Below are 53,478 nucleotides of genomic sequence, written 5' to 3'. Positions count from 1 at the left end.
GCGCGGCATTTGCTGGCGCCCGAGGGTGTCCGTGGGCGGTTGTTGCCCCCCCTCACGCCCCGCCCCCGTTGTGGTGGTAGCGCGCTTGCGCGCGATAGGTCTGGCAGGATCCTATCGCGCGCAAGCGCGCTCCCACAGGTGTCACACAGGCTGGTTGCTCTGTATCACTTCGTCGCCAGGCGGCGGCCGCCCTGGAAACGATTGGCGGGAACGGTAGCCGTCGCGGTCAGCGCGAGCGGCGCGCCGAAGGCATCCGCCACGTTCGCCGCGGTGAAACTGCCGCCATTGCCCTGCCAGTCGACGATGCGGCCGTTGGCGCCGCGCCACAGGATGTCGGCCACGCCGTCACCATCGTAGTCGCCGATGCCGGCCAGCGACGCGCCCGCGGGGATCGCCTGGCTCTTCTGCCCGGTGACCTGGAAGCCCTGCATCGTCCACCACGTGAGCTGCTTGCCGGCGGCGTCGGTCCAGATCAGGTCGGTGGTGCCGTTGCCGTCCACGTCACCCACGCCCTGGAGCACGGCGCCTGCCGGATGCGCGGGGAGCGCATGCTCGACAAAGCCATCGCGGCGGTCGCTGAGCCACAGGGCCGTGCCGGTCGAATTGCTGCGCGTCCAGACGATATCGGTGTAACCATCGCCATCGACATCGGCAAGGACGGGATGCCCACCCGCGATGCCCTGGCGCGGCCACGACTGGCCGGTCACGATGATGTCGTTCTGCGTCACCGGATCGAGGTCGAGCGCCCACCAGACGATCTGCGAGGTCGCGGTGTCGTACCAGACCAGCTTCTGCACGCCACTGTCGTCATGCACGCCCACGCCGAGCAGCGTCCAGCTCGCGGGGATGTCCTTGTTCACGACAAAGGTGAAGTAGCCGCCCGTGCCGGTGGAGACCCACACGTTGAGCTTGTGGTTGGCGTCCATCAGCAACAGTTCGCCCGACTTCAGCGAGAGCGCGTCGAGCCCCGGCACCACATCGCCATAGCCGACGACCGTGAGGGACGGGTCGATGGCCTGGGCCTGGTCGTACAGGCTGACCGCGCCCTTCATCGACACCGAGTGGAGCATGCCGCCGTCGACATAAGCGAAGTCGCTGTAACCGTCGTTGCTGAAGAGGTTGTTCAACGACAGGAAGTCCGCCGACGCCGCGTAGCTACGCTTCGCCGGTGCACTCCACTTCTTCACCGCGTCCGCGAGGTTGTTGGCGTTGATGGACCCAAGGCCGGTTGCCATGCTGTAGCCGACGTTGGCCTTCCAGGCGGGAACCAGCGTGTGGGTCGTGGTATCGCCACCCTCGACGATGCCGACGATGTTGTTGAGCTTGTTGCCGGTGTCGCAGTTGATCGAGCCCGTACCGCACGGCTGGACGATGTCACCCTCGATCACGTTGTTGAACACGCACGACGAGGCAATGGTGTTGCCATTGTTCGCGTTGCAGGCGGTGATCACCGCCTTGTTCGGCGAACCGACCGTGCCGTACTGCCGCGCGGCGATTCCGTAGAACGCGTTCAGCGGGTTACCGATGCGCTCACCGTTTGCCTGGTTGAGCAGCGCCTGCACGCCCGCCATCGCCGGGGCGGCGAACGACGTGCCGCCCGCGGAGTTCGCGAACACCGAGTCAGGATCCCGGAAATCGCACGCGGTACCGCCGTTGTCGGTATCCGACATGCAGAACACCAGGGCATGGCCATAGAGGCCATTCGCCGAGAACAGCGAGATATCCGGCAGCGTGCGCGACGTGTGGTTAGTCGAGCCATGGATGCCGATCTGCGCCTCCGGCTGGGTGAACAGCGTGCTCGGGCCACCGCCCGCGCCACCCACCTGCAGGAAGTCCTGGCCGCGGCCCTGGTCGTCATTACACGCGGTGATGCCGTCCTTGTAGCCGAGCAAGGTGTACAGGTGGCTGCTGGCGCAGCTGTTGTTCCAGGTCATCTCCGGGATATAGGTCACGGCCGACTGGTACTTCGGCAGGTTGGTCGAGGTCCAGTACGTCGACTGCTTGCCCAGGTCGTTGAAGTCGGTGCCACCAATGGCCACCGCTGACGTGGATGCAGCAAGGCCGTTCACGGCTGCGCCGCTCTGCGACCAGAACAGCGCACCCTGGTCGCACTGGGTCGAGCCGCCGTCACCCGACGACACGTACACGCTGACGCCCTGCGCCGCTGCCGACGACCAGATGATGTCGGCGAGGTAGGCGTCGGAGGCATCGGCGCTTTCGCAGGCGCCGTAGCTGAGGCTGAAGATCGGCGGCGGCAGGTCCGTCGTCGTATCGAGCAGGCGGATCGCTGCGATGAACGGCCCGAAACTCGCGCCGCTGTCCGCGCACGAAGCGAGCACCACGTCCGCATCAGGCGCAGCAGCGCCCGCCCATTCCGCGTCCAGCGCGGCTTCGCCCTCATCCCCGTTCAGGCCCGGGTCCGCGCACGGCGAGCCCTGGCTTCCGGAGGGGTGGACGATCGAGAAGGTGCCGGCGGCATTGTTCGGCAGGAACGCTGCACGGAAGTGCGCCACATCGTCCTCCTTCACATTGGTGCGCTCGAGCACGACCACGCTCTGGCCCGCGCCACGCACCGGCGTCTCCCGCTGCCACAGCGGGTTCACGTTGTAGATGGTGTTGAAGTCGGCCGGCACCATGTCGTACGAGGTGGCGGTATTGATCGTACCGGGCGGCACGGTGAAGGTCGGGTTGTCGGTAGCCGCGGTGGTGAACTTGCCGCGCTTGCTGTCGAGGCGGGCCTTGGCGATGGGCGTGTGCTGCGGCACCGGGAAGAAGTTGTGCAGGGACACGCCCTGCACCAGCGGCGCCACGGCGGCCGGTACGCGTGCATCCGTGGTGTTGGCGAAGCGCTGGCCGCCGTCGGACTGGTAGCTGTGGATGTCGGTCGCGAAGGCTTTGGACACGGCGGCGGCGCTGCCGGACAAGGTCATCGTCATGCGGTCCTGCGACACGCTATCGACGGTTAGTCCCTGGCCCTGGAGCCACGTACGCAGGGCCTGGATGTCCTGCGTCGATGGCCCGAAGCGCTCACCGATCTGCTTGCCGGTCAGCCACTGGTGGAAATCAGGCGATGCGGGGTTGGTCTGACGCGCGAGCAACGCGCGAAATGCCTTTTCGTGGTCGTCATCGCGCTTGAGTGTCAGCGTGATGTCGGTGATGGGCTGGCTGGCCGGCACGCTGCCGGCGTCCTTCGCGGCCAACGCCTGGCGCGGGCGCGAACCGACGAGCGTGGCGGTGCTTGCACCGCTGACGGCTGAAGTGAGGCGCGGGGTGGCTGGCTTCGCCAGTGTTTTCACCGAGGCGCTGAAATCGGCCGCGGTGGTCGGTAACGACAGGACGCAGCCTGCCGTCAGGCTCGCGAACGCGAGCCATGCTGAAAACCTGCAAGACATGCAACGGACTCCCTACGGGCTAAGTGAAGGATCTGGATCTCCACCGAGCTCCCTGCTCCCCATCCGGGCAACCCCTTGGCGCATGCCTGGCGTCAGAGTGATCAGCTCCGCAAACTTACGCCGCATCTCGCCGGGGCGGTTTGATGCGGGTCTCATTTGGCCGTCTAAATACGTTCAGCTTGGTGAACGACGCCATCGCAGATTCATGCGATCACGAGACACTGTCAGCGCGCGTCATACCCAGGCGCCTGCGCCACGCACCGGGCGGTACGCCAACCATGCGCGTGAACACACGAGTGAAATGACTCTGTTCCGAGAATCCGCAGCTCAGCGCCACTTCGGTAAGGGACACGCCGGGCGCGGACAGCAATGCCTGCGCGCGTTCCACGCGACGGCGCAGTATCCATTGCCGCGGCGAGATCCCTTGTGTCACACGGAATGCGCGCGTGAAATGACCGGCCGACATCCCTACGAGGGCGGCGACTTCAGCGGAGGTGAACGCGGTATCGAGTCGCTCCTCCATCCAGGCGAGCACGCGCTCGCTTTGCCATGGCGCCAGCCCGCCGGGGATGCGCCATGCGGGACCCCGGGCTTGCCCCGGGGCGTGCGCGGCACGCAGCGCAAGTGCCACTTCCGCGAATACCGTGCCGGCAAAGTCACGCTGATCGGCGAGGCGGGCGAGCAAGGCACACAGTGTCGCCACTGGCGGCCGGCCGACACCGACGTCACCTGTCTCGTGTTCGCGGATGAGGATGCCCCACTCGGCGTCGCCAGCACCGTACGCGACAAGCATCGGCGCTCTTCCCGTCGTACCGGGATAATCAAGCACGTCGAGCGCCCGGCGCTCACTCAGCGTATCGATCGTCTTCTGCAGGAACACGTCGGAACGGCATGATGCCGAGATGCCCAGGGGATCCACGAGGAACCCGAGCCCCGGCGGATGGGATGCTACGGAGTGCACTACACTTCTCTACTTTCTGCCCGACTTCCATCGTCGCCGGGCGCCGGGGCTGCAACAAGGGACCTGGCGTTGCAAATCGGGAAACAGAGTTTCCCCCTGCGCGGGATTGCACATGCGGAACACATCGTCACACTAGGAATCCTTCCCATGCCTTCACTCGGTGCCATCGCCTTCCTCGTCCACGACTATGACGAAGCCATCGCGTTCTTTACCCAGGCCCTGCGCTTCGAGTTGATCGAAGACACCCCGCAGGGTGACGGCAAGCGCTGGGTCACCGTAGCGCCGCGGGGCTCGCACGGCACGCGGCTGTTGCTGGCCAGGGCTGTGAATGACGAGCAACGCGCCCATGTCGGCAACCAGGGCGGTGGCCGCGTCTTCCTGTTCCTGGAAACGGACGACTTTGCCGGCGACCACGCGCATATGCTCGCGCAGGGCGTTACGTTCCGCGAGGAGCCGCGCCACGAGGTTTACGGTAGCGTCGTGGTGTTTGAAGACCTGTACGGGAACGGCTGGGACCTGATCCAGCCGAAGCGCTGAGGACGACGCCATGGCCGATCGCCTGCGCATCGCTGTCCTGGACGATTACCAGCACGTGGCTCGCTCCAGCGCCGACTGGGCGCCGCTTGATGCCCTCGCCGATGTGGTTGTCTTCCACGACCATGTGGCTGAGGAAGCCGCGCTGTCGCGCCGCCTCGCACCGTTCGACGTTGTCTGCGTCATGCGCGAACGCACGCCCATGACGGCCTCGCTGATGGCCTTGTTGCCCCGTTTGCGGCTGATTGCGTCAACGGGCAAGGCAAACGCTTCCATCGACGTCGATGCCGCCGCCGCGCACGGCATCGAGGTGGTGCACACGAACTACGCGTCCACGCCGACGATCGAGTTCACTTGGGCCGCCATCCTCGGCCTGGCCCGGAACCTCGCCAACGAGACCGCAGCGGTTCGCGCCGACGGCTGGCAGCAGGGCATGGGCGTTGAATTGCACGGAAAGACGCTCGGCCTGCTCGGCCTGGGGCGGATCGGTGCGGCCGTGGCCCGGATTGGCCAGGCATTCGGCATGCATGTGATTGCATGGAGCCAGAACCTGACCGATGAGCACGCGGCGGGGCATGGCGTGGAGCGCGTCACGAAGGAGGCGCTGTTCGCGCGCGCGGATTTCCTGAGTATCCACGTCCGGCTCAGCGAGCGCACCGAGGGGCTGGTGGGCCGTGACGAACTGGCAGCCATGAAGCCGACGGCACGCCTGGTGAATACCTCGCGCGGCCCCATCGTTGACGAGGCCGCGCTGGTCGATGCCCTGGTCTCGAAGCGTATCGCCGGCGCGGCGATCGATGTGTACGACCCCGAGCCACTCGCGCCTGACCATCCGTTCCGGCGCCTCCCCAATGTGCTGGCGACACCGCATATCGGCTACGTCAGCGAGGAGATGTACCGTACCTTCTACGGCGACACCGTGCGCAACGTCGTCGAATGGATCGGCAAGGTCAGTCCATAGCGACCTTCTTGCCTTCCTTGCTGCTGTCCTTCGGCTTGATCGTCATCAGTTCCAGCGGCTTGCCATCGGGCAGGCGGATCGACCAGCCCTGCTGGAGATCGGCCAGCTCATTGACGCGCGGGCAGATGCCATTCGCACGCGCCTCCAGGTCCTTCGAACGCTTGTCCATTTCCTGGTTGAGGCTCTTGTCCAGCGCGTCGGCACGCGCGGTCAGCGCGGCGACCTTCGTGCTGTCACCCGACAACGCCGCGGACACCGCGCTGGAGGTGACCGACCCGACCAGCTCGCCCACGGAGTCGGACACCGAACCGGCCACCGTCTCGGTCATGCGATCCGATGACCAGTGGCCGCTGCCCACGCCCTCGTCGATCTCCTTCAGCGCCTGCGCCTGCTTGCGCTTCAGCTTGGCCAGCATCGCGTCGCGCTGGGCCGGCTCGGCGAAGGTCATGGTCACGGTGGTCATGGCGTCGAAGCCAATCCCGACCCCGCGTCGCGAAATCTCGGCGATCTCGGGCATGAGCTTGCGCACGCCGTCTTCATAGCGCCGCAGCGATTCGGCATCGCGCGCCGAGACCGCGACGTCGCGGCCGTCGACCTTGAGCGCGCCATCATGCAGGAAGACCCGGGCCGGCGTGCCCTCGGTGCGGTGGAAGCTAAGGCCCGCGGGGGTCACGTCCACGTCGTAGGGCGTGGAATAGTCGTGCTTGCAGGTATCGGTGTTGAAGCTGAAACCGTTGGCCGCGGCGGTGCCGGCGCTGAACGCGAGGGCGGCGGCGAGGCCGGTGGTGGCAAGCAGGTGACGCATGGTCCTTCTCCCCAAGGGTGGTCGCCGGCTCAGATGCGCGCGGCCCACGCTTGGTTTAAGCCCAGCCGGGCCGGGTTGCATGGGCGATTGGTCACGCCCTGACTTCCGGCAGGGTCAGGAGGCCAGCCCACGCTCCCGTGCGTACTCGGACAGGCGGCTGTCGTGGTCGATCCCCAGCTTGCGCATCGCATCGCGCTTCTGCCGGCTCACCGTCTTGACGCTGCGGCTCAGCCGGTCAGCGATCTGGGTGATCGACAGGCCGCTGACATACAGCCGGACCACCTCGATCTCACGCGCTGAAAGGCGCGAATCCGGACGCGGGTCTTCGACGCAAGCCTCGTCGAACTGCTGGCGGATGGTATCGCTGATGAACGAACGGCCGGCCACCGCGAGGCGTACCGCGATGGCGACTTCGCGCAGCGGCGCACGCTTGTCACACAGGCAGTTCGCACCGCGCGTGCGCATGGTCTGCAGTACCGCGGTGTTGTTGACCATGGTCAAGATTACGATGGGCAGCCGTGGATAGCGCCGGCGAATCGTGTCCAGCAAGAGCAGGCCATCGCCATGCCGCCCTCCCGGCATGGAGAAGTCGGTGACGATGACATCGCACGGCCGCGTCGCGAGGAGTTCGAGGAGCTGGTCGCCGTTCGCGGCCTCGCCAACCACCTGGATGTCGACAGCCTCGAGCGCCGCGCGCGTACCCATGAGGACGACGGGATGATCGTCGGCGATGATCGTTCGCAGAAGCATGGATTCGGCTGCCCTCCGTGAGCCCAATGCGTGAAGACCGCGGAGATTAGCGTAATCGCATCAAGCGCACGGAAATCCTGCCGCGAATGCATGTTCTGCCTCGTAGCACACTACGAAATACCTCAAATATTCGGCGCATTTTTCAGACTGGTCTGATTCCTTCAGACATCTCGCGCGCGTCATGCTGCCCGGCATTCTTCTACGGAACATGCGCATGAACGAGCCAACCTGCATCGACTACCACATCGCCAGCGTGGGCAACGCATGGGGCATTTTTCGCGACGGCACGCAGATCGGCGTCCGCGAGGACGCTGCGGACGCGATCGCGTTCGCCAACTTCTTCGCGGATAGGGAAACGCTGATCGCGCAGTTACCGGTGCGGGTGACGGCGGATGTGTTCCTGCACAGGGCGATGCGGGAGTGGCGGGTCGCTGCGTAGGGGCTATCGCGCGCAAGCGCGCTCCCACAGGAAAGCACTGGGCTTAGCGGCCGGTGGCGCCGCTTAGGTTGGTCATGTCGAGGTGGAGCAGGCGCAGGCGGGCGATGTGCCGGCCGATGACCGCGCGGTCGCTGGACGAGGCCTCCATGCGGAGGAATACATCGAGCAGGCGGCGCTCCATGTGCTCAAGGGTGCGGATGTAGGTGACATCCGGATCGCTGGAGAGCTTGACCGAGGCTTCCATCATGGTGCGGCGGACCCCGCTCATTGGGCCGCCGGCCCGGGCCGGGCGCCCGCCGGTGGCTTCGACCGACGCCTGTAGCTCGCCCGCGATCGACGTGAGCGAGTCGGCGGATTCGACCAGGATGGCTTTCAGCCCCGGCTCGCGTACACCGCGGGCGGCTTGCTGATACAGGTCCCGATCCGCGATGACTCGGCGGATAAGGCCATTCACAACACGGTTCGAACTGCGTTCCATGGGGGAAACGTTAGCGCTGCCGGACTTAGCGGGTCCTAAACGGCGGCAAACGCGGTTATGCGCCGGTCATCCTCCGGTTTCCAGGAGGAGTAGGGGCCTGCCCGAGGCGTCATGCAGCCCGGATTGAAGTTCACCCAACTGGCGCACTTGCGGGCACAGGGCCTGGACCCTTGGCCGCAGGGCCGTGGTGACCTTGGCGGCCACGCGCGCCTGGGCGCCGGTCGACACCGCGGCAACCCGGTCACGCAGGTCCGCCGCGCCCTGCAGGTCTCCGTTCATGGCGAGCTGCATCGCCTCGCCGCCGACGTCTTGGGTCAGGACCGGCATGATGTCGGAGACGATCTCCTGGGCGTATTCGCGCATGGCGTCTTCCTGCCAGTCACGCGTGCTCTGGCTGGCGGCGATCCGGCGCTTGATCTCGGCGACGCGGGCGTTGAGGACCCGATCGAGTTCACCGCTGGAGGCGGCACCGGGCGCCGCCGTGGCGGCCTCGGAGCGAACGGCTCGCGCGGCGATATCGACGCCATCGCTGGCGATGGCCTTCACCTTCGGCAGCAGCGTTCGCACGTTGCTTTCGAAAAGGGATACCCGGTCCTGCTCATCGGGCCGGAGGGAGACCGTCCGGCCGTCGGTCACCAGCCCGCCATCGTGCATGCGCACGTTCCGCGGGGCGACGTCGGCCCGGTCGAAGGAGAGGCCCTCCGGACGGACCGTGAGGTCGTAGCTGCTGGCGAGGTTGCAGGTGGTGCCCAGGTCCTGGGCAGCCGCGCCGCCCGCGAAGCAGGCGGCGACGGCCAGGACAAACAAACGTGAGGTCATCGGCGGTCCGGGTCGAAAGCCCCTCGATAGCGCCAGGCGGGCGAATGCCCGCTGAACCATCACAGGGGCGTGGCGAACTGCTGGCGCACGCGGAGCGTGCCGAGCGCCCAGGCCAGCCACGCAAGGACCGGCACCGATACAGCCTTGAGCAACACGCCGATCAGCAGGATGTTCCGGTGCTTCATGCCAGCCGCGAGCAGGTCGGCGGGAAGCCCGGCCTGGCCGAGCACCGCGCCGAGCTGTTGCCACTGCCCGAACGCAAGCCAGGCCGTCCACGCCGCCCAGGCCGCGAGCAGCACGGCGATAATGCGCATGGCCGCGCGGCCCTTCTCTCGCCAGCGAAGCGTCGCCAGGGCGACCGCCATGGTGGCGAAGGCGGCCAGCGCGTAACCGACGGACCAGGCCAGGGCGACGTACGGGTTCATGTCGGCAGCGTCGGCCGCCGACATGCCGGCGGCCGCCTGGCCGATGGCGACCGAGGCGTACCCGTTGATGACGAACCCGACGGCGGCCAGCAACATGACCAGCCACACGACGATGCGCCAGGGCGCAAACGGACGGCCCAGTGCGGGCGTCTTTTTAGCTTCGAACACGCTTAGCCGCCCTTGCCCTTGAGCTCAGCGAGGTCGGCAAGGACCTGGCCCGAGTTCTTTTCCGGATCCACGTCCTTGTAAACCTTGGCGATCTTGCCGCTCGGGTCGATCAGGAAGGTTTCCCGGCGGGCGTACTTCACGCCCATCTTGTTGTTGAGGACGTCGTACTTCGTGGCCACGGTGCCGTCGGCGTCGGAAAGCAGCGGGAACGGCACGTGGTACTTGGCGGCGAATTCGCTGTGCGACTTGACGTCATCGAGGCTCACGCCCAGCACTTCGGCGCCGGCCTTGTGCAGCTTGGCGATGTCGTCGCGGAAGGTGCAGACCTCGGTCGTGCAGCCGCCGGTGAAATCCTTCGGGTAGAAGTACAGCACCAGCCACTTGCCCGAATGGGTATCGAGGCTGTGCCACTCGCCCTTCTGGTCCTGCAGCTTGAAGTCGGGCGCCTTGTCGCCGGCGGCGGGGGATGCGGCCCAGGTGGCGAAGGAGACGAGGCAGAGAGCGGTGAGGCTAAGCAGGCGACGCATGGGGACAACCTCTCGAAGTGGATGGCATGAGTGTACTCGCCGCGGGGCGAAGGTTGCCCCCGGGCAAGAAAAAGGGCGCCCGTTGCGGGGCGCCCTCAAGCCAGACCGGGCCAGGCCCGATCTTATTTCGGCCGGCCTTACTTCGAGAGCTTCTCGATCTCGAACTTGCTCAGGTCCACGCCCAGGTTGAAGCCACGACCGGTACCGGTCACGGCCAGGGAGACCTCGCCCTTGGTCATTGCGGCGCTCTCGGCGCTCTTGACCACGCCGGCATTGGCGCCGCCGCTGGCGTACTCGCCGTAGATCTCGCTGATGCCCTTGACGTTGGTGAACTCGCCCTTGCCGCCTTCGATGCTGAACTTGCCGGCGGTGAGGCCGCCGCCGCGGACGTGGATGATCACGTCGGCGCTCTGGCCGTTATCGCAGCGGACGTGGCCGCGGCCGTCGGCCTTCTTGTAGATCGCCGCCCAGCCCGTGGTGCTGAAGGTCATGTGGCACTTGGTCGCCGCTTCCGCCGCGTGCGCCGGCTGGGCCGCGAACGCTCCTGCAGCCGCCAGAGCCAGGACAGCCATACCGGTGATGCGCTTGATCATGTGGATTCTCCGAGTGTTTGGGTGGCAGGAAACTGCGGTGGGAGGATTCTCCGCTCACGAATGTGAAGAAACACGGAGCCCCCGTAGGGGTGTTCAGGAATGAAACGGTTTGGTGGATTCGCCGTGAATCCACTCGCCGACGACGGACGGGCGGCCTAACATCAACCCCAGTCTCAGGAAACAGGGAGCGCCAGCATGCCCAAGCACATCCTCGTCGGGTACGACGGCTCGGAAACCGCGCGCCGTGCCTATCTGTTCGCCCTGGAACTGGGCGCCTGCTCCGGGGCCCGCGTGTCGGTCGTCTCCGTCTACCAGATGGAAAACGGAGCGGACGTCGCCGCCCTGGCGATGGCCGACAGCGGCCGCGACCGGCTGGCGGCCATCCGTGCCGAGCTGGAGGCCCTGAAGACCGCCCCCGGGGTGGCGGTCGACGTGCAGCTGGTCCACGGCAGCCCGGGCGATGCGTTGCTGACCTACGTGGCCCAGCACGGGGCGGACCATATCGTCATCGGCCATACCGAGCGGGGAGCCCTGGCCCGGTGGCTGGTCGGATCCACCTCCACGGATGTCCTGGCCAAGGCCAGGGTGCCGGTCACCGTGGTCCGGTAAGCCCCCCGAAAGCCCGCCCTGATGCACTGCAATAGCCACGCCCGCGTGGCTTTGTCACAATTCGGTCAGACGCCCCCCAGAGGGCGACCTGGATAAGCGATCGAGGAACACCAGCAGTGAGCTACGTTGCCACCTTGCCATGGACGCTCGAGTCATTGGACTTCTCGCAGATTGACGTCGCGAAAGTCCGGGAAAATGAAGACCTGTTTTTCTTGTTGTGCAGTTCGTCGTTCGTTGAAAGCGGTTCGGACCTGTATACCCATAACCTCGTCGACCACTTCGCGGGCGACGACGTCCTCCAGGGGTGGCTACGCGACCACTGGGAGCATGAAGAGCTCCAGCACGGCCGCGCGCTTGCGGCGTACGTGCGCCACGTATGGCCGGAGTTCGACTGGGATACGGGCTTCAGGAACTTCTTCGCGCACTACGGCTCGGTCTGCACCGCCGAGGAACTGGAACCCAACCGCGGGCTCGAGCTCGCGGCGCGCTGTGTCGTGGAAACCGGCACGGCCAGCCTCTACCGCGCGCTCAACGACGTCACGGACGAGCCCGTGTTGCGTGACCTCACCAATCGCATCAAGAGCGACGAGGTCCGCCACTTCAAGCACTTCTACCAGGCGTTCCGCATCTACCGCGAGCGCGACCGCATCAGCCGGTTCAGCACGCTGCGTACCCTGCTGAAGCGGTTGAGCGAGATCAAGAACGAAGACAGCGATATCGCCCTGCGCCACGTGTTCAATACGCGCTATCCAGAGAAGGCGCACGACGACGCCGAGTTCCGCCGCGTGACCACGAAGGCCGAGGGCATGCTCAAGCGGCACATCCCCGCCGAGATGACGGTGAAGATGCTGCTGCGCCCGCTGGATCTGCCGCCGCGGGTGAACAACTTCCTCGAGAAGCCGCTGACGCGCATTACCGAGAGGCTGTTCCTGCACTAAGCCAGGCCCGCGTTTCGTGGGAGTGAGCTTGCGAACGATGGCCCCGCGAAAGGGCATCGTTCGCAAGCTCACTCCCACAATGCGTTGTAGGAGCGCGATTGCGCGCGATGGGCGTTATTTTTTCTTCTTCGGCAGGTCCTGCCACTTCGCCGGGTCGAAACCGCCGGTCTCGAACGTCAGCGTGGTCTCGCCACGCGACACGGTCACCACGTCGATCGTCAGGCGCTTCGTCTTCGCCAGGTCCTTCAGGAACTGCGCGTCGTTACGGAACAGCAGCGCCGGTTCGCCGGTCGGCGGGCGGAACGCCTTGATCACCTTCGGCTTGCCATCGAACGTGGCCTTCAGCGAGCAATCGCCCTTGCACACGAAGCCCTTGCCGGCGACGGCATAGAGGAACACGCTCTGCCCCCAGTCGGTATGCCGGCGCAGGATCAGGCGCACCTGCTCTTCGCCCGTGGGCCGTGACGACTGGATCGTGGCCGTGCTCTGCGTGCCACCCTGCATGGGCGATACCTGGTAGAGCCACAGCGCGGTGAGCCGGTTCTTCTCGCTCGTCTCCTTGAACGCCTGCTCCATCGGGCCGAGGGTCTTCTTCACCTCTGCGGCTGCCGGCGAATCCGGATACTTGTCGACGATCTCGTGGCCGATCTGCACCGCGGGGCCATCGTTGTGCAGCTTCAGCAACTGCTGGTAGATCTCCAGCTTCTTCGCAGCCTCGGCGTTGGTATCGTTCGCGGCCGCCTGCGCGGGCTGCGTGGCTTGCTGATCCGGTTGCTGCGAACAGGCGCTGGCCAGCGCGGAAAAGGCGATAAGGGTAGCGATGCGGCGCATGATCTTGCGTTTCCCGGCATGAAAGGCCGTAGCTTCGCGCGCGAACGACGCCACTGGCAAGGCGGGCGGCAAAACGGGCGTAAAATCGACGGACGCCCCAAGGACGCCCCATGTCGTCGAACGCCGCCGAGACCTCCCTCCTTCGCTACCCCGCGTTTATCCAGTTCTGGTTCGCCAAGAACGCCTCCAGCTTCGGCTTCCAGATGATGTCGGTGGCCGTGGGCTGGCAGATCTATTCGATCACCGGCCGCGCGTTCGACCTTGGCCTGATCGGCCTGGTGCAGTTCGTGCCCTCGGTGCTCCTGGCACTCCCGGCCGGCCACGTCGCCGACCAGTTCGACCGCCGGCGCATCGTCCGCGCCTGCCAGGCCGTCGAATGGCTGGGCATCGCGCTCCTCGCCGCCTTTAGCCTTAGCGGGCATATCAATGAAGAGGGGATCCTCGCCCTGGTCTTCGTGGTGGGCATCGCCAAGGCCTTCGAATTCCCCGCGATGCAATCGATGCTGCCGGCCCTGGTGCCGCTCTCGATCCTGCCCCGCGCCACCGCCTCCAGCGCCGCCGCGGGCCAGGCGGCCATGATCGCTGGCCCCGCCCTCGGTGGCCTGCTCTACGTCGCCGGACCGGCGGTCGTCTACGGCGTATCCGCCCTGCTCTACCTCGGCGCCCTCGCTTTCATGTCTCGGCTGCGCTACGACCACGCGCCGCCGCGGCGCGAGCCGGCGACCCTAAAGACCCTGTTCGCCGGCGTCCATTTCATCCGCAGCCGCCCGGCGGTCCTCGGCGTGATCTCGCTCGACCTGTTCGCCGTGCTGCTGGGCGGCGCGACAGCCCTGCTGCCGATTTTCGCGAAGGACATCCTGCATACCGGGCCCTGGGGCCTTGGCCTGCTGCGTGCGGCCCCGGCGGTGGGCGCCCTGCTCATGTCGATCTGGCTCTCGTCTCACAGCCTAAAGCGTCGCGTCGGGCCGATCATGTTCGCCTCCGTCGCCGGTTTTGGCGTGGCCACGCTGGTGTTCGCGGTCTCGACCTCGCTGTGGCTGTCCATGGGCGCGCTGTTTGCCCTGGGCGCCTTCGACATGGTGAGCATGGTGATCCGCGGCGCGCTGGTGCAGCTGGATACGCCTGACGACATGCGCGGCCGGGTCAGCGCGGTCAATGCCATCTTCATCAACACCTCCAACCAACTGGGCGAATTCGAGTCCGGCCTGCTCGCCGCCGCCCTGGGCGCCGTCAACGCCACGCTCATCGGCGGCCTTGGCACCCTGGCCGTCGTGGGGCTGTGGATGTGGTGGTTCCCCTCCCTGCGCCACCGCCAGGGCCTCGTCGAGGAGCCCGAGCCGGTCGAGGGCGCCAGCGGCACGATCTGACGCGGGGCAAAAAACGTGCTATCACTTGGACGTCTATACCGCCAAGGGGATGTCCGCCATGAAGCACGTGCTCGCCGCCGCCCTCCTTGCCTCCGTTGCCGCGCCCGCCTGGGCCGCGCACGAAGGCCCCGCCAGCCTGGATGCCGCGCTTGCCCAGGGCAAGCGCGAGCACAAGCCGGTGCTGGTCGATTTCCAGGCGGTGTGGTGTTACTCGTGCTACTTCATGGCCAGCCACGTGCTCAACGGCAAGGAGTGGGACGACCTGTCGAAGAAGGTCATCTTCTACGAGGCCGATGCCGACAAGCCGGCCGACAAGGCCTGGATGCAGAAATGGACGGTGCATTTCCTGCCCACCTATGTCGCGATCGGGCCTGACGGGGAAGAGCTCGGCCGCATCCTGGCCGAGCGCCCGCGCGAGACCTTCTACCCGGAGATCAACGGCATCCTCTCCGGCGACGCAAAGCTTTCGAAGCTGAAAGCCGATGCCGCCAAGGGGTCGATGGCCGCGGTCGCCGAGGTGCTCGAGACCTATAACCTGCGCTATGCCGGCAGCGAGGGCATGGCCTGGTTCGATACGCTCCCGCCGATGGTCCGCAACGTATCCGACAAGGACAAGCGCGTCGCCGTGGCGAAACAGCGCCTGCTGCTCCTACAGGCGAAGGACAAGAAGGACGACGCGGGTATTCGTGATGCGGCGACGAAACTGCTGGCCAGCGATATCGGTTGCGACCGCGCGTACGTGCTCGATGACCTGATTGGCGCCACCGAGGGGCAGCCGGAGGATGCGCGCAAAGCCCTGCTAAGTCCGCAGAAGGCACCGTATACGAGCTTCCTTGCGACGCAGGTATTCACGCAGACCCCGAAGTGCGCCGACCAGCGCAGTTCCGTGCTCACCGGTGCAGACCTGGACGCCGCGCTGGGTGATACAGCCGGCGAGCAGGCCGTGTTGAAGCAAGGCATCGACGCCAGCCGCGCGACCCTGCATGGCGACCTGAAGAGCGACCGCAATGCGGCGGATAACCTGCGCGTGTACCTCGCGCGGTCCAGGGCCGGCGAGGAGCTCGATACGCTGGAGAAGCAGCTGATCGCGGCGTATCCGGATGACTACGTCTACAACTACCGGTACGGCCGGCGCCTGGTTGAAGGCGGCAAGGCGGCTGAGGGTCTACCGTATCTCGAGGCAGCGGCGAAGAAGGCTTACGGCGCGAACACGATTTCTGTCGCGACGTATCGCGTGAAGGCCTTGCGCGAGCTCAAGCGCGATGACGAGGCGAAGAAGCTGGTGGCACAGACCGTCGCAGCGCAGGGCAAGGCGTTCCCGGAGCAGACGAAGAAGTTGCAGGAGTCGTTGAAGTCGTGACGTAGCGGCACCCCCGATCGCGCGCAAGCGCGCTCCCACAGGTTGGGTGTGGGAGCGCGCTTGCGCGCGATGGCCGTGCGATCAGGTCTGGGACGTCCCGTAAACCACGCTATCCAGGTGTTCGACACGCGCAATGGTGTCGAGCGAGACCGTGGCCGACCACGACGGCCGGTCGTTGTCGATCAGCTTCACCACACCATTCACGCCTTCGACGCCATCGGCATCCACGAAGTTCTGCACGGTGGGCACGACGGTGACGATGCCTTCGACTTTCGAACCATCATGCAGGTGCAGGCGCACTTTCGCGTTATCGGGCAGGTCTTTCACCAGCGCCTGCAGGCGCGCGATGGAACCCTGGTCGGTGTGGACGGTGTCGGCTTCGCGGCCCATGGCCTTGCTCCGGTAGAGGAATGCCCGCCACGCTACTCCGGCCGTGTCGATGGCATGTCGACGCGGCGCGCTGGTACGCTGCATGCCCTTTGACGCACCGGGCGGAGCCATGATCGTTGTCCACCACCTGAACAACTCGCGCTCCCAGCGCATCCTCTGGCTGCTGGAGGAGCTGGGCCTGCCGTACGAGCTGGTGCGCTACGAGCGCGACCCGAAGACGATGCTGGCGCCCAAGGCGCTGCGCGACATCCACCCGCTCGGCAAATCCCCGGTCGTCGTCGATGGCGACCTGGTGCTCGCGGAATCCGGTGCCATCATCGAATACCTCGTGGATCGCTACGGCAACGGCCACCTGAAGCCCGCGCCAGGCACGGCCGACAGCCTGCGCTTCACCTACTTCCTGCATTACGCGGAAGGCTCGGCGATGCCGCCGCTCCTGCTGAAGCTGGTGTTCCAGCGGATGGAGACCGCGCCCGTGCCGTTCTTCGCCAAACCCATCGCACGCATGCTCGCGCGCGGCGCGCAGAGGGCCTTCGTCGACCCGCAGCTGAAAACCCACCTGGATTACCTGGAAGGGGAAATCGGCAAGACCGGCTGGTTCGCCGGGACCGAATTCAGCGCCGCGGACATCCAGATGAGTTTCCCGGTCGAGGCCGCGTCGGCCCGTGCCGGCCTCGATGAGTCGCGCCCCCATCTGTGGAACTGGCTGCGGAAAATCCATGCCCGCCCGGCCTACCAGGCGGCCCTTGCCCGTGGCGGTGAGTACGCCCTCGCGACCCCGCGCTGACGCTGAATCGCCGTTCAATCAGGTGGCTGGGTGTTTACACCGCGATCACGGAGGGGATCGCAAAGTCGTTACCCAATCGTTACGCCCGCAGAGGGAGCTATCCGATGAGCAGAAATCGCGAGTTTGCGCGCCAGGTCGAGAGCGCCGTCAACGGTGTGTCGGGTCGCGTCCGCCATTACGGCGATGAAGCCTACGACACCGGACGCGATTTGCTGGACCGCACCCGCCGTGTCACCAACAAGATCGCGAGCCGCAGGAACAACCAGAAGCTTCGCTACATGGCGGAAGATTTCGCCGATGAGGCCACTTACCAGTACCGCCGCCTGCGCAAGCAGGTGCGCCGCAACCCGGCCATCACCATCGGCATCGCCGCGGCGGCTATCGGTACGTTCCTGCTGATCCGTCACGCGCTGCGCGACGACGATTGAACCTGTCGCTAGGGACAGGGGAAGGCCGGGAGCGATCCCGGCCTTTTTTTGTCACTTGGTGGTGTAGCCGCCATTGATCAGCAGCGTCTGGCCGGTGATCCACCAGCCATCACTGACAAGGTGCCGAATGAAGGGCACGACGTCTCCGATGTCGGTCAGGCCGGTCTTGCTGAATGGCGAAAGCGCAGCCGCACCCTTGTGATAGGCAACGGCATCCGCACCCTCGGCCGGATAGAAGAACGGCGTATCCATGGGGCCAGGGCCTACCGCCGTCACGGATATACCGCGCTCGCCGAACTCTTTCGCAGCCGCACGCGTGTAATGTTCAACGGGTGCCTTGCTACCCGCATACGTCGCATAAAAAGGGGTGAATGCGCCGAGCAGTGATGTGACGACGGTGCAGATCTTGCCGTGATCATTGAGGTGCTTGCCAGCTTCCTTGATGAAGAAGAATGCCGACTTGCTGTTCACCAGGCTCATCTCGTCATACTCGGCCTCGGTGATTTCCGCGATCGCCTTCTTGAGCACCTTGCCCACCGTATTGATCGCGATATCGGGCCGTCCCACCGCCGCGACGGCATCGGAGAACAGCTTTTCCATCGCGCCGGCGCTCGTCAGGTCGGCCTGCAATGCCACCGCCTTCGCACCGGCTTGCTCGATAGCGGCCACGGTCTTCATGGCATCTGCCTTCGAACCCTCGCTGTTGTAATGGATCGCTATCGCTTTGGCGCCCTGGCTCGCGAGATCGCGAGCGATAAGGCCACCGAGATTCTTGGCGCCGCCGGCGATCAGGACGACCTTGCCCTTGATGCTGTGCTGGGACATGGGACTACCTCGCAGAGTGAACGGTTTCCTGACTCTATAGGGCGGCCAAGGCTGAATAAATCTGGCATTCAAGGCTAGACTATCCACAAATTCTTGCTAATCGGCTGCAGATGGATCGCATCGAGCAACTCCGGATCTTTCTCCGCGTGGCCCACGGCGGTGGCTTCAGCCTGGCTGCGGATCAGCTCGGCCTCCCTCGTGCCACGGTATCCCTGGCGATCCAGCAGCTCGAGGCGCGGATGGGGACGCGGCTGTTCAATCGCACGACGCGCCGTGTCAGCCTGACCCAGGACGGCGAGTCCCTGCTCGACCGCGCGACGGCGCTGGTGGCCGATAGCGATGAACTGGAGCAACAATTCCGCCAACCGGCCGGCGTGGTGCGGGGGCGCTTGCGGGTTGATATGCCGAGCCGTATCGCGCGGCGTTTCGTAGCGCCCGCGCTGCCGGGATTTTTCGAACGGTATCCCGGTATCGAACTCGATCTCGGCTCCGGTGATCGGGCAGTCGATCTGGTACATGAGGGCATCGACTGCGCGCTTCGCGTGGGCGAACTCCCTTCCAGCAGCCTCGTGGCGCGCTCGCTTGGCACGTTTCGCCTCGTCAACTGCGCCAGCCCGGCCTACCTCGCGCGCCACGGCGTACCGCGGACCCCGGCCGACCTCCCGGACCATATGGCGGTCAACTATGCCCTTCCCTCGAACGGCCGGGCGATTCCGTGGGAGTGGGCAGATGGGGAAGAGGTACGCTCACTGGCCATGCGTGGCGCGGTGGCGGTGAACAATGCGGAGACCTATATCGCGTGCTGCCTCGCGGGTCTTGGCCTGATCCAGATTCCCGCATTCGATGTGCGCAGCCACCTGGAAGCCGGGGATCTCGTGCAAGTGCTGCAGCCCTGGCCCGCTCCGCCCATGCCGGTGCATATCGTTTACCCGCACCGGCGCCACCTGTCGCGGCGCGTGCAAGCGTTCAGCCAATGGTTGACCGAGATCCTCACCCCGCATCTGGAAACTGGCGCGCGGGCCTGATCGCGCAGTTACGGCACCGGCGGCTTGTCGACCGGGTGCTGCTCGACGATCTTGTCCACGCGCCAGTGCACGCGCGACGCGTCGGCCGGTGGGTTCTTCACCTCGAGCTCGGTGATCTTCACCAGGTATTCGTTGCCGGGCTTCCAGTCGAAGTTATCGATGGGCGCGTAGTTGAGCTGCCACGGCTGATTCGGCTCTTCGCGGTATTGCAGGCACTCGGTCTTCATGACACCGGCGGTGCATGGCGCCTTCTCGGCGGCGATGTAAATCGTGCGCTCTCGCGAGCCGTGGTGGTCGCCAGTGGTGGCGCAGGCGGCGAGGGCAAGGGCGGCGGCGGAAAGAAGAGCGATGCGCATGACGCGAAGTCCGGAACGAGCAGGCCTACAGAAATACCAGCTTCACGCGGGTACCGCCATCCACGGGGCGTGACGATTCAGGGGCAAAACGATGGCACAAAAAAAAGGGCGCCGGAGCGCCCTTTTTTTCTTGCCTATATGCCTCAGGCGTACAGCGGGTTCGGCTTGTCGACGTCCAGCTTGTATTCCTTGATGGCGCGGCTGACGTCCTTCGCGTTGACCTTGCCATCCTTCGCGAGGGCGGCCAGGGCGGCGTGGGCGATCCAGTAGCGGTCCACCTCGAAGTGCGAGCGCAGGTTGGCGCGGGTATCGCTACGGCCGTAACCGTCGGTACCCAGCGCGGTGTAGCGCATGCCATCTGGCATGAACGCGCGCACCTGGTCGGAGAACTCACGCACATAGTCGGTCGCGGCGATGGCCGGGCCCTGGCGATCGGCGAGCAGGCCGGTGATGTACGGCACGCGCTGCGGCGATTCCGGGTGCAGGCGGTTCCAGCGCTCGGCATCGAAGCCTTCGCGGCGGACTTCCGAGAAGCTCGGCACCGACCAGATATCCGCGGTCACGCCGAAATCCTTCTCGAGCAGCTCGGCGGCGGCGATCACTTCGCGCAGAATCGTGCCCGAACCCAGCAGCTGCACGCGCGGCTCGTTCTTCTTCGGCTTGCCGGCGTCCTTGAACAGGTACATACCCTTGATGATGCCTTCCTCGCTGCCCTTCGGCATGTCGGGGTGGGCGTAGTTCTCGTTCATCACGGTGATGTAGTAGTAGACGTCTTCCTGCTCCTGCATCATCCGGCGCGTGCCATCCTGCAGGATGACGGCCAGCTCGTAGGAGAAGGTCGGGTCGTACGAGATCACGTTCGGGATCGCGCCGGAAAGCAGGTGCGAGTGGCCGTCTTCGTGCTGCAGGCCTTCACCGTTCAGCGTGGTGCGGCCCGAGGTGCCACCGATGAGGAAGCCACGCGCGCGCATGTCGCCAGCGGCCCAGCACAGGTCGCCGATGCGCTGGAAGCCGAACATCGAGTAGTAGATGAAGAACGGCAGCATCGGGGTATTGCTGATGCTGTAGCTGGTGGCAGCGGCCAGCCAGGCGCTCATGCCGCCGGCTTCGCTGATGCCTTCCTGCAGGACCTGGCCCTTCTGGTCTTCGCGGTAGTACAGCAGCTGGTCGGCATCCTGCGGACGGTACTTCTGGCCGAACGGCGCATAGATACCGATCTGGCGGAACATGCCTTCCATGCCGAAGGTGCGGGCTTCGTCGGCGACGATCGGCACCAGGCGCGGGCCGAGCTCCTTGTCGCGGAGCATGAGGTTCATGCCGCGGACGAGGGCCATCGTGGTCGAGATCTCGCGATCGCCCGTGCCCTTGGTGATCTGCTCGAAGGCTTCGAGCGTCGGGGCCTGGAACGACTTGTCGGCCTTGCGGCGACGCTGCGGCAGCGCACCGCCGAGCGCGCGGCGGCGCTCGAGCATGTACTGCACTTCTTCCGAGTCCTTGCCCGGGTGGTAGAACGGCACTTCTTCCAGCTTGTCGTCGGGCACCGGGATGTTGAAGCGATCGCGGAAGGCGCGGATCGCGTCGGTGTCCATCTTCTTCTGGTTGTGCGCGGGGTTCTGCGATTCACCCGCGGCGCCCATGCCGTAGCCCTTCACCGTCTTGGCGAGGATCACGGTCGGCATGCCCTTGGTGTTCACCGCCGCGTGGTACGCCGCGTACACCTTGTGCGGATCGTGGCCACCGCGGTTGAGGCGCCAGATGTCGTCGTCGGACATGTTGGCGACCAGCGCGGCCGTCTCCGGGTACTTGCCGAAGAACTTTTCACGCGTGTAGGCGCCACCGAAGGCCTTGCAGGCCTGGTACTCGCCGTCGACGGTTTCCATCATGAGCTGGCGCAGCTTGCCCGAGGTATCGCGGGCGAGGAGCGGATCCCAGTAGCTGCCCCAGACCACCTTGATGGCGTTCCAGCCGGCGCCGCGGAACACGCCTTCCAGTTCCTGGATGATCTTGCCGTTGCCACGCACCGGGCCATCGAGGCGCTGCAGGTTGCAGTTGATGACGAAGATCAGGTTGTCGAGGCCTTCGCGGCCGGCCAGCGCGATCGCGCCGAGCGATTCCGGCTCGTCCGACTCGCCGTCGCCCATGAAGCACCAGATCTTGCGATCGGACTTCGGGATGAGGCCGCGGTGCTCGAGGTACTTCCAGAACTGGGCCTGGTAGATCGCCTGGATCGGGCCAAGGCCCATCGAGACGGTCGGCACCTGCCAGTAATCCGGCATGAGGTACGGGTGCGGGTACGAGGACAGGCCACGGCCCTTGCCAGCCACTTCCATGCGGAAGAGGTCCATCTGGTCTTCGCTGAGGCGGCCTTCGAGGAAGGAACGCGCGTACACGCCCGGGGCCGAGTGGCCCTGGTGGAACACCAGGTCGCCCGGGTGGTCTTCGCTCGGGGCGCGCCAGAAGTGGTTGAAGCCGACGTCGTACAGCGTGGCCGACGAGGCGAAGCTGGAGATGTGGCCGCCGAGGTCGCCCGGCTTGCGGTTGGCGCGCACGACGGTCGCCAGCGCGTTCCAGCGGATCAGCGAGCGGATGCGCCATTCGAGGGCGGCATCGCCGGGGCTGCGCGCTTCCATGTGCGGCGGGATGGTGTTGACGTATTCCGTGGTCGGGTCGAACGGCAGGTAGCCGCCCGCGCGACGCGTGGAATCGACCATGCGCTCCAGGAGGTAATGGGCGCGTTCCGTGCCATCGTGGTTGATGACCGCGTTAAGCGATTCGACCCATTCCCGGGTTTCGGTGGGGTCGAGGTCCTGGTTGAGCACGTCGTCGATCTGGTCCATGGAAGCTCCGGCTGCGCCCTTGGCGCGCACATGGGGGACTGAAAGAGCCGCTGGGGTGCGGGAAAACCTGTTGATGATATCGCATCGATAAGGCATACGCGGCCGTACGGCCCACCTGAATCGATCAAAATTGGCACAACTGCTTTGCAGGCCGGGGATTTTGGGGACCTCCGGCTGTTGTGGGAGCGCGCTTGCGCGCGATCGGGTCTACGGCGAGAACCCATCGCGTGCAAGCACGCTCCCACGACGTCACATCCTTATGTTTCAGCCAGTTACGACTGACGACGGGTCACACCCGCGCGGATCTGCGCTTCCACGCAGGCTACCGAGGTCATGTTCACCACCCGGCGGACCGTGGCCTGCGGGGTGAGGATGTGGGCCGGCTTGGCCACGCCCATGAGGATCGGGCCGATGACCACGCCATCGCAGAGCACCCGGACCATGTTGTAGGCCGTGTTGGCCGCATCCAGGTTCGGGAACACGAAGACGTTGGCCTTACCTTCCAGGCGCGAGTTCGGGAAGATCCGCTCGCGCAGCTCGGGGGTGAGGGCCACGTCGGCCTGCATCTCGCCTTCGACTTCCAGCTTGGGCACGCGCTCGCGGATGAGATTGAGCGCCTCGCGCATCTTCCGGGAGTTGCGCGTCTCACGGCTGCCAAAATTGGAGTTGGACAGCAGCGCGATCTTCGGCTGGATACCGAACAGCTTCAGGCGAATCGAAGCCTGCAGGGTCGCCTCGGCGATCTGCTCGGCCGTGGGGTCTTCCTGGACATACGTGTCGAGGAAGAAGAACGTGCCCTTCTCCGTCGCTACCGCGGCCATGGCCGAGGCCTCGCAGACGCTGTCGTCCAGGCCGATGATGTCGCGGATGTAATCGAGCTTGCTCTGGTAGGTGCCCACCAGGCCGCAGATCATGGCGTCGGCTTCGCCGCGCTCGACCATCAGCGCCGCGATCACCGTGGGGCGCGAGCGAACCACCGCCTTGGCGGAAGCCGGCGTGACGCCGCGACGCTCCATGATCGAGTGGTACAGCTTCCAGTAGTCCTCGAAGCGCGGATCCGAGTGGATATTGCACATCTCGAAATCCACGCCCGGCTTCAGGCGCAGGCCGGCACGGGCGATGCGCTTCTCGATGACGTCCGGGCGGCCGACCAGGATCGGACGGGCCAGGCCTTCATCGACCACCGTCTGCACGGCGCGCAGCACGGTCTCTTCCTCGCCTTCCGCGTAAACCACGCGCTTCGGATCGGCCTTGGCGCGATCGAACACGGGCTTCATCAGCAGGCCGGTACGGAAGACGAAACTGGTGAGCTTCTCGATGTAAGCCGGGAAATCCTCGATCGGGCGCTCGGCCACGCCGGAATCCATCGCGGCCTGGGCGATCGCCGGCGGCAGCTGGATCAGCAGGCGCGGGTCGAACGGCTGCGGGATGAGGTATTCAGGACCGAAGCTCGGCGGCTTGCCGCCGTAGGCGCGCGCGCTGACATCCGAGGATTCGCGGCGCGCGAGTTCGGCGATGGCCTTCACGCAGGCCACCTTCATGTGTTCGTTGATGACCGAGGCGCCCACGTCGAGCGCGCCACGGAACAGGTACGGGAAGCACAGCGCGTTGTTGACCTGGTTCGGGTAATCCGAACGGCCCGTGGCCATGATGCAATCCGGGCGCACGGCCTTCGCGTCTTCCGGCAGGATCTCCGGGTTCGGGTTGGCGAGCGCGAAGATGATCGGGCGCTCGGCCATGGTCGCGACCATCTCCGGCTTCAGGATGCCGCCGGCGGATAGGCCCAGGAAGATGTCCGCGCCGTCGACGATCTCGGCGAGCGTGCGCTTGTCGGTGTCGCGCGCGTAGCGCTGCTTGTCCGGGTCGAGGTCGGTGCGACCCGTGTGGAGCACGCCATCGCGATCGAACGCGAGGATGTTCTCCTTCTTCATGCCCAGCGTCACGAGCATGTCGACGCAGGAGATGCCCGCGGCGCCCATGCCAGTGGTGGCGAGCTTCACGTCCTCGATCTTCTTGCCGGTGACGAGCAGCGCGTTGAGCACCGCGGCGCCGACGATGATCGCCGTGCCATGCTGGTCATCATGGAACACCGGGATCTTCATGCGCTCGCGGAGCTTGCGCTCGACGACGAAGCACTCCGGCGCCTTGATGTCCTCGAGGTTGATGCCACCGAAGGTCGGCTCGAGGCTGGCGATGATGTCGACCAGCTTGTCCGGGTCGGTTTCGTTGATCTCGATGTCGAACACATCGATACCGGCGAACTTCTGGAACAGCACGCCCTTGCCTTCCATGACCGGCTTGCTGGCCAACGCGCCGATGTTGCCCAGGCCGAGCACCGCGGTGCCGTTCGAGATCACGGCGACCAGGTTGGAGCGCGCGGTGAGTTCGGCCGCTTCCTTCGGGTCCGCCACGATCGCGTCGCACGCGGCGGCCACGCCAGGCGAATACGCCAGCGACAGGTCGCGCTGGGTCAGCAGCGAGGTGGTGGGGGTGACCTTGATCTTGCCCGGGCGGGGAAGGCGGTGGTATTCGAGGGCGGCTTGCCTCAGTTCCTCGGAGATGGCCATGGGATCCTGTGGGACGTAGCGGGTCAATGAGGGGGCGCTGGCCCTGGGCCGGCGCGGCAGGCCACCGATGTTAACACCGCGCCCCCGCCATCCCCTTGCTGCGGTGTGTCGCTTTCCGACAAGCAGTGATACCCGGCGCCCACGTATACGGCGGGCGCATACCTGCATTGCATCGCCATGCGCCTGCGTACGCTGGTCCTCCCGTCATGGCCGGAGGGTCGCAATGCTGAAATTTCCTTCAATCCTTGCGGTTGCGTTGGTAGGACCGGCCATGGCGGGACCCGTCTCTTCGCCGCTCACCGACGCCCGCGCGCCACTGTTCGCCGTCGCGTCCGATGGGCGCGCCGCGGCGGTGGTCGAATTGCCCCTGGCCGATGGCACGCCGTCGGCGTTTCGCATGGTCGATTCGCGCACCTTGCCACCAAGTTTGATGCGCCGGTTCCCGGCCATGCGCAGCTTCCGCGGCGAGGATGCCGCGGGTCGGGTGGCGCGCCTCGATTACGCGGCCGATGCGGCGCGGCTGAGCATCCGGGATGGTGTGCGGTGGTCCCACCTCACGGTGCCGCTGGCCGTGGAGCCGCCGGATGCTTCCTCCGCCCAGCCCGCACGCAGGAACCGTTCCCCGCGCGCGCACGTGATCGCCGGCGATACACCCTGGGCGCCCTGGGCACCGGTGGCCAGCTCCGCCCCCGTTCGCTACGAATTCCGGCTGGCCCTGGCGGCGGGCAGCCGGTTCACGGCCACCCACGGCGGCACGCGCGATGCCGCGCTGGGCGCGCTCGCCCACCTGGCCAACCGGGCGAACGAGGTATTCGAGAACGACCTCGGCGTGCACTTCACCCTTGCGGCGAACAACGAGCGCCTTGTCATCACCGATCCTGAGGGTGATCCACTGCAGCATGGGGAACCGCGCACCGCCGCGGTCGAACTGATTGAGCGCCGGCTCGGTGCCAGTGCCTACGATGTCGGCCATGCCCTGCTCGGCCCGGACCTGTCCGGGGGCGAGTCGGCCACGGGCACTTCATGCAGCGATGCGCGCGATGCCGACCTGTTCGCGACCCACAAGGCCGCGGCCTGGAGCGGCGCGGCCGATCCGGAGACCGCGTTCGCGGGCATGCTGTTCACGCTCGCCAACCAGTTGGGCGCACCGTTCCGGCCGAATGCCTGCTGGCACTGCCTGTCGTTCGACGGCGCCAGCATCGGACGCGTCCGCAGCTGGCTCGGCTCACGCGGCGGCCGTTGCGCGAAGAGGGTGCTGGTCGATGCCGCCGCGCCATGGATCGATCCGCAATCCTGGGAGGAGCCGCCAATGATCCCGGCGCGCACGCCCTTCTGGCTGGACGCAAGCGTCGAAGCGTCCATGCCCGATCGGCGCCTCACGTACGCCTGGGACCAGATCGACGAGACACCGCTGGGCTCCGCCACGCCACCCACCGCGCACAGCCGCCGCGAGTTCACGACCGCCCTGCCCGCCACGGCGCGCTGGATGGATTACCGGCTTTCGGTGCGCGACAACGGTGGCGCCACGGCGACATGGGCCAGCCTGGACCTGCGCGTGCAGGTGATCGACACCAGCCGCCCCTTCGCGGTGCTACCGACGGCCGATACCGCGACGGCTTCGCCGCTGGTCGTCCGCTGGGATCCCGCAGGCACGACATCGCCGCCACTCTCCTGCCATTTCGTGGATATCTCGCTTTCCCGCGACGATGGCGCCACCTGGCAGCCGCTGGCTACCGGCGAACGCAACGATGGTGAGGCGACCCTGCCGGTGCCGGAAGGTGCAGCCGCCGAACGGGCGCGCCTGCGTGTCGCCTGCGACTGGCGCCCGTTCTTTGCCGAGTCCGCGGAGCCGTTCCGCATCGGCTGACCGTGTCAGAGGCCGAGCGAGATTTCCTCGGCTTCCACGCCGGCCATGTGGATATGGTTCACGAACAGCGAAAAGGCGAGCTTCCCGGCCAGGCCGTGCACGTGCTGCATCCACGGCGGGAGATAGCGCGGCGCAGCGATGTCACCGCTTTCGAAATGCGTCTCCAGTGACATCACGTCGTGCAGGGCCAGCTTGCCGGCGAACAGGTTGCGCAGCAGGTCGAGCCGGCGCTGGCGCAACGCCCAGCGGAAGAAGGTATGCACCGCGAGCAGGCCGGTGAGGTACACGTTGTCCTTCGCGAACGCCGCGCCGCCCGTGAGCGGCACGCCGCGAAACACCCGCTGCGCCGAATGGAAGCTATCCGCCACGCTCTGCCCGCACACGCGGAAATAGCGAAACACCTCGACGAAATCCGCGCCGTTCATCGCCATGTCGATCGCCAGGATGCGCAGGCTGATGCGCTTGAGCCGGGAAATATCGATGGCGCCCGACATCAGTTCGGCGAACACCGCGAGACCTTCCTGCGTTGCGGTCACGCGTGGCGACGTGCGCGCCAGCGAGGCAAGGACAGGCTGCTCGCGGCCGTTCAACGCGGTGAGCGAGTGGACGAAGGCTTCGTGCGCCAGCAACTGGTGCCGGTCGTATTCGGTAAAGCGCGCGCCGCCGCGCAGGCGGATGCGGGTCGCACCCGCCGCCGCCTTGGCGGTGAGTTCCGGATCGACCTCGACCGCGATCGTGCCCGGTTCGAAGAAGGCGTCGAGCCTCGCCGTCATGTCGCGGCGGAGCTCCTCGGCGCTGATGTGGCCGGCCGCATCCTCCGTTTCCAGGTCGGCGCCGAGCTCATCGGCCAGGTTCACGAAATACGCCGCCGCGTCGAGATTGCTGCGGGTGCTGCCTGGGATCGCGTCGCCCGGCCGCCCGTAGAGGAGCACCGAGGCGTCGGTCACGCCGTCGGTCCCGGCGGCTTCGAGCATGCGCGAGGCGACCCGCCACGATTCTGCGGTGCGCCGGAGGTAATCGGCGATGGGGTGGTCTTCGCCCGCCTCTGCCTCGATCGCCTCGAGCTCCGCCCGGGTCTCGGAGAGATCCGGCGTGTTGTAGTGGATGACCGGGACCGAGACGCGCCCCGCACTGAACTCCTCGATCAGCCGTTCCTCGACCGAGGCCGGCCACGACACCGTGGGCAGGATGCGGATATTGCGCACCGCCACGAGGAGGCGGTGGTCGAGCGCCGAAAACCGGCGCATTTCGGGGGAAAGAGGGACGGACTCAGCCTTGGCGTGCATGCCCGGGAGTATAGGCCACCCCCGGCACGCGTTAGGAGCGTGCGCGGAACCCAGGCCTCACCGCGATGAGATGTACTTCTCGCGGCGGATATGTTGAACCGCCAGCCCATGCTCCTTCAGCGCCGCAAAGGCCGCGTCCACCATGTTCGGGTTGCCGCAAAGGTAGGCGATATCCCGCTCCGCGGTGGGCTCGAGCTCGGCCAGCATGTCCTGCACGTACCCCACGCGATCGTGGGGCCGCGGGTTCGGGCGGGGGCCGCGGCTGAAGCAGGGGTGGAAATCGAAGCCCTCGTGCTTGCGGGCGAACGCATCGAATTCCTCGCCGTAGAGCAGTTCACCCTCGTTGCGGGCGCCGTACAGCAGCACGAAACGGCAGCCGCGCGAGGCCATCAGCGCCTCGATCTGCGGCAGCATGGCGCGGTACGGGGTCACCCCCGTGCCCGTCGCGATCAGGATATAGCGGGCGTTCTGGTCGCCATCCATCAGGCAGAAACGGCCATACGGCCCGCTGGCGTCGATTGCGCCGCCCTCCTCCAGCCCGCTCAACAGTGCGGTGGCCGCGCCGCCTTCCACGTAGGAAACCGCGATCTCGATGCGCTGGACCGGGCCCGACCCATCGCCCACGGTGCCCACGGAATAGCTCCGCTTGGTCGGCTTGCCGTCGTCGTACTGGAAGTGGACCTGCAGGAACTGGCCCGGCACGAAGGCCAGGGGCTGGCCATCCGCCCGCTCGAAGGACAGGTGCCGCACCGAGGGGGCGAGCATGAAGCTGTCGGCGAGGCGGAGCTGGAATTGTTCGGCCATGGAAAGTCTCTGTTGACGCCAGGGAACAAGGTCGCCCGGCAAAGCCCGGTATAATAGGCGGCTTGTCATCCCGGCGCAGCCCATGACCACTCCTGCCTTACACGTCAAAGATTTACGGAAAACCTACGGCAACGGTGTCGAGGCCCTGAAGGGCATCTCGCTCACCGTCGAGCCGGGGGATTTCTTCGCCCTGCTCGGCCCGAACGGTGCCGGCAAGTCCACCCTCATCGGCATCCTCTCCTCGCTGGTCAACGCCTCCTCGGGCGATGCCGAGGTATTCGGCGTCTCGATCCACAAGCGCCGCAGCGATGCCATGCGCCTGATTGGCCTGGTGCCCCAGGAACTCAACTTCAACCAGTTCGAGAAGCCGTTCGATATCTGCGTGAACCAGGCCGGTTTCTACGGCATTGGTCGCGCGGAGGCATCGGAGCGCGCGGAGAAGTACCTTAAGGAGCTGCGCCTGTGGGACAAGGCGCACCTGCAGGCGCGCACGCTCTCGGGCGGCATGAAGCGCCGCCTGATGATCGCCCGCGCGATGATGAACGAGCCGAAGCTGCTGATCCTCGATGAGCCGACCGCCGGCGTGGATATCGAGATCCGCCGTTCCATGTGGCAGTTCGTCAGCGGGATCAACGCCGCGGGCACCACCGTGATCCTCACCACGCATTACCTCGAGGAAGCGGAGCAGCTCTGCCGCAACATCGCCATCATCGACCAGGGCCGCATCGTCAAGAACACGACGATGAAGAGCCTGCTGTCGACGCTGGACGTCGAAACCTTCGTGCTCGATGTGAACCGCACCGCGGGTGAGCTGCCTGCCCTGCCCGGCGTCACCCTGCGCGTCATCGACGACCACACCCTGGAAGCCGAGATGTCCCGCGCGCACGACCTCAACTCGCTGTTCGCCGCCCTGTCGGCGCACGGCATCACCGTCACGTCGATGCGCAACAAGGCCAACCGCCTCGAGGAACTGTTCGTCCGCCTGGTCGAGCACGGCCGGGAGAACGTCGCATGAGCAACCATCTCGTCGCCCTCGGCACGATCGTCCGCCGCGAGATCGTGCGCATCATGCGCATCTGGACCCAGACACTGATCCCGCCGGCCATCACGATGACGCTGTACTTCGTCATCTTCGGCAAGCTCATCGGCAGCCGCATCGGCACCATGCATGGCTTCACCTACATGCAGTACATCGTGCCCGGCCTGGTCATGATGAGCATCATCACCAACAGCTACGGCAACATCTCGTCCTCGTTCTTCGGCGCCAAGTTCGGCCGCTTCGTGGAAGAGATGCTGGTCTCGCCGATGCCGAACTGGGTGATCCTGCTCGGCTACGTCACCGGCGCCGTCACCCGCGGCCTGGTCGTCGGCGTGCTGGTCCTGCTCATCGCGCTGTTCTTCACCGACCTGCACGTCGCGCACCCGATCACCACGTTCTTCTCGGTGTTGCTCGGTGCCACGGTGTTCTCGCTCGCGGGCTTCGTCAACGCGGTGTACGCCAAGAAGTTCGACGATATCGCGCTGGTCCCGACCTTCGTGCTCACCCCGCTCACCTACCTCGGTGGCGTGTTCTACTCGGTCGACCTGCTCAGCGAGCCGTGGCACAGCATCTCGCTGGTGAACCCGATCCTGTACATGGTGAACGCCTTCCGCTTCGGCGTGCTCGGCGTCAGCGACGTGCCCATCGTCACCGCCTTCGTCGTGATGCTGGTGTTCGTCGTCGGCCTCAGCGCGATCGCCCTGCGCCTGCTCAGCCGCGGCGTCGGCCTGCGGTCGTAAGCGGTGCGGGTCAACAAGTACATTGCCGAGTCCGGCCTGTGCTCGCGCCGTGAGGCGGATGAGCTGCTCCAGGCCGGGCGCGTCATGATCAACGATGAAGTCGTCGGCATGGGCGCCAAGGCGCTCGACGGCGATGTGGTGAAGGTGGATGGCGAGGTGGTCGTCGCCCGCACCGTCGCGCCGGAATCCGCAAAGAACCGCGGCGTCTACATCGCGCTGAACAAGCCAGTGGGCATCACCTGCACCACCGACACCACGGTGGACGGCAACATCGTCGATTTCGTCGACCATCCCCAGCGCATCTTCCCGATCGGCCGGCTCGACAAGGATTCGGAAGGCCTGATCCTGCTCACCAGCAACGGCGATATCGTCAACGAGATCCTCCGAGCGGAGAACCACCACGAGAAGGAATACCTCGTGGCGGTGAACAAGGCGGTGACCGACGAGTTCCTCTCCGGCATGGCGCGCGGCGTGCGCATCCACAACCAGATGACGAAGCCCTGCAAGGTGCGCAAGATCGCGAAGTTCGGCTTCGCGATCACTCTCACCCAGGGGCTGAACCGGCAGATCCGCCTCATGGCCGCCGCGTTCGGCTACCGCGTCACCCAGCTGCGCCGCGTGCGCATCATCAATGTGAAGCTGGGCCACCTGAAGCCGGGACAGTGGCGGAACCTGACCGAGGCCGAGCTGAAGGGGTTGCTCCCGGAGCGCACCCGCTGGTGATGACCGGTTTGTAGGCGGCGTCCTACACGAGACTGAGGCAATCCCTCAGTCGCAAAGCAGGCTTCCGCCGATACCGCGTGTCGAAGGACCTCCCGATACTGTGGCCGCCCGTCCCCACCGGGCATCCCCCACAAGGAAGGAATTCCCCGACATGAAGTCGTTAGCAAGGCTGGCCCTCCTGGCCGGCATGTTGCCCCTCCCTGCATTCGCGGCCCTCGAACACCCCGCCACCGCCGATGTCTACCGCGAGATGCTCCGCCTGCGCGGCACGCCAGGCACGACGCACGCCGTGCCGTTCAGTGAAGCTGCGCTGGGGACGTCCGGGCTGCTCGCGCAGATGCTGCAGGAGCCCGCATCGCCCTACAGCGAGCTTATCCTCGCACCGGCGTTCACCAACGACGTCTGGTGGCCGGAACTGGCCGACCGCGTGGCGGGGGGCCTGCCCTTCGATGCCACCCTGCAGAGCATGCAGTGGCAGCTCGGCCTGACAAAGGCTCGCCCCGGTATCGATGTCGATGTGAGCGCGGAACAGGTGCGCGCGTACCGCGGTCGGGAGGCCGCGGCCAGCGCGGTCAAGGCCGGCATCTCGCCCCAGGTCTTCGCCACGGCGCTCGACCGCCACGCTTCCCGTATCAGCATCGCCGCGAAAGAAGCCGTGGCGGTGATGCTGCTCGGCGAGCAGATGGCCGCGAACCCGCGCGATCGCTGGGAAGCCATGAATATCCGCGGCGACCTGCACGCCCTCTATACCGCGGGAGGCAACCGCCTGCCCGCGCTCAGCGACGAAGATGACGAGTACCTGATGAGCCTCGTCACCGCGGCCATCGCCTCAGGCACCATGAGCGCCGCCGATGGCGTGCAGCAGTTGCCCGCGGCGTACCGCGTCGCGCGCGCCGCCGCCGCATACACGGATGCCACCGGATATGTATCTTCCCGTCCGCTGTGCGCCGCCGACGCGCCGGCACCGGGTCACCCGCACGGTAGCGACGCGCTTGCGGAAGCTGCGCTCTGCTTCGTCGCGGCCACCGACCGAGGTGTGCTGGGCTGGTACCGTGAAGAAATCCACCGGGAGCATGAACGCCTCCGCCGGCAGGCCGCGGGGTCCGGCAACCGCGACAAGACCGGCCTGCTGACGCTGCTGGGTATCGCACTGCCCGTGCTGGATATCGCCGCTCTGGTCGAAGCAGCCGAGCTGTCCGTTGCCACCGAGATTGCGGAAACGAGCGCCGACGTCGACGCGGCGATCGAAGCAGACGCTGCCGCCGCGCGTTCATCTCGTCTCATCTGCGGAGTACGCGCACGATGAAGACGTCGCTGATCATGCCACTGGTCTCCCTTGCCGCACTCGCCGTTGCCTGCGGAGCCCAGGCACAAACGATCAACATCAGTGTCGGTACCGGTCTGGCCAACGTGGCGACGGTGTATAGGGAATCGACCGTAATGGCCGAGGCTTACCGTAAGTACGTCCAGGAGAACGGGACCAAGCTTTCGAACAAGGAGGCCAGGGCACTACGCGGCAAGCTCCGCGGAGCAACGGTGGCGCACATGCGGTACCAGCCCCCGGGCAACCGACCTGAAATCCTCGTGCACGCGCGTAGCGGTCGCTCGATCGAAGGCACGATCGAGCAGCTGACAGGTGCAGGCGGCGGCTCGGGCAGCTCCACGGAGGCCGGAGAAGCCGTGAGCCCCACCGAACAGGCGCGGGATATCGGCGAGGCCCGCTACTACCCCGCCGATACGCCCACCTCCATCCGGGCGGTGAACCTTGAGAGAAAGGCAGGATGGGTCGTCCAGCCGTATCCTGGCGAAGACGGCAGGGTTATCCATGGAGGCGATGCCGAGCTCAAGGCCCTGCGCAACCTTGAATCCCGAATCGCAGGCGACCCCGCGCTGCAGGGCGGCCGCCTTACCGGGTATGTCAGCAAGACCGTGTGTGAGTCGTGCACGCGCGCCTTCGCCGATTTTGCTGAGACATACGGGGTATCCGGGAATGTCTATCACCTGGACGAGACCATCGTGACCGGAGTGGCCGCGAGCCCTGGCCAGCAATGGTCGGGAACGCTCAGGCGCATGCGCACGGCCAATGTCGAGACCGTATTGTCGGACGAGGTGTTCGAAGCAGGCTCGATGGACTGGTGGTCCACACCGTTCGAAGCCGCCCGCGTCGCTGCTGCCGAAGCTGGCGTGCTTGCCATCCCCGCGGCATGTGATTGAGACACCCGGCGAGGCATGAAACGACGCACGCCATGGTGTGTTATCCGCGCGGTAATGGCCTTGCTGGCGATGTCGACGGTGCCTGCCCAGGCAGGCACCGTCGTCGAGGCGATGCAGGCACAGCGCGTCGCCCAACTGGGCGTCGACGCATCGCTTGCCCAGGATGAGGCTTGGTTCGCCCGGCAAATGCTAGTGGACCCGGCATCGCCCTACAGCGATGCGGTGGCACAGCCGTCGTTTACCAATGAAGCGTGGTGGCAGGGCGTGCTGGAAGCGGTCGGTGATGACACCGGTGAGGAAGCGGTCCTGGGCCGATTACGACGCGAGTTGGGCATGGAGCGTGCCCGACCTGGCATCGATGTGACACCCGGACCGGGCTTTCGTGATCCATTCGTCGCAGCGCATGCGACAAAGGCCGGTCTCGACGCCGATATCTTCTGGCGCGTGCTCGACGTGTTCGGCTACGACCTCGCACCGCGCTTCGCGAGCCATGCCATCGGCCTGCAACTCCTGCGGGACGCGATGGCCAGCGTCCCCGCCGACAGGCATGTGGCCGCAGGTATCCGCGGCGACGTGCTGAGCCGGTTCATGCAGGCGCGTGTCCCGTCGGACCTCACCAGGCATGACCTCCGCTACGTCGAAATACTCGTTCAATATCGCATGGTTCACCCGGGACGCGACACGCCGTTACCGACCGCGTGGCGCGTCGCACGCGCGGCCGCCGCGTTTCGCGACGCAGCCGGCTATGTCACCGGGGCACCCTGCCTGCCCGATGCGTCGCCCGATCCAAGGCATGCCGGGTCAGGTGCCGTCGGCGACGATCGCGTGCCCTGCCTCGTCGCGGCCACCGACCGGGCCGTGCATCGCTGGTATGTCGATGCGTTGCGTCGCCCGCCGCCGCGCGCGCCCTCACACCCTCATGGGCTGGCCGCCGTGTTCGGAGCGATCGGCCTGTTTCTTCCGCTACTCGACATGGCTGCCGTATTCGAAGTCGTCGAGGCGGCGATCGCCGACGATGCGGTGTCCCTCGAGGCGGTCGCCGCCGACGACGCAAGCTTGTGGTCGGCACGCGCTCACCGCCTGACGTGCCGCATACCGGAGTAAGGAATATGTTGCTGATGAAAAGCCTGGCCAGCGCAACGCTCGCCGCGCTCCTTGCCTGCTCGCCCGCGCGGGCCGGCAGCGTGAAAACGGATTACCTCGATATCGATGAAGGCTGTGCCACCGCACTGCTCGAAGCGAGCAGCCAGCGTCACGTCGACGCGATGCGTCATATCGTGGCCGAGCGTTATCACGGCACGCATTCGGTGCGGAGGTGGGAGGAGGTCGAGTCCCATCTGCGCACGGCGACGCTGGCGCGCGTGGAGTATGAATACGACATCGGCGGGGCAGTCGCGATTCGCGTCTACCATGCCCTGGGCGGGCAGCCGCTGGGTGACGTGGCGCGCAATGCCTTCGAGGGAGAGGCGCCTGGTTCGCCAGAGTCACCGTCGTCTCCCGGATGGAGCGATTCAGACGACCCGGCCGTTGCCACCTCCGGGCGCATGACCGATGAGGACATCTCGGCGATGGAGGCGCGGGATGAAACCGCGTATTCAGGGTTCGACGAGAGCGACCTGCGCGCGCCCTTCCGCCCGGCTGGCCGGTCGGTACTGAAGCCATACTGGCACCAGGGACGCTACCACGCGTTCGATGCCGAGCAGAAGGCGCTGCGTGCCATCGAGGAAGATATCCTCGATGGACGCATGCCCCGCGGCGGCACCGTGCGTGGGCTGATGAGCGGAGCGCCTTGCGCCACGTGCCGCGAATCCATCAAGGCCTTCGCCGATATCTACGACCTGGATATCACGCTGAGCGGCATGTCACCGACCGTGCCGGTGAGGGTAAAGGATGCGTTGCTTGCATCAGGCCGCGCGCGCATGAAGGGTCCGCGGCTGGTCGATGTCGCCAGCGGGCGCCCGCTCGTCGCGTTCGATGTGCTCGCTGGGGCTCGTGACGCGCAGGTCCGCGAGGGCCTTGGGCCGCTGGCGCACGAGCGTGCATCGCAGGGCACGCGCTGGCAACGGCGTTCGTTCCGGTTGGGTCCGCCGCCGAGGCGGTCGCCCGGTGCGGAGGTGCCTGGCGCCGAGCCTGAAACCAATCCGCCCGTAACCGGGCCGGATTGCTGAGCTCGCATGACCGGTCGATCTCGTGTGGCCGCGTGTACGCACGATCCCGCCATCGGTTCCCGGCAAATGCCCGCCGCGTATGCGGCAGGCATTCGTTCTGCCTCCTGACCGTGCGAGCCGGGTCAAGTCACTCCCTGGGGGACGGATGCGGGGTTAGCGGCAACGCCTGCTCTTCGACGCAATCCACCGCTCCCGTCGCCGGCGTGGCGCCGGGCCCCTGCTCCTCGCGGAGCAGGTTCATCTGCCCACCGTTCACCGCCACGTGAACGCCATTGACGTATTGTTCGCGCTGTCGGCGGAAGCGGGTGTAGGCCGGTGAGCCGGGGCCGAGGTACGTTACGCTGACATCGATATTCTGGTTACCGGACAGCGCCTCGAGCGCGGCATCGCAGGATGGACACGGCAACTGGCTGCTGAAGCCATAGAGAGCGCCGCCTGGCGTGACTGTATCCGTTGCGATATCCAGTTCGATCTTCCTGGCGATCTTTAGCTCCGCATCGCGGCGACGGGCGTCGCGATAACGGTCACCTGGAACCGGCGAATGCGTTACATCGGACCCGAACAACGCTTCGTCATCCCACGCCACCACCTCCTCCGGCGTGTAGGTCATGAAGGCACCGTACGGCAGGGTTTCCAGTGCAGGATGCTGGATGTATGCCTCCCGGTGGAAATCGCTACGACCCGACATGGCATGATAGACGCGCTGATGTTCCACGCCGTCGCGCTGGAAGTAGTACGTGAAGCTGACGAAGGTCGCGGTCTCGAGCCGCCGGCGGAAGCTCGCGAATTCATCGGTGTTTACACGCGCCCCCTGTAGCGCATGCCGATACCACCGCGCCGCCGGGTACGCGTGGGCCATGAACGAAGCCCACACGCGGGCATTGACCGTCCCGTTCGTATCGGTTGCATCGACGACGAACTTGCTGACGGGGCGCGCCGCCGCGCCCATGGATGCAAGGGTCGCGACCACCACAAGCGCGACGCGGGAAAGCTTGATGGATGTCATGGGGCAGCACTCCGGCAGATCAACAGGTTGGCGCGTTCCGTCATGCGCCAGGCATTGATGTCGTTCACCGCTCCCGCCTCGCTTTCCGCTGCCATCTGCGATTCGACCACCTCGGCATGATTCGAATAGTTCAATGCTTCGTCGCGGTAGATCGATGCCCAGGCAGGGCGCAGGTCACCGAAATAGCGGATGAGCCGTGCGGCCTGCTCCGGGTCGGTGAAATCGCTGGGCGGCCGACTCAGTTCCGTCCTGCGTAGCGCACGATACCGGCGATAAACAGCACGGTCCGTGGCTTCAGCGGGGCAGATCGGTCGGCTCAGGTCTTCAGGTACGCGACCTGCCACCGCTGGCGATCGCGCGCCGTCGTCGCTGCACGACATGGAGCCATCATTGTCCGCGTACTGGCTTCCGTGGACCATGGTGGCGCGAGCCAGGCGAAGCGGCGTGGGCAGTTCGCGGTGACCATCGAGGGTTGCGCGGCCAGCACGCCATGTCGAAAGCTCCGAGCGCAACAGCGCGGCCAGGTATGCGAGATCGCTGTCGGGCAGATCGCGCAGGCTCCTGGCCCGCTCGAAGCGCACAAGTACATTTGCGTCGATGCCAAGGCGACGCGCCTTCGTGGCATCCGTCGTAGCCACCCAGCCCTCGAGGATCTGCAGGCTCACCGCCAGCTCACTGCCCAGGGTGATCAACTTGCCACGGGCATCAGCGAAGTTCACTGCGTGCATCCAGTTGTAGCGAGAGACGCCCGCCTTGGAGAGGCTAGCCGCAGGCACCGCATGCATGTGGCCTGGCGTGGGGATGGTGGGATCCCGAAGCACCTGCAAGCCTGGCATCGCCGCGGTCATGCCAAGATCCCAGGCCATCTGCCGGTGCAATGCCTGGTCGTCAGGCAGCGGTGCATCGCTGTTACCGTGGAGCCGGCTTTGCAGGCGCAGCCATGCCGCCTCTTCGCGTTCGCTGGGAACGAGATAGAAGGGGGATGCCAGCGCGGAATAGATATCCGGCGCGCGATTGAGATAGGTCGCGCGCAGGAAATCGTCCGAGTGGAAATCGGCCTCGCTTTCCATGCCGCGCATGCGCTCCAGTGTCCACAGCAGGTAGGTATCGCCAAGTTGCGGCGGTGGAAAGGCACGACCGTCATCCGCCTGTGCGGGTGCTGCCATGGCGACGAGAACAGCCATGGCAAGCGCCGGGTATGTCCGGTGAATCTTCATTGGGCATAGATCCTCGCGCAGGTACCGGCGCTCGGCGGCGGCGTGGGGTGCCCCGGGCCTTCGGGGTGGCGGATATGCACGAGCACCGTATCCATGAACCGGTTTGCGATGGTGCGAAAGCGCCGGTATGCCTCGCTAAGTTCGCCTTCGAGGTAATCGACGTTGATGTCGACGTTATATTGCGCCGAGAACTGGTGCATCACGTGCTCGCACGAATCGCACATGGGCTGGCTGATGAAAGCATGCAGCGCGCCGCCCGAGGTGACGACACCTGCCTGCATGTCACGCTCGATGGTGCGCAGGGCTTTCAATTCGGCATCGCGCTGGTGCTGACCACCCGGCTGGTCACCTTCGACCTCGGTGGCGACCAGGCTGCTGCGATCGCTGGTGCGGAGGTGGGCGTGGATGCGCGTGCTGTCCTGGGCGATGAAGTCCGCCATGGGCCGCCCGGCAGGGCCGAGCGCGGTGAAAGGATTATCCGGGCCGGACATCGCGTAGTAGACGCGGGTGTGCCGCACGCCATCCTTCATGTACGTGTATTCGAATGCGCCGTAGGTGGCGGATGAGACCGCGCGGCCGAATCGATCGAACTTCGTGCGCGAAACCAGGTCGCCGTTGAGTTCATCGAGATACCAGGCGGAAGCGGCCTCCGCGTGGAAGCGGAAGGCATCCAGCAATGGCGTCATGACCAGGTTCTTTGGATCGGTAGCGAAGGCGCGTGTTTTCCACTCAGCGGCGTGAAGCGGCTGGGCGACGATGAACGACAGCGCGGCGGCAAAAAGATAACGTCGTTTCATGAGCCGAGCTCCTTGTCGCAGAGGAACATGAGGCGGCGCTGTGCATAGCGATCCGCGTTGCGGCGCGAGGGTTCATCGTCGGCGAGCTGGTCGGCGACCAGCGACTCCACGATCTCGACGTGTGAGCCGTAAACCTGCAGGGCCTTGTCGAAGGCGCCGAGCCACATGGGCCGCATGGGGCTCAGGGTGCGCGCCATGCGGATGGCCGGCGCGACGACGAAGTTGGAATGCGCGGGATCGACCTGCGACGCGAGGTTCATCTGGTACCAGGTCAGGATGGTGCGATCCGTGGCTGCCACTAGGCACATGTGGCGGGTGTTCTCCGTGGGTGCGATGGCTGCGACGCCCGCGCGCTCGCGGCCACGGTCGGTGCAGGGATCTTCCACATAGCCCTGCATGTCGCGGTAGGTAGCCGCCACGCGTGCCACGCGCAGCGCCGTCGGGATCTCGCGGCGACCGGCCGAGGTCATCTCGCCGGCATGGAACGTCGAGAGCTCCGCCTGCAGGAGGCGCACGAGGTAGACCAGGTCGTAGTCGCGCAGGTCGGCTTCCGAGCGCGCGAGCATGAAGCGTTGCAGCACATCCGCACGCAGGCCCAGCGATGCCCACTGGGCCTGGTCGAAGCAGGCCAGCTTGTCGGCGAGGATCTGCGCGGCTACCGCGTAGCTAGCGGCCACCGCGAACGAGCCCTGGCCGGCCAGGGCAAGCGCCCTGCGGGCGATGTCCTCCGAGACCGCGGCTTTGGCCAGCTGCGTGCCGGCCCAGCGTGCGCCCAGGTCGGGCGCGGGATGATCCGCATCGTCGACACCCGGATACCCGCTCGTCATTCCGAGATCCCAGGCGAGCGCTTCGGTCGCCGTGCCACGGGTGAGCGGCGTACCGCGATCGCTAAGCGTGGCGAACACACGGTTCCACACGGTGCCACGGAAGCCGAACGGTACCGCGCGGATGCCCGTGTAGATGGACAACGGCGCATTGACCATGTCGAGCGTGATGCTCGCGTCCGCGACGAGGTTGTCGTCCGCCGGCTGGCTGGCCAGGCGGTGACCGACCCAGGCCGAGATGATGTCGCCCGCTGGCGGGCCGACCCGGCTGTTGGCGATGGCCGCGCACGGTAGCGCGGCGATGACGGTGAGCGCGGTGACCGCGCCCAGGCAGAGGGTTCGCATGGGATCTCCTTTTCGGTGCGAAGCCGCGGGCGGATGCCGGCGGTTGGCACATTTGAAAGGAGGCGTTGACTGACGGATACCGGAAGGAAACCCGTCGTGTCGTAGGTGATCTCAGTGGCCGATGTAAGTGCGCGCCTATAGACGCGACGCGTTGTGATCAGGTACCGCGTGGCTTGGCTCGATGCGTCGCCACGGCCGTCCACGGGTCGTCCGGCCAGGGATGCCTGGGATAGCGACCCTTCAGTTCCTTCTTCACCTCGGGGTACGTGCGATCCCAGAATCCCGACAGATCCTGGGTGACCTGGATGGGGCGCCCCGCGGGCGAAAGCAGGTGCAACATCACCGGAACGCGGCCATCGCCAACGCGCGGCGTATCGGCCAGGCCAAAGAGTTCCTGCAGTTTCACGGCGAGCACCGGGGGTGCGCCGGGCTCGCTTTCCTGTGCGCCGTACTCAAGGCGGCGCGTCATGCCACTCGGTACCGTCAGTTCGTCGGGAGCATGGGCATCGAGGGCGCGCCGCTGTTCGTAATCAAGCATCGCTGACATCGCGTCAGAAAGATCCGACGCCTGTAACGCCTCAAGCCTACGCTTACCCGAGAGGTAGGGCGCGAGCCATTGCTCAAGCGATCCCGCGAGTGCATCGTCGCTGACATCGGGCAGTCCGAGCTCGGGGCGCCAGCAACGCAAGGCTCCCATGCGTGCGCGCAATCGCCGCGCATGTTCGGTCCACGGCAGGCTGCCTATGCCGCGCGAGCGGATCGCCGACAACAGCACAGGCAACGCGTCGTCACCACTCACCGGCACCGGCCGGCGCGACACCACCAGCGCATCGAAGCGCCGTTCTTCGAACGCCTCGGCGATCTGCCGTGCATCGTCCCAGCGCAGGACGCGCTCGGTGACGAAACGTTCCGCATGCTCGCGTTCGAGCGTTTCCGGATCGAGCGGCGCCGCGGCGTGAATCAGGCTATCGCGCGCTTCAAGGCGCAGGTCGACGACCACGAGCCAGGGCTCGCCCAGCAACGCGCTGTTTTCATGCAGGCGCGCACCGCGTCCGTTCGCCAGCTGATAACGCAAGGGCTGTGCTTCGTCGCGGCGAGCCACCCGGTCGGGAAAGGCGTGCGCCAGCAGGTCGCCGATCGCATGGCTGTCCGGCACACCGCTCGCCGCGGTCTTGACGTTGAGCCGGCGGCGCCAGCCCATCGCCGCCTTTTCGATCGCCGCAAGCGCACCCGAATCGGCGGATGCCAGGCGGGCTGCCCGGCCGCCACCATCGCGCCACAGGTGCAACGCATGCACGCGCTGGCGGAAATCATCGTTGCGCATCGCTTCGCCACGCAATGGCGAACGTGCTTCCGCCAGCGCGAGCAGATCGGCCACCAGCGGACGTTGCTCGATGGCGGCGCGCATGGCGACGGCGCCGAGGCGCGGCGTGGCGCCGAGCGCGAGCATCTCGCGCCCAAGCGCGGTGATCGCGGATACATCATCGAGCGCGCCCAGCCGACGCAGCAGGTCGCGCGCCTGGCCCATGGCGCCCGCGGGCGGCGGGTCCAGCCATGGCAAGGCATCGCTGCCCCAGCCAGCCAGATCGAGCGCGAGACCCGATAGTTCCGTCTGCTCGATTTCAGCGGTGCGCGATGGCTCGAGCCGGCGGCTCTCCGCCCACAACCGATAGGCGCGCCCCTCCGCGACGCGACCGGCGCGACCCGCGCGCTGGTCGGCCGAGGCTTGTGAAATCGCCACGGTTTCGAGCCGGGCGAAACCCGATGCGGGATCGAAGCGCGGCTCACGGGCGAGGCCGCTATCGATCACCGCGCGGATACCGGGCAACGTGACGCTGGATTCCGCCACGTTGGTGGCGAGCACGACCCGGCGCGAACCGGGATCCGCGGGCGAAAGCGCGAGCTGCTGCTCGGCCAGCGACAGCTCCCCGTGCAGGGCCACCACCTCGACGGCCTCATCCAGCCGTTCAAGCATGTTGCGCACGCGCTCGATCTCACGCCGGCCGGGCAGGAACGCGAGCACATCGCCCGGGTTCTCGCGCAGGGCGAGCTGGACGGTGCGCGCCATGTGCTGCTCCACCGTCTCCTGCGAGCGTGCCGGTGGGTAAACGATACCAACGGGAAAGCTCCGGCCCGGGCTGCTCAGCCGCGGTGCACCCAGCCATTGCGCGATGCGCTCGCCATCGAGCGTGGCGGACATGACGACGATGCGCAGCTCGGGGCGCAGGCTGGCCTGCACATCAAGCGCGAGCGCCGCACCCAGGTCACCCGCGAGATGCCGCTCGTGGAATTCATCGAACAGGATGGCGCCGACCCCTTCGAGGGACGGATCGTCCTGGATCATCCGGCCGAGGATGCCCTCGGTCACCACCTCGATGCGGGTACGCGGACCGATGCGGGATTCGAAGCGGATCCGGTATCCCACCGTGCCACCCACCTCTTCGCCCAGCTGCGCGGCCATGAACGAAGCGGCCGCACGCGCGGCGATGCGGCGCGGCTCGAGCATCACGATCTTCTGGCCAGCCAGCCAGGAGGCGTCGAGCAGCGCCAGCGGCACCTGGGTGGTTTTGCCTGCACCGGGCGGCGCCTCGAGCACGAGGCGTGGCCGCTCCGCGAGCGAAGCGACGATATCGGGAAGCAGCGGAGTGATCGGGAAAACGGCTTGCATGCCCCGCTATGGTAGCAAGCCGTCGCCCGGTCGCCCGCCCGAACGGAAGGGCCTGGGCTTAGCCCTCGTCCCGCGCTTTTCCCGTGAACGGCTCAAGGGAGCGGAACCGGCGCCGGTAATCGTCCGCGACGCGGCGCGCGTCCTCCGCACTGGTGATGACACGCGGCGTGATCAGCACGATGGTCTCGGTGCGCTGGTTGTTGTCCCAGCGGTTGCTGAAGAGATGCCCCAGCACCGGGATACGCGAGAGGCCGGGGACGCCGCCGCGCCCGTGCGCACCCATCTCACGGATCAGCCCGCCAAGCAGGACGGTCTGGCCGCTCTGCACCGCCACTTCGGTCTTCAACCGGCGCTTCTCGATCGGCGCGTTGCCCGACCCGTTGGGCTGCTCGCCCACCTTGCTCACTTCCTGGGTGACCTCCAGGTACACCAGGCCGCCCGGATTCACCCGCGGCCGCACATTGAGGATCACGCCGGTCTTCTTGTAGCTCACCTGGCCGACCTCGTTGGCTCCGCCGAGCTGGGTGTTCACGTACGTCTGCGTCACCGGCACCTCGTCGCCCACGAGGATCTCGGCGCGGCGGTTGTTCACGACCACCAGCGACGGTGCCGACAGCGTGCGTGCGTGGGTGTCTTCCTCCATGGCCCGCACGACCGCCTGCAGGTTGCGGTTCACGAACGAATAGAAAAACGTATCCGCACCGCCGCGCTCGGGCGGGTTGCGCCCAAGGCCCCAGCCCTGCTTGTTGCCGGGCTGGGCGGGCTTGCCACTGCCGCTACTCCCCGCGAGCCCCTCGAGATACCACTGGACGCCGAAGCGGAAATTGTCACGCAGCGCCACCTCGAGGATCCGCGTTTCGATCTGCACCTGCAGCGGCACGGCATCCAGTCGCTCGATGGCTTCGCGGATCACGCTCCATTCCGCCGGCCGGGCATGTACCAGCAGCTGGTTGTTCGAATCGACGGATGTAACGCGCAAGCCCCGCGGCCGCTGCCCGTCAGCCGGTGCGGGCTGGTAAAACGAAGGATCGTTTGCTTCGCTCGCTACGCCCGAATACGTGGCATCGGAAGCGCGCGCATCGTCGTCCACGTCACCGGCCTCGCCACCGATCGTCGAACCCTGCAGCCCGGGCCCCACGCTGCCACCCCTGTCCGTGGCCCCTGGCTGGTAGCCGCCATAGATCTGCCCGATATGGCGGGCGAGATCGGCCGCCGGCAGGTTGCGCACATCGTAGACGTACAGGCGGGGCTCGTTGCCACCGCCCTTGTCGATCCGCTCGATCCACTCGCGCACGTGCGTGAGGAAGGCCGGTTGCGTGGCGATGACGACGACCGCGTTGGTCCGTTCGATCGGGAGGAAGCGGACCAGCCCCGCGGCGGGTGAATGTCCCTTCGCTCCGAACACGGACTCCAGCCCGGGAAGGATCTCGGCGGTCGTGGCATGGGCCAGGGGGAACACGCCGACCGACATGCCGCCGACCCAGTCGACATCGAAGGTCTCGATGCTGGCGGCATAGTTATCCAGTTCGTCCGGCGTGCCGGCCATGACGAGCAGGTTGCGCGTCGGGTCGACGAGCAGCAACGCATCCGCCGCGGCGAACGGGCGGACCAGCTTTTCCATCTCGTTAGCCGAGACAAAGCGCAATGGAAACAGTCGCGCCGCATGGCCATCGCGCGGGGCGGAAGCAGCCAGTCGCGGCACCAGCTGCCCCGCGACGGCGTCGCGCCGCGGCACGACATCGTACCGGCCCTGCCGTTTCACCAGCGCGTTGCCTGTCCACGCCAGCAGGGTCTCCAGGATGGGCAGGGCTTCTTCGCGACGGACCGGCTTGGCCGTGGCGAATGACACCGTGCCCGCGACGCCAGGCAGCACCGCGTAGTTCACGTCGAGCACATCCGCGAGTACGGCACGCACGACCGCTTCGATCGGCTGGTTCTCGAAATTGAACGTCAACGCATCGCCGCCCTGTGCGGGTGGCTTCGGCGTGGCGAGCGCCCGCGGCTGCACGAATCGACCCGTCCCCTCCAGCGTGGACGCCACGGCGGCTTCGGTGGGGTGAAGGCCGGTCGCGTCGGCCACGGGCAGCGACGCCGGCACCGGTCGGTCAAGATCGGCGAGCGCCTCGCGCTCGAGGTTGCCCGCCAGCCGCGACGGCGTGGATGTACATGCGGTCGTCAGCATGGCCAGCATCACGGCCATGCCCAGGGTGGTTCGTTCCATTGAACGTGCTCCTCTTTCCATGAGGGGCGCGGTAAGCGCCCGCTATTGCGTGTCCTGCTGCCGTTGTTGCGGTTGCTGCTGCTCGAGGCGGCGCTTCTGCACCGCCTGTTTCAGTGCCTCGATGCGCGCGCGCTGCAGTTCGGCATCGTCCTGCCGGGGTGGCGCGTTGCGCGCGCCGCCTGCTGCCGGCGGATGCGGAAGCGCGGGGCCGGTCATGCCCGTGCTGCCCTGCGGCTGGATGACGCGGACGCCATCGTCGGCCGATGCCTGGGGTGGCTTCGGCGGCGAGCCGGGGGGTTGCTGGCCAGGTGTAGCCCCGGCCTTCGCATTCGCGAGCGGATCCGGCGCCGCCACCTTCAGGGTGAGCTCACGCCGTTGGCCACCCGCATCGAAAACGGCGCTGCGCGGCGTGAGCGACGCGAGTGTCCAGTGCCCATCCTGCAACGCCGTACCTTCCTTCACGCGCACGGTCGTGCCCTTGCCGCGATCGCGCAGCAAGGCCATGTGCAGGTCCGCGGTCATGATGATGCCGGTGAGTTCGAGGTCGCCGATATTGCTCGCACTGTCGTCACCGTCGGCCGCCGCGACGGGCTTGCGATCGGCCATGAAGAGCGGACGCTGCCAGACCTCGGCGAACTGGCCGAGGGGACTCGGCGCCGGCATGGCCGCCGCGCGCATCGGTGGCAGGGCTTCGGGCGTGGCGGGTTCGTCCCAGTGCACGCCGCGACCCACGCCAAGCGCAAAAGCCGCCGTCGTGCCGCCCAGCGCAATCGCGATTCCGGCAAGGATGGGGGTGAGGCGCCGCTGGCCGGCCGCGTTCATGTCGTCGCCTTTGCCGCGGGCGCGGCAGCATGGATATAGCCGGATACGGTGAACTGCACTTCGAGCGGCGCACTACCGCCGTTACGCGCGGCCACCGGGTTGCGATAGATGCTGAAATCCTCGATGAAAAGGTAGGGTGCTTCCGCTTCGATGTCGTGGAGCACCGCCGCCATCGGCTGCATCTGGCAGCGCAGGCTGATGTTGACGGTGACCTTGCGATACGGGTCGCCCGCCTTCTCCTGGCTGGGCACGGGCATCTTCTGCACGACGTCGCATGCACCATCCTCCTTGTGCGCGGCGGCGACATCCACGATCCGCTGCATGAGGCCGGCGGCCGCCGCATTGGTGTCGTCGCCGGAGAGGAACGCATCGCTGCGCGTCTGCCCCTGCTCCAGCGCGGCCAGTCGCTTTTCGAGTTGCGGCCGCTCCGCGATGGCGGCGGCGTAACGGCGCTGCGTATCGCGCAGCTCATCCATCTCGTCGCCCATCGCCAGCTGCGGTGCGACGAACCACCAGTGCACGAACAGGAAGTAAGCGACGACGAGCACGATGGCCAGCAGCAACAGCGCTGCCGCGCGCGACTCGGCGGGTTTCATCTTGCCCAGGGCGATCATGGCGCGGCCACCTTCGCGGTCGAGCCGCCGTTTGCTGGCGCCGCGGGTTTCGCCGCGGCCGCGGGTTTGGGCGTCAATGCCTTGGCCTGCATGTAGAAGCGTTCCTTGCCTGAGGTGGGATCCGTCTGGATGGTGCCCTGGAAACTCGGTTCACCAAGGGTCTTCGCGCCCTTCAGCGCGTCGATGAGCTTCGCCGCCTGCGGGCTCTGGCCCTGGAAGCCGATCTGCCCGCTCGCGTTGAGCGTGAAGCGCTCGAGCCACGTATCGTCGGGCAGGCGCGCCGTGAGTTCATGCAACACCGGCAGCACCGCCGCCGATTCCACCTTGCGCCGGGCAAGGAAGCCGGAGGCTCCCGCGCTTTCCACCAGCCGCTGGCGCAGCGCGCCCACGCGCTTCGCATCGGCCTGCATGGATTCCACCTCATCGCGCATGGCGTTGAGCGTGGCCTCGCGGTTGTGCAACCAGGTGACCATCGCCACGATGGCGAGCACGACGATGCCCGCGGCGAGCGCCAGGTTAAGGCGCCGCCGGCGATCGACGCGGCGCGGCGCGCGTTGCGGCGGCAACACATCGAGCCCCGCCAGCCCCGCCCCCTGGGCGACGTCCACCCGGTCCGGCGTGATGCCGAGCCCGGCCAGTTCGTCCAGCCATGGATCGAGCGCCGCGCGGGGCGTCGCCGCCAGCTCAGCGACGAACCGGCCTTCACCGGCGGATTCGCCCAGGTCGCGCACGCCGTAGTGGATATCGGAGGCACGGAACGGCGTCTGCCGGTCGAGATCGAAGCCGGCGACCTGGCGCAGGTTGTCGCGCGCGGCGAACGGCATGACCAGCCTGCGCCGGAGGACCTGCGCCGCTGGCAGGACGAGCGCGATGTAGCGATCGGCCGGATCGCACGCGGCCAACGCGCGCTGCAGCTCGGCGGCACGGTGTTCCGGCGTATCCCGGTCGTCGGCCGTGGCGAGCGCAATCGACTCGCCTGCCCGGCGAAGAACCCAGGCGTCCTGGCCGCGCTCAATGACGTACCACTGCTGCCCGCCAGCGAAGGCGTAGCGCAGGCGTGGTGGCGCAAGGGCCGCGAGTTCGCCACCCCACCAGCGAAGGAAGCCTGGCAACGCGCTGCCGCGCCACGCGCGGCGCAAGCGGTCAAGCTGTAGCTGGGAAGCATCCTGCAGGGCGGTCATTCAGTATCTCCTTCGCGCCAGCGCAAGATGGCGTAGGGTTGGTTGCCGGATCTTATCCCGCGGAGCCTGATCGTTGATGTCAGGGCGCTCCGTGTCCCGTCTTCGAGGATCGCTTCCGCGTGGATGGTATGGGTCACGCCGTTGCCGCCGGCGATGGCGGCGCCGCCGGCCTGCGTGCGAGCGGCGAGGATCGCTTCCGCGCCCGCGCCACCGAGGCCGGGGATGGCGGCGAGGGCGAGCGGTTGCGCGTGTTCGGTATTGGGCCGCTCACGCCCCGACCAGATCGTGATCGCCGGGGCGATCGCCGCCCAGGTCTTCGCGTCCATGCCGAGCACCATGCGCGCCTCCTCCACCGTCGCGAAGGGGCCGTTGCGCGGGCCGTAATCCAGCCCCGCGGCTTCGTACTGGGGGCGCTTGGCGCCATCGGGCAGTGCGGCGTCGCCGGGGCGCCGCCAGTCCTGCACGGCGGCGGAAAGTTTCGCGGCGCGGTCGCCGTCAGCACCCGCAGCCTTGAACAGGCCGGTAAGCACATCGGCCGAGGCGGCGTTGAGATCGACCTTGCCGTCCTCGTCCACGATGGTGATGGCCACCTTCGCATCGTCGAAAGCGAACGTGTACAGGCGGCCATCCGCGATCCAGCGTGCCTGCGGGTCAGGCGTCTGCAAGCCGGCGATGGCGCGCATGATGCCGGCTTCGGCCGCGTAGTGCGCGCGGGTCTGCGCGAACTGGTAGCGCGCCTGCAGGCCCTCGGTGCGGGCGAGCGCAGCGAAGCCGCCCAGCATGATCGCGAGCAGCGTGCAGCCCCAGAGCACGATGAGCAGCGCGACGCCGCGTTGTCGCCGCCACGCGTTCATCGCGCCACCGGCCCGCGCGAACCGCGCAGCAGCGAAAAACCATTACGGGATGCGGATGGATCGATACGCAGCGGGGCCACCAGCGTGGGAAAGACGGTATTGCCATCCACGTCGAGCGCGAGCCGGACCAGCGAAGGCGTGCGCCGCCCGTCGCCCCACGATGCCGTCCAGTCCGTCGGCTTGTTCTGGTCATCCGTGCCGCGGTAGCTGAAGGCGCCCTTGCGGATGCCACGCATCAACACCTGTGGCTCGCCAAGGGCCTTGGGCTCGCTCCCGTCCGGAGGTAACAGGAACAGGCTCACTTCAAGGCGGTAGCCGTCGCGGCCGTCGGCCACGAGCGCCACGGTCTGCATTTGCGGACCCAGGCGCGAGAGATAACCCGGCATCGGCGCGACGAAGGTCAGCTTGTCTGCCGCCCCCTGGAAAACGATGGGATCGCCGTCATCGGTCTGGTCGAAAGGCATCACCAGCGCCTGTGCGAGCTCGCTGCGCAGGTAGGCCTGCGCCGAGCGGATCTCGTCCATGCGCTCGATGGCCCGGTCGCCGCTGCGGACGATACGCCCCGCCGTGCTGATGCCGGAATAGACGCCCAGCAGCACGATGGAAAGCAGCGCCAGCGCCGCCAGCACTTCCATGAGGCTGAAACCACGTACGCGGCTCACTGGCCCACCGCCTGCGCGCCCGCGAGGCGCAGGGTCGAAAAATGCGCGCGGCGTTCGTGGTCACGTTCGCCCCAGAACACATCCAGGTCCAGCCGGTACATCCGGCTGGCGGCGCCGTTATCCGATGGCGCATCGCCCACGTCGAACGGCGATACGTTGAGCTGCCAGCGATAGGTATCGTCGAAGCGCCCCTCGCTGCTGCCTTCCTGCACGGGGTCGACGATGAACGCGCCATCCAGCAGGGTGCGCGCCCGCAGCGCCGCCTGGGTGCGTTCATTCGCGCGTGCCGTAAGGCTCATGGCGCTGCCGGCCACCTGCATAAGCGCGGCGAAGGCGATGGCAAGCACGGCGATGGCCGCGATGACCTCGAGCAGGCTGAAACCGCCCGCGTGCCGGCGGCCTGGCATGGTTCCCAGCCTCATTTCGGTGCCACCACGCTGACCGCGCCCGTGAGCCAGCCTACGTTGACATGCCACTCGCGCTGGCCCCGCTTCAGCGTGATGCGCCCGCCGGTGGAGCTGCCGTCGGGGAAGAAGCGAATACGGCCCGTGGTCGCGTTGGCCTGGTCCTCGCGCGCGCTGGTGATCGCCACCTTCATGTCGCGCGGCAGGTGGATATCGCCCTTGCCCGGCGGGTGATACGTGGCGGCCGCCACGTTGACTTCGAGCGCCTGGCTCTCGCCTTTGACGATGGCCTGCGTACGCGTATAGCGCAAGGCGGCGGCCAGCTCGCCGCTGGCCGCGTTGACCCGCGCGCTGGCGAGGCCCTGGGTGACGGGAATGGACACCGCCGCTGCGGCCAGGCCGATGAGAAGGATCACGGCCAGCATTTCAAAGAGCGTGAATCCGCGCACGCGCATGGCCGCGATCCTGCCTGCTTACTGCCAGTTGCCGACGTCGGCCGAATAGCCTTCGCCGCCAGCCTTGCCATCCTGACCGTAGAACACCAGGTCGTACTGGCCATGCTCACCCGGGTAGCGGTAGCCGAAGCCGTGGCCCCACGGGTCCTTCAGGTCGGACGGCTTCGCGTACGGGCCCTGCCAGTTCTGCGCGTCGGCCGGCTTGGTCACCAGGCCGTCCAGCGACGCCGGCGGCGTGCCGTTGTCGAGCGCGTAGTTATCGATCTTCTGCGTCAGCGTGGTGAGCTGCGCCTTGCCGGCGCCGTACTTGCCCTTGTCGACATTCTTGCCGACCTGGGTGACGACGATGGCGCCGATGATGCCGATCAGCACGATCACCGCGAGCATTTCCAGAAGCGTGAAGCCGCGGGCGTGGCTGTGTCGCAGGATACGGGTCGAACGCATGGGCAGAACTCCTGTGGAACGTATCGGTCAGTTGATATTGCTGGTGAGGCTGAGCAGCGGCAGCAGGATCGCCGCCATGATGAAGGCCACCATCACGGTCATCACGATGGTGAGCGTCGGCACCAGGGCGGCGAGGAGCCGGTCGATGGCGCGCTTCGCTTCCACGTCGAACGTATCGGCCACCTTGAGTAGCATGGTGTCGAGCGCGCCTGCCTCCTCGCCGACCTGGATCATCTGCAAGGCGAGACGGGGAAAGCGCTCTGTCTGTGACAGCGCGCTGCCCAGCCCGGTTCCGCCCTTCACGCGATCCGCCGCCTGTTCCAGGGCAAGGTCCAGGGCGCGGTTGCCGGTGACCTGGCGGGCGATGGAGAGCGCACCAAGCAGCGGCACGCCGTTCTTCAGCAGGGTGCCGAGCGTGCGGGCGATGCGCGCGGTTTCCACCTTGAGCAGCAGCGGGCCCGCGACGCGCATGCCGAGCAGGCGCGCATGGAAGCGGAGCTTCGCGTCGGGGTCGCGCAGGCGCACCTGGAGCACGAGGCCGCCGATGACGAGCAGCAGCACGATCGCCCACCACCAGTCGCCGATGACCGTGCCCATCGCCAGCACAACCTGGGTAATAAGCGGAATCGGCACCTGCATGTCGGCGAAGATCGGGACGAACTGCGGCACCACGTAGGCGAGCAGCAGGACGAGCGAGCCGAGCACGCCGACCATGAGGAAGGCCGGGTAGATCAGCGCATTGATGATGCTGCCGCGCAACGCCTGCGCGCGTTCGAGGTAATCCGCGAGGCGGCGCAGCGTTTCGTCGAGCGAACCGCCCGCCTCGCCGGCGCGCACCAGGCTGATGTACAGGCGCGGGAAGACGCCGTTCTCTTCGTCAAGCGCCGTGGACAGCGTGGTGCCGCCGCGCACGCGGTCGCGGATGCGCTCCACCATGTTCTTCGCGCGCTCGCCTTCCGGCAGGTCGAGCAGGATGCCCAGCGCGCGGTCGAGCGGCTGGCCCGCGCCAAGCAGCGTCGCGAGCTGGTGCGTGAACTGCGCGAGCTGGTCGCCGGTGAACGGACCCTTGCGGAAGAGTGCCGCGATGCCGCCGCCGGATGCTTCGCCATCGGCGGGTGCGGCTTCCAGCGGCACGTGGCCCTGGTCCTGCAGGCGCGCGACGACGTCTTCGACCGATGTGGCTTCCATGCGTCCGGCCAGCATCTCGCCGGCTGCACTGATGGCCCGGTAACGGAACTGGCTCATGGTCAGCTTTCCTGCGTGACGCGCAGGACTTCCTCGATGGTAGTGACCCCGGCGACGGCCTTGGCCAGGCCGTCCTCATACATCGTGCGCATGCCCTCGGCACGTGCCTGGCGTTCGATCTCGCCGGCGTCCGCCTTCTGCATGACCAGTCGCCGGATCGGATCGCTCATCACCAGGAATTCCATGATGGCTCGGCGGCCGCGGTAACCCGTCGGATTGGCGGCGCTCGAGCCCGGCTTCCACAGCCGGATGGGACGCTCGTCGGTGTAGCGGTGCAACTGGAACTGCTCGATGACCTCGGGCATGGCCTCGTAGGCCACCGCGGTCTCCGGGTCGAGGCGACGGACCAGGCGCTGCGCGAGGATGCCGTTGACGGTCGAACCCAGGAGGTAATCCTCCACGCCCATGTCGAGCAGGCGGGTGACGCCGCCGGAGGCACTGTTCGTATGCAGCGTCGAGAGCACCAGGTGGCCGGTGAGCGCCGACTGGATGGCGATGCGGCAGGTTTCCAGGTCGCGCATTTCGCCGATCATGATCACGTCCGGATCCTGGCGGACGATGGAGCGGAGCGCGCCGGCGAAATCCAGGCCGATCTGCGGCTTGACCTGGATCTGGTTGATGCCTTCGATCTGGTACTCGACCGGGTCTTCGACGGTGATGATCTTCACGTCGGGCGTGTTGATCTGCGACAGCGCCGTGTACAGCGTGGTGGTCTTGCCCGAACCCGTCGGGCCGGTGACCAGCAGGATGCCGTGGGGGCGGTCGAGCACCTCGACGAAGCGGTCGCGGAAGCTGTCCGTGAAGCCGAGCGATTCGAAATCGAACACGACCGACTCGCGGTCGAGGATACGCATGACCACCGATTCACCGAAGCTGGTGGGCACCGTGGAGACGCGCAGGTCGAGTTCCTTGCCCTGCACGCGCAGCTGGATGCGGCCGTCCTGCGGGAGGCGGCGCTCGGCGATGTTCAGCCGCGCCATGATCTTTACACGTGAGATGACAGCGGCGGTTGAGCTGGAGGGCGGCGCTTCCACTTCATGCAGCACGCCGTCGATGCGGTAGCGCACTTTCAGGCGATTTTCGAACGGCTCGATATGCACGTCGGATGCGCGCTGCTCGACCGCGCGCTGCAGGATCAGGTTCACCAGGCGGATGACCGGTGCCTCGGAGGCGAGGTCGCGCAGGTGCTCCACATCGTCCTCGACGGCCGCGCTGCCATCCAGGCTCTCGACGATGCTACCCATCGCCGAGCGGCCCTGCCCGTAATAACGTTCGATCAGGTCGTCGATCTCGGAGCGCAGGCCCACCCGCAGCTGGACGTCGCGGCCCGTGGCGAGGTGGACCGCCTGGAGCGGGTACGGGTCGGCCGGGTCCGCCACCAGCAGGGCCAGCCCGTCGTCGCCTTCGCGGACGGGTACCACGTGGTACTGCTTCAGGAAACGGACGGAGAGCTCGACGTCGGCCGGTGGCATCTCCGGCGCATCCTTGGCAGCGAGCAGCGGCAGGCCGAGCAAGGCGGCCCATGCATCGGCGAGGTCGCGCTCGGAAACGAGGCCCAGCCGGGCCATCAGGGCCGTGAGCGTGCCTTCCGGCGTCTCGTCGTGCAGGCGACGCGCCCGCGCGAGGTCGGTGTCCTTCAGGCGGCCATGCGCGACGAGGTGCGCGCAGACCTGGGCTTCGCCGGGTTCACCGGCCAGCATGTCCCT

Annotated in this window: 51 protein-coding genes (1 of these 51 running past the window's edge); 18 read left to right on the top strand and 33 right to left on the bottom strand. The window is 66.7% G+C overall.

The genetic code is table 11. The features are described from left to right. Window positions 1–164: 164 nt before the first annotated feature. Window positions 165–3,392: a protease pro-enzyme activation domain-containing protein gene (locus ACZ6YI_RS14810; protein ID WP_465779327.1), complete on the bottom strand. Its 3,228-nt coding sequence runs from the start codon at window positions 3,390–3,392 to the stop codon at window positions 165–167. A gap of 211 nt (window positions 3,393–3,603) precedes the next feature. Then, a complete protein-coding gene (locus ACZ6YI_RS14805; protein WP_465779326.1) occupies window positions 3,604–4,353 on the bottom strand; it encodes a helix-turn-helix domain-containing protein in 750 nt (249 codons plus the stop codon). Window positions 4,354–4,500: 147 nt separating this feature from the next. On the opposite strand from ACZ6YI_RS14805, the gene ACZ6YI_RS14800 reads away from it, so the two are divergent. Beyond that, window positions 4,501–4,890, top strand: coding sequence for a VOC family protein (locus ACZ6YI_RS14800; protein ID WP_465779325.1), 390 nt, complete (start codon window positions 4,501–4,503; stop codon window positions 4,888–4,890). Window positions 4,891–4,900: 10 nt separating this feature from the next. Beyond that, a complete protein-coding gene (locus ACZ6YI_RS14795; protein WP_465779324.1) occupies window positions 4,901–5,848 on the top strand; it encodes a D-2-hydroxyacid dehydrogenase family protein in 948 nt (315 codons plus the stop codon). Here ACZ6YI_RS14795 and ACZ6YI_RS14790 read toward each other — a convergent pair. Together ACZ6YI_RS14790 and ACZ6YI_RS14785 are read right to left on the bottom strand one after the other, a co-directional pair. After that, the gene (locus tag ACZ6YI_RS14790; RefSeq protein WP_465779323.1) at window positions 5,838–6,653 is read right to left on the bottom strand and encodes a DUF2884 family protein; all 816 of its coding nucleotides are present in this window, start codon (window positions 6,651–6,653) and stop codon (window positions 5,838–5,840) included. The two genes, ACZ6YI_RS14795 and ACZ6YI_RS14790, sit on opposite strands and share 11 nt — an antisense overlap. Before the next feature lie 114 nt (window positions 6,654–6,767). Beyond that, on the bottom strand, window positions 6,768–7,403 hold the full coding sequence (locus tag ACZ6YI_RS14785) for a response regulator (RefSeq protein ID WP_440326286.1): 636 nt from the start codon (window positions 7,401–7,403) through the stop codon (window positions 6,768–6,770). Between the two features lie 214 nt (window positions 7,404–7,617). Between ACZ6YI_RS14785 and ACZ6YI_RS14780 the strand changes: the two genes are divergently transcribed. Then, window positions 7,618–7,842, top strand: a complete 225-nt coding sequence (locus tag ACZ6YI_RS14780) for a hypothetical protein (RefSeq protein ID WP_465779322.1) — start codon at window positions 7,618–7,620, stop codon at window positions 7,840–7,842. Window positions 7,843–7,885: 43 nt separating this feature from the next. On the opposite strand, the gene ACZ6YI_RS14775 is transcribed toward ACZ6YI_RS14780, so the two are convergent. The 5 genes from ACZ6YI_RS14775 to ACZ6YI_RS14755 all read right to left on the bottom strand — a co-directional run bounded on the left by ACZ6YI_RS14775 (window position 7,886) and on the right by ACZ6YI_RS14755 (window position 10,852). Beyond that, on the bottom strand, window positions 7,886–8,320 hold the full coding sequence (locus ACZ6YI_RS14775) for a PA2169 family four-helix-bundle protein (RefSeq protein WP_440326282.1): 435 nt from the start codon (window positions 8,318–8,320) through the stop codon (window positions 7,886–7,888). 66 nt (window positions 8,321–8,386) lie between these two features. Then, window positions 8,387–9,139 carry a DUF2884 family protein gene (locus tag ACZ6YI_RS14770; RefSeq protein ID WP_465779321.1) on the bottom strand — a complete coding sequence of 251 codons (753 nt, stop codon included), beginning with the start codon at window positions 9,137–9,139 and terminating at the stop codon, window positions 8,387–8,389. 59 nt (window positions 9,140–9,198) lie between these two features. After that, window positions 9,199–9,732 (bottom strand): hypothetical protein, encoded by a 534-nt coding sequence (locus ACZ6YI_RS14765; RefSeq protein ID WP_465779320.1) that lies wholly within the window; start codon window positions 9,730–9,732, stop codon window positions 9,199–9,201. 2 nt (window positions 9,733–9,734) lie between these two features. Continuing rightward, on the bottom strand, window positions 9,735–10,259 hold the full coding sequence (locus ACZ6YI_RS14760) for a peroxiredoxin (RefSeq protein WP_440326276.1): 525 nt from the start codon (window positions 10,257–10,259) through the stop codon (window positions 9,735–9,737). Between the two features lie 137 nt (window positions 10,260–10,396). After that, complete coding sequence (locus ACZ6YI_RS14755; RefSeq protein ID WP_465779319.1) at window positions 10,397–10,852, bottom strand: hypothetical protein; 456 nt, start codon at window positions 10,850–10,852, stop codon at window positions 10,397–10,399. Window positions 10,853–11,047: 195 nt separating this feature from the next. On the opposite strand from ACZ6YI_RS14755, the gene ACZ6YI_RS14750 reads away from it, so the two are divergent. Together ACZ6YI_RS14750 and ACZ6YI_RS14745 are read left to right on the top strand one after the other, a co-directional pair. Further along, the gene (locus ACZ6YI_RS14750; protein WP_440327786.1) at window positions 11,048–11,461 is read left to right on the top strand and encodes a universal stress protein; all 414 of its coding nucleotides are present in this window, start codon (window positions 11,048–11,050) and stop codon (window positions 11,459–11,461) included. Window positions 11,462–11,577: 116 nt separating this feature from the next. Further along, the gene (locus tag ACZ6YI_RS14745) at window positions 11,578–12,399 is read left to right on the top strand and encodes a ferritin-like domain-containing protein (RefSeq protein ID WP_465779318.1); all 822 of its coding nucleotides are present in this window, start codon (window positions 11,578–11,580) and stop codon (window positions 12,397–12,399) included. A gap of 114 nt (window positions 12,400–12,513) precedes the next feature. On the opposite strand, the gene ACZ6YI_RS14740 is transcribed toward ACZ6YI_RS14745, so the two are convergent. Further along, window positions 12,514–13,230 (bottom strand): hypothetical protein, encoded by a 717-nt coding sequence (locus ACZ6YI_RS14740; RefSeq protein WP_465779317.1) that lies wholly within the window; start codon window positions 13,228–13,230, stop codon window positions 12,514–12,516. A 110-nt stretch (window positions 13,231–13,340) separates the two neighbouring features. On the opposite strand from ACZ6YI_RS14740, the gene ACZ6YI_RS14735 reads away from it, so the two are divergent. Further along, window positions 13,341–14,597 carry an MFS transporter gene (locus ACZ6YI_RS14735; protein WP_465779316.1) on the top strand — a complete coding sequence of 419 codons (1,257 nt, stop codon included), beginning with the start codon at window positions 13,341–13,343 and terminating at the stop codon, window positions 14,595–14,597. Window positions 14,598–14,655: 58 nt separating this feature from the next. Then, a complete protein-coding gene (locus ACZ6YI_RS14730; RefSeq protein ID WP_465779315.1) occupies window positions 14,656–15,957 on the top strand; it encodes a thioredoxin family protein in 1,302 nt (433 codons plus the stop codon). Window positions 15,958–16,038: 81 nt separating this feature from the next. Here the strand turns inward: ACZ6YI_RS14730 and ACZ6YI_RS14725 are convergent, their stop codons facing one another. Next, complete coding sequence (locus ACZ6YI_RS14725) at window positions 16,039–16,431, bottom strand: DUF3247 family protein (RefSeq protein WP_465779314.1); 393 nt, start codon at window positions 16,429–16,431, stop codon at window positions 16,039–16,041. Between the two features lie 25 nt (window positions 16,432–16,456). Here ACZ6YI_RS14725 and ACZ6YI_RS14720 point away from each other — a divergent pair, with 25 nt between their 5' ends. Then, the gene (locus ACZ6YI_RS14720; protein WP_465779329.1) at window positions 16,457–17,134 is read left to right on the top strand and encodes a glutathione S-transferase; all 678 of its coding nucleotides are present in this window, start codon (window positions 16,457–16,459) and stop codon (window positions 17,132–17,134) included. Between the two features lie 104 nt (window positions 17,135–17,238). Then, entirely contained in the window at window positions 17,239–17,562 is a 324-nt protein-coding gene (locus tag ACZ6YI_RS14715) for a hypothetical protein (RefSeq protein WP_440327794.1), read from the top strand. Between the two features lie 51 nt (window positions 17,563–17,613). Here the strand turns inward: ACZ6YI_RS14715 and ACZ6YI_RS14710 are convergent, their stop codons facing one another. After that, window positions 17,614–18,387 (bottom strand): SDR family oxidoreductase, encoded by a 774-nt coding sequence (locus ACZ6YI_RS14710; protein WP_465779313.1) that lies wholly within the window; start codon window positions 18,385–18,387, stop codon window positions 17,614–17,616. Between the two features lie 110 nt (window positions 18,388–18,497). Between ACZ6YI_RS14710 and ACZ6YI_RS14705 the strand changes: the two genes are divergently transcribed. Further along, the gene (locus ACZ6YI_RS14705; protein ID WP_465779312.1) at window positions 18,498–19,412 is read left to right on the top strand and encodes a LysR family transcriptional regulator; all 915 of its coding nucleotides are present in this window, start codon (window positions 18,498–18,500) and stop codon (window positions 19,410–19,412) included. 8 nt (window positions 19,413–19,420) lie between these two features. Here the strand turns inward: ACZ6YI_RS14705 and ACZ6YI_RS14700 are convergent, their stop codons facing one another. From ACZ6YI_RS14700 to ACZ6YI_RS14690, 3 genes are all read right to left on the bottom strand, one after another. Beyond that, the gene (locus tag ACZ6YI_RS14700) at window positions 19,421–19,768 is read right to left on the bottom strand and encodes a DUF4377 domain-containing protein (RefSeq protein ID WP_465779311.1); all 348 of its coding nucleotides are present in this window, start codon (window positions 19,766–19,768) and stop codon (window positions 19,421–19,423) included. Between the two features lie 143 nt (window positions 19,769–19,911). Continuing rightward, window positions 19,912–22,605, bottom strand: a complete 2,694-nt coding sequence (gene aceE / locus ACZ6YI_RS14695) for a pyruvate dehydrogenase (acetyl-transferring), homodimeric type (RefSeq protein WP_465779310.1) — start codon at window positions 22,603–22,605, stop codon at window positions 19,912–19,914. Between the two features lie 272 nt (window positions 22,606–22,877). Continuing rightward, entirely contained in the window at window positions 22,878–25,172 is a 2,295-nt protein-coding gene (locus tag ACZ6YI_RS14690; protein ID WP_465779309.1) for an NADP-dependent malic enzyme, read from the bottom strand. Window positions 25,173–25,443: 271 nt separating this feature from the next. On the opposite strand from ACZ6YI_RS14690, the gene ACZ6YI_RS14685 reads away from it, so the two are divergent. Beyond that, entirely contained in the window at window positions 25,444–27,039 is a 1,596-nt protein-coding gene (locus ACZ6YI_RS14685) for a reprolysin-like metallopeptidase (protein ID WP_465779308.1), read from the top strand. Window positions 27,040–27,044: 5 nt separating this feature from the next. Here the strand turns inward: ACZ6YI_RS14685 and ACZ6YI_RS14680 are convergent, their stop codons facing one another. Together ACZ6YI_RS14680 and ACZ6YI_RS14675 are read right to left on the bottom strand one after the other, a co-directional pair. Beyond that, entirely contained in the window at window positions 27,045–28,286 is a 1,242-nt protein-coding gene (locus tag ACZ6YI_RS14680) for a flavohemoglobin expression-modulating QEGLA motif protein (protein ID WP_440328327.1), read from the bottom strand. A 96-nt stretch (window positions 28,287–28,382) separates the two neighbouring features. Then, window positions 28,383–29,129 (bottom strand): FAD-binding oxidoreductase, encoded by a 747-nt coding sequence (locus ACZ6YI_RS14675; RefSeq protein WP_465779307.1) that lies wholly within the window; start codon window positions 29,127–29,129, stop codon window positions 28,383–28,385. Between the two features lie 82 nt (window positions 29,130–29,211). On the opposite strand from ACZ6YI_RS14675, the gene ACZ6YI_RS14670 reads away from it, so the two are divergent. The 7 genes from ACZ6YI_RS14670 to ACZ6YI_RS14640 all read left to right on the top strand — a co-directional run bounded on the left by ACZ6YI_RS14670 (window position 29,212) and on the right by ACZ6YI_RS14640 (window position 36,013). Continuing rightward, complete coding sequence (locus ACZ6YI_RS14670) at window positions 29,212–30,144, top strand: ABC transporter ATP-binding protein (RefSeq protein WP_440328330.1); 933 nt, start codon at window positions 29,212–29,214, stop codon at window positions 30,142–30,144. After that, the gene (locus ACZ6YI_RS14665; RefSeq protein WP_440328332.1) at window positions 30,141–30,908 is read left to right on the top strand and encodes an ABC transporter permease; all 768 of its coding nucleotides are present in this window, start codon (window positions 30,141–30,143) and stop codon (window positions 30,906–30,908) included. Before ACZ6YI_RS14670 ends, ACZ6YI_RS14665 begins: the two co-directional genes overlap by 4 nt. A gap of 3 nt (window positions 30,909–30,911) precedes the next feature. Continuing rightward, the gene (locus ACZ6YI_RS14660) at window positions 30,912–31,631 is read left to right on the top strand and encodes a pseudouridine synthase (RefSeq protein WP_465779306.1); all 720 of its coding nucleotides are present in this window, start codon (window positions 30,912–30,914) and stop codon (window positions 31,629–31,631) included. A gap of 151 nt (window positions 31,632–31,782) precedes the next feature. Then, window positions 31,783–32,937: a hypothetical protein gene (locus tag ACZ6YI_RS14655; protein ID WP_465779305.1), complete on the top strand. Its 1,155-nt coding sequence runs from the start codon at window positions 31,783–31,785 to the stop codon at window positions 32,935–32,937. Then, window positions 32,934–33,845, top strand: a complete 912-nt coding sequence (locus tag ACZ6YI_RS14650; RefSeq protein ID WP_465779304.1) for a hypothetical protein — start codon at window positions 32,934–32,936, stop codon at window positions 33,843–33,845. The genes ACZ6YI_RS14655 and ACZ6YI_RS14650 overlap by 4 nt, the downstream gene beginning before the upstream one ends. Window positions 33,846–33,860: 15 nt before the next feature. Further along, the gene (locus ACZ6YI_RS14645) at window positions 33,861–34,949 is read left to right on the top strand and encodes a hypothetical protein (protein WP_465779303.1); all 1,089 of its coding nucleotides are present in this window, start codon (window positions 33,861–33,863) and stop codon (window positions 34,947–34,949) included. A 14-nt stretch (window positions 34,950–34,963) separates the two neighbouring features. Further along, window positions 34,964–36,013, top strand: a complete 1,050-nt coding sequence (locus tag ACZ6YI_RS14640) for a hypothetical protein (protein ID WP_465779302.1) — start codon at window positions 34,964–34,966, stop codon at window positions 36,011–36,013. Window positions 36,014–36,140: 127 nt separating this feature from the next. Here the strand turns inward: ACZ6YI_RS14640 and ACZ6YI_RS14635 are convergent, their stop codons facing one another. The 16 genes from ACZ6YI_RS14635 to gspE all read right to left on the bottom strand — a co-directional run. Then, window positions 36,141–37,019, bottom strand: a complete 879-nt coding sequence (locus ACZ6YI_RS14635) for a hypothetical protein (RefSeq protein ID WP_465779301.1) — start codon at window positions 37,017–37,019, stop codon at window positions 36,141–36,143. Further along, a complete protein-coding gene (locus ACZ6YI_RS14630; protein ID WP_465779300.1) occupies window positions 37,016–38,203 on the bottom strand; it encodes a hypothetical protein in 1,188 nt (395 codons plus the stop codon). Before ACZ6YI_RS14630 ends, ACZ6YI_RS14635 begins: the two co-directional genes overlap by 4 nt. A gap of 29 nt (window positions 38,204–38,232) precedes the next feature. Then, on the bottom strand, window positions 38,233–39,033 hold the full coding sequence (locus ACZ6YI_RS14625) for a hypothetical protein (RefSeq protein ID WP_465779299.1): 801 nt from the start codon (window positions 39,031–39,033) through the stop codon (window positions 38,233–38,235). Continuing rightward, window positions 39,030–40,202: a hypothetical protein gene (locus ACZ6YI_RS14620; protein ID WP_465779298.1), complete on the bottom strand. Its 1,173-nt coding sequence runs from the start codon at window positions 40,200–40,202 to the stop codon at window positions 39,030–39,032. The genes ACZ6YI_RS14625 and ACZ6YI_RS14620 overlap by 4 nt, the downstream gene beginning before the upstream one ends. 157 nt (window positions 40,203–40,359) lie before the next feature. Next, a complete protein-coding gene (gene hrpB, locus ACZ6YI_RS14615; protein WP_465779297.1) occupies window positions 40,360–42,870 on the bottom strand; it encodes an ATP-dependent helicase HrpB in 2,511 nt (836 codons plus the stop codon). A 58-nt stretch (window positions 42,871–42,928) separates the two neighbouring features. After that, on the bottom strand, window positions 42,929–45,091 hold the full coding sequence (gene gspD / locus ACZ6YI_RS14610) for a type II secretion system secretin GspD (protein WP_465779296.1): 2,163 nt from the start codon (window positions 45,089–45,091) through the stop codon (window positions 42,929–42,931). 42 nt (window positions 45,092–45,133) lie between these two features. After that, window positions 45,134–45,913 carry a hypothetical protein gene (locus tag ACZ6YI_RS14605; protein WP_465779295.1) on the bottom strand — a complete coding sequence of 260 codons (780 nt, stop codon included), beginning with the start codon at window positions 45,911–45,913 and terminating at the stop codon, window positions 45,134–45,136. Further along, window positions 45,910–46,527 carry a type II secretion system protein GspM gene (gspM, locus tag ACZ6YI_RS14600; protein ID WP_465779294.1) on the bottom strand — a complete coding sequence of 206 codons (618 nt, stop codon included), beginning with the start codon at window positions 46,525–46,527 and terminating at the stop codon, window positions 45,910–45,912. Before gspM ends, ACZ6YI_RS14605 begins: the two co-directional genes overlap by 4 nt. Continuing rightward, window positions 46,524–47,708: a PilN domain-containing protein gene (locus ACZ6YI_RS14595; protein WP_465779293.1), complete on the bottom strand. Its 1,185-nt coding sequence runs from the start codon at window positions 47,706–47,708 to the stop codon at window positions 46,524–46,526. The genes gspM and ACZ6YI_RS14595 overlap by 4 nt, the downstream gene beginning before the upstream one ends. Further along, window positions 47,705–48,562, bottom strand: coding sequence for a type II secretion system minor pseudopilin (locus tag ACZ6YI_RS14590; RefSeq protein ID WP_465779292.1), 858 nt, complete (start codon window positions 48,560–48,562; stop codon window positions 47,705–47,707). Before ACZ6YI_RS14590 ends, ACZ6YI_RS14595 begins: the two co-directional genes overlap by 4 nt. Then, on the bottom strand, window positions 48,559–49,224 hold the full coding sequence (locus ACZ6YI_RS14585) for a prepilin-type N-terminal cleavage/methylation domain-containing protein (protein WP_465779291.1): 666 nt from the start codon (window positions 49,222–49,224) through the stop codon (window positions 48,559–48,561). Before ACZ6YI_RS14585 ends, ACZ6YI_RS14590 begins: the two co-directional genes overlap by 4 nt. Next, window positions 49,221–49,646, bottom strand: a complete 426-nt coding sequence (locus ACZ6YI_RS14580; protein WP_465779290.1) for a prepilin-type N-terminal cleavage/methylation domain-containing protein — start codon at window positions 49,644–49,646, stop codon at window positions 49,221–49,223. Before ACZ6YI_RS14580 ends, ACZ6YI_RS14585 begins: the two co-directional genes overlap by 4 nt. Beyond that, complete coding sequence (locus ACZ6YI_RS14575; RefSeq protein WP_440328356.1) at window positions 49,643–50,083, bottom strand: GspH/FimT family pseudopilin; 441 nt, start codon at window positions 50,081–50,083, stop codon at window positions 49,643–49,645. The genes ACZ6YI_RS14580 and ACZ6YI_RS14575 overlap by 4 nt, the downstream gene beginning before the upstream one ends. A gap of 18 nt (window positions 50,084–50,101) precedes the next feature. After that, a complete protein-coding gene (gene gspG / locus ACZ6YI_RS14570; RefSeq protein ID WP_440328357.1) occupies window positions 50,102–50,527 on the bottom strand; it encodes a type II secretion system major pseudopilin GspG in 426 nt (141 codons plus the stop codon). Window positions 50,528–50,554: 27 nt separating this feature from the next. Then, complete coding sequence (gene gspF / locus ACZ6YI_RS14565) at window positions 50,555–51,772, bottom strand: type II secretion system inner membrane protein GspF (protein WP_465779289.1); 1,218 nt, start codon at window positions 51,770–51,772, stop codon at window positions 50,555–50,557. Between the two features lie 2 nt (window positions 51,773–51,774). Further along, window positions 51,775–53,478, bottom strand: the 3' portion of a protein-coding gene (gspE, locus tag ACZ6YI_RS14560) for a type II secretion system ATPase GspE (RefSeq protein WP_465779328.1). It continues 12 nt past the right edge of the window; 1,704 of the gene's 1,716 nt are visible here — the last part of the coding sequence; its start codon lies off the right edge, out of view; it ends in the stop codon at window positions 51,775–51,777.

It is taken from the genome of Luteibacter sp. NPDC104163, from assembly GCF_055584245.1.
Note: the sequence above shows the minus strand (reverse complement) of the source record. Positions and strands in the feature narration are given on the sequence as shown.

Excerpts from the sequence above, each read along its gene's own strand:
- ACZ6YI_RS14690 (WP_465779309.1), bottom strand. The coding sequence starts at position 25,172 with ATGGCCATCTCCGAGGAACTGAGGCAAGCCGCCCTCGAATACCACCGC.
- ACZ6YI_RS14770 (WP_465779321.1), bottom strand. The coding sequence starts at position 9,139 with ATGACCTCACGTTTGTTTGTCCTGGCCGTCGCCGCCTGCTTCGCGGGC.
- ACZ6YI_RS14810 (WP_465779327.1), bottom strand. The coding sequence starts at position 3,392 with ATGTCTTGCAGGTTTTCAGCATGGCTCGCGTTCGCGAGCCTGACGGCA.
- ACZ6YI_RS14795 (WP_465779324.1), top strand. The coding sequence starts at position 4,901 with ATGGCCGATCGCCTGCGCATCGCTGTCCTGGACGATTACCAGCACGTG.
- ACZ6YI_RS14685 (WP_465779308.1), top strand. The coding sequence starts at position 25,444 with ATGGCGGGACCCGTCTCTTCGCCGCTCACCGACGCCCGCGCGCCACTG.
- ACZ6YI_RS14640 (WP_465779302.1), top strand. The coding sequence starts at position 34,964 with ATGAAAAGCCTGGCCAGCGCAACGCTCGCCGCGCTCCTTGCCTGCTCG.
- ACZ6YI_RS14775 (WP_440326282.1), bottom strand. The coding sequence starts at position 8,320 with ATGGAACGCAGTTCGAACCGTGTTGTGAATGGCCTTATCCGCCGAGTC.
- ACZ6YI_RS14680 (WP_440328327.1), bottom strand. The coding sequence starts at position 28,286 with ATGCGCCGGTTTTCGGCGCTCGACCACCGCCTCCTCGTGGCGGTGCGC.
- ACZ6YI_RS14760 (WP_440326276.1), bottom strand. The coding sequence starts at position 10,259 with ATGCGTCGCCTGCTTAGCCTCACCGCTCTCTGCCTCGTCTCCTTCGCC.
- ACZ6YI_RS14700 (WP_465779311.1), bottom strand. The coding sequence starts at position 19,768 with ATGCGCATCGCTCTTCTTTCCGCCGCCGCCCTTGCCCTCGCCGCCTGC.
- ACZ6YI_RS14625 (WP_465779299.1), bottom strand. The coding sequence starts at position 39,033 with ATGAAACGACGTTATCTTTTTGCCGCCGCGCTGTCGTTCATCGTCGCC.
- gspM (WP_465779294.1), bottom strand. The coding sequence starts at position 46,527 with ATGATCGCCCTGGGCAAGATGAAACCCGCCGAGTCGCGCGCGGCAGCG.
- ACZ6YI_RS14655 (WP_465779305.1), top strand. The coding sequence starts at position 31,783 with ATGAAGTCGTTAGCAAGGCTGGCCCTCCTGGCCGGCATGTTGCCCCTC.
- ACZ6YI_RS14740 (WP_465779317.1), bottom strand. The coding sequence starts at position 13,230 with ATGCGCCGCATCGCTACCCTTATCGCCTTTTCCGCGCTGGCCAGCGCC.
- ACZ6YI_RS14715 (WP_440327794.1), top strand. The coding sequence starts at position 17,239 with ATGAGCAGAAATCGCGAGTTTGCGCGCCAGGTCGAGAGCGCCGTCAAC.
- ACZ6YI_RS14605 (WP_465779295.1), bottom strand. The coding sequence starts at position 45,913 with ATGAACGCGGCCGGCCAGCGGCGCCTCACCCCCATCCTTGCCGGAATC.
- ACZ6YI_RS14650 (WP_465779304.1), top strand. The coding sequence starts at position 32,934 with ATGAAGACGTCGCTGATCATGCCACTGGTCTCCCTTGCCGCACTCGCC.
- ACZ6YI_RS14780 (WP_465779322.1), top strand. The coding sequence starts at position 7,618 with ATGAACGAGCCAACCTGCATCGACTACCACATCGCCAGCGTGGGCAAC.
- aceE (WP_465779310.1), bottom strand. The coding sequence starts at position 22,605 with ATGGACCAGATCGACGACGTGCTCAACCAGGACCTCGACCCCACCGAA.
- ACZ6YI_RS14750 (WP_440327786.1), top strand. The coding sequence starts at position 11,048 with ATGCCCAAGCACATCCTCGTCGGGTACGACGGCTCGGAAACCGCGCGC.
- ACZ6YI_RS14705 (WP_465779312.1), top strand. The coding sequence starts at position 18,498 with ATGGATCGCATCGAGCAACTCCGGATCTTTCTCCGCGTGGCCCACGGC.
- ACZ6YI_RS14595 (WP_465779293.1), bottom strand. The coding sequence starts at position 47,708 with ATGACCGCCCTGCAGGATGCTTCCCAGCTACAGCTTGACCGCTTGCGC.
- ACZ6YI_RS14735 (WP_465779316.1), top strand. The coding sequence starts at position 13,341 with ATGTCGTCGAACGCCGCCGAGACCTCCCTCCTTCGCTACCCCGCGTTT.
- ACZ6YI_RS14710 (WP_465779313.1), bottom strand. The coding sequence starts at position 18,387 with ATGTCCCAGCACAGCATCAAGGGCAAGGTCGTCCTGATCGCCGGCGGC.
- ACZ6YI_RS14620 (WP_465779298.1), bottom strand. The coding sequence starts at position 40,202 with ATGCGAACCCTCTGCCTGGGCGCGGTCACCGCGCTCACCGTCATCGCC.
- gspF (WP_465779289.1), bottom strand. The coding sequence starts at position 51,772 with ATGAGCCAGTTCCGTTACCGGGCCATCAGTGCAGCCGGCGAGATGCTG.
- ACZ6YI_RS14730 (WP_465779315.1), top strand. The coding sequence starts at position 14,656 with ATGAAGCACGTGCTCGCCGCCGCCCTCCTTGCCTCCGTTGCCGCGCCC.
- ACZ6YI_RS14590 (WP_465779292.1), bottom strand. The coding sequence starts at position 48,562 with ATGAACGCGTGGCGGCGACAACGCGGCGTCGCGCTGCTCATCGTGCTC.
- ACZ6YI_RS14720 (WP_465779329.1), top strand. The coding sequence starts at position 16,457 with ATGATCGTTGTCCACCACCTGAACAACTCGCGCTCCCAGCGCATCCTC.
- ACZ6YI_RS14575 (WP_440328356.1), bottom strand. The coding sequence starts at position 50,083 with ATGCGCGTGCGCGGATTCACGCTCTTTGAAATGCTGGCCGTGATCCTT.
- ACZ6YI_RS14785 (WP_440326286.1), bottom strand. The coding sequence starts at position 7,403 with ATGCTTCTGCGAACGATCATCGCCGACGATCATCCCGTCGTCCTCATG.
- ACZ6YI_RS14665 (WP_440328332.1), top strand. The coding sequence starts at position 30,141 with ATGAGCAACCATCTCGTCGCCCTCGGCACGATCGTCCGCCGCGAGATC.
- ACZ6YI_RS14800 (WP_465779325.1), top strand. The coding sequence starts at position 4,501 with ATGCCTTCACTCGGTGCCATCGCCTTCCTCGTCCACGACTATGACGAA.
- ACZ6YI_RS14580 (WP_465779290.1), bottom strand. The coding sequence starts at position 49,646 with ATGAGGCTGGGAACCATGCCAGGCCGCCGGCACGCGGGCGGTTTCAGC.
- ACZ6YI_RS14635 (WP_465779301.1), bottom strand. The coding sequence starts at position 37,019 with ATGACATCCATCAAGCTTTCCCGCGTCGCGCTTGTGGTGGTCGCGACC.
- ACZ6YI_RS14725 (WP_465779314.1), bottom strand. The coding sequence starts at position 16,431 with ATGCAGCGTACCAGCGCGCCGCGTCGACATGCCATCGACACGGCCGGA.
- ACZ6YI_RS14675 (WP_465779307.1), bottom strand. The coding sequence starts at position 29,129 with ATGGCCGAACAATTCCAGCTCCGCCTCGCCGACAGCTTCATGCTCGCC.
- ACZ6YI_RS14790 (WP_465779323.1), bottom strand. The coding sequence starts at position 6,653 with ATGCGTCACCTGCTTGCCACCACCGGCCTCGCCGCCGCCCTCGCGTTC.
- ACZ6YI_RS14645 (WP_465779303.1), top strand. The coding sequence starts at position 33,861 with ATGAAACGACGCACGCCATGGTGTGTTATCCGCGCGGTAATGGCCTTG.
- gspG (WP_440328357.1), bottom strand. The coding sequence starts at position 50,527 with ATGCGTTCGACCCGTATCCTGCGACACAGCCACGCCCGCGGCTTCACG.
- ACZ6YI_RS14670 (WP_440328330.1), top strand. The coding sequence starts at position 29,212 with ATGACCACTCCTGCCTTACACGTCAAAGATTTACGGAAAACCTACGGC.
- gspD (WP_465779296.1), bottom strand. The coding sequence starts at position 45,091 with ATGGAACGAACCACCCTGGGCATGGCCGTGATGCTGGCCATGCTGACG.
- ACZ6YI_RS14755 (WP_465779319.1), bottom strand. The coding sequence starts at position 10,852 with ATGATCAAGCGCATCACCGGTATGGCTGTCCTGGCTCTGGCGGCTGCA.
- hrpB (WP_465779297.1), bottom strand. The coding sequence starts at position 42,870 with ATGCAAGCCGTTTTCCCGATCACTCCGCTGCTTCCCGATATCGTCGCT.
- ACZ6YI_RS14630 (WP_465779300.1), bottom strand. The coding sequence starts at position 38,203 with ATGGCTGTTCTCGTCGCCATGGCAGCACCCGCACAGGCGGATGACGGT.